This window comes from Virgibacillus litoralis (assembly GCF_017873675.1).
Lineage (GTDB): Bacteria > Bacillota > Bacilli > Bacillales > Amphibacillaceae > Lentibacillus > Lentibacillus litoralis.
This window is the reverse complement of sequence record NZ_JAGGKK010000016.1, coordinates 1-57,671: the sequence shown is the minus strand read 5'-3', so window position 1 is coordinate 57,671 and position 57,671 is coordinate 1. Positions and strand designations below refer to the sequence as shown.

Sequence of the window (57,671 nt, the reverse complement as noted above, 5' to 3'; positions counted from 1 at the left end):
CTAAATCCACTTCCTCCTCTGGATATTGTGGTTTCAGGTTTTGCTCGATATAGTCTAAAGGAACATCTTTATTAATTAAATCGATGGCATCAATACATATTTTAGGCATCTCAAAAAAATCACCAGAAAGGCTTTCTTCGACAATATAATGCTTTTTATCCTCTCGAATCGTTAGAGGATGTAAGGTTAGTTGGGATTTCAAGGTTATATTCATGTTCACACCACCACTGTAGAAATGGAAAAATAGGATGCTAGTTTTTTAGCACCCCTAAAAAAAATCTTTAAATTGTGTAAGATACTAGCGTACGAACCAAGGACACCACCAGCATGTCACTTTAATTTTGTTAAGTTTACGGATCTTCATTGTAATTTCACCTCCTTTAGTTAGTAGTAGCAGTCTCTTCCAAACTCTGATTTTTATTGTAATAGCTGTTGTGGAAATCTGACCAAGAAGGAAATACTTTTTCAAATAGATCAACTAATTCGGGATCAAACTGAGTACCTCTTCCGGCAATAATTTGGTTATAGGCTTCCTCCAAAGGTAATGCCGATCGATATGATCTTGAGGAAGTCATCGCATCGAATGCATCCGCAATTGCTGTCAATCTAGTTAATAGATGTGTCTCTTCACCTTTTAAACCATCAGGATATCCTTTACCATCCCAACGCTCGTGATGATGATATATTACATCAATATTGTCAGCAATCCCTTCAACTTGTTGAACTGCATCCGCACCAACACTTGGATGAGTCTTAATTAAATCGAATTCTTCAGCAGTTAGTTTACCAGGCTTAGTTAATATATAATCCGGAATATGGACCTTACCAATATCATGTAATAGACATGCATAGTAAAAAGACTTTAATTCATCTTCTTTAAATTTATCTGTTGCATTCGCTAGAATCATAGCATATCCAGCTACCCGTTCACTATGCCCTCTTGTATATGGATCCTTAAGCTCCAATGTCGCAATTATTCCTTTTACCATACCTTCCAACTGTTTATCATAGGAACTCTCTACGGCTGAAACGTAGCTTAAAAAACGAGTAAGAAGAATAAAGGCAATCATTGCCAAAATACCTACCATAAGTAATGGCAGTATAACCAGAGGATCTTGTATAGCAAGTCCAACAACTATAAATTTTAAAATTGTACCTAAAAACACTAAATTAAAAAACTTCTTGTTTACAAAGATTGGTGAAAAAAGCACTATAACTATTTCAATTACATTACCACTGCCATAGGGAGCGTCGTTCCCTGAGTATACCCAAATATCATTTACAATATTAAATAGTGTAAAAGTTATAAAGTATATATATTTAATTGGTCTAGGGTTATTATTTTTTATTAAATAATAGGATATTGGTAAAAGGACAAACATTACTAAGTACATAATGTAATTAAAACCAAATGTAGGTAAACCTAGTCCTGCACTCCAGGGATTATCAGGTAATATGTAAAAATAAAACACATCATAAACAATATATATGATATAAAATAACCACAAAAACCATATAGTGGTTCGTTTTTCCTCATTCAATAAAGTAGAGTTTCTTAGTTGGTTCTGCATTTCGTAATCCTCTCTGAATCTATTATTCCATCCTTTATCAATATTTTAACCTTTATTGACTAGTTACTTAGTAGTATAAGCGAAGTGTCGATATATGTAAATATTGGTAAGATATTAAAGGAATTTCACACAATACAACAATTTTTGTAACTATATGCCTAGATTAACATAAAATAGTAAATCAAATTACACCTTTCACAATTTACCTCAAAAGTTTTTTAGGTGGGTTCATCTACCCATCCTTTAAATTAGTAAAAATTCATTTTCATAGATGAAAGTATAACCTATATCAATAAATAAAAAATGTTGATCAGTTAATGGGTAACTAAACGTACGTACCATTTCCCTTGTTTCAATATCGGAATATATATCCGACAGCATACCTTTTTTCCATGTTTTCATTTGCATCACATTTTCAAGGAAATAGGGACGAAACGCCCAATTTGATCCTTTTTCATGTGGCTCCTGCTCCCAAACCCCGTCTCTTTTTCGAAAGTTTGAAGACACCTGCAGTCCATTGCCATTACAAATAAACATACGAAAGCTTTGTTCATTAAATTTATCGGTAACATCCTGAATAAATGTGTCTGCCTTATCAGGACCCTCCCATTTGGAAAGCAGCTCTTTAATCTTTTCTTCCCATGACAAGACTAAGTTTAACCGTTGCTCTACCAATGATTTCTCACGCTGAATATATACATTAACTTCTTTTTCAAGATTTACAGCTAGTGAATCACTCGATGCGAAATCAAATTCTGGTTGTGCCAGATAATGTCCTTGATAATAACGTCCTCCGTGTTTCCAGGCAAAGTAAAGCTGAGAATCAACTTCAATATTCTCAAACAGCATCGCTGCCCCTATTCGGCGGGCCAGCATGGATAGCGAATACATAATATCCTGAAAGCCTTCCGTGTTATAAGTGCGTATTATTTTAGTATTTATTTTTAGAATATGGGGCTCAAGCTGCCGGATTCGGTCAATGTTTGAGCTCTTGGCTCCCACACGATCTATAGCAATTTTTATACCATAAGTTTTGTAGTATTGAAGCAAATGACTTAGGGAATCTGCTTCTTCATCAAAGTCATTTTCTGTAACTTCTATAACAACTCTGTCCATAGAAAATCCTATTTGCTCAAAGGTAAGCAGCGTTTCCAACAAGCGCTCGCCATTATCTATCATTAATTGTTTAGCATTTCGGTTGATAAATAAGAAACCTTCCTTATTTAATTCCAACATTTTTGATATTGCTATTTCTAATATGTACTGGTCAACTTCAACCTTGAATTCTTCTGGGACTTCGGAATCGTGGAAAAATGCGCCAAGGCTTCTCCACTCATGATCATCGTGAAACCGGCCCAACACTTCATAACCAATCACATCATACCGAACAGCACTGATAATTGGCTGATATACAGGCTTTACCTTATGCAGATTATCAACTATATCTAATGGATCCATGAGTCTGCCTCCCCTAGTTCATTCTCATCTCTACTGCTATTATAGAACTTTTTGAATCAATTTAATAATTATCTGCTAAGTTCATATGTATTAACTTGTTAGGGTGAAAAAATATAGATATATAGTTAAGCCTTCACTTCACTCGTACTCGTTATTTCAATTTCTTTTAACGCCTGGGATGCTAACTGATCTGCCTCTTTATTTTCTTTTCTGGAAACTAGTTTATATTCGGCGTCAATACCAAGCTTGCTGACATGACTTTCAATTCGATCAGCCCACTTAGCTAGTTCCTCTTCGTAACATGGCCAATCCTCTTTTAGCTGGTTAATGACAACCTGAGAATCACCAATAAATGTAACAGGTAAATGATGGACACCTAAAAGCTCCAGCTCCTGTATCCCATGGTGTAATGCTGCGTATTCTGCTTCATTGTTTGTTTCAAGCTCATCAACAAGAGCGTTCTTGCGGAGCCGGTATGACTTGTTATTTTGCTCATAATAAATCGCACAGCCTAGGCCTGATTTATTTGTCTCCAGATCAAATCCCCCATCAAAATAAACCGTCACATTATGAGGCTCTGTTTTAATTTCCTCCATCTGTTTCCTGAGTTCCTTCAGATTCCATCTATTTTCATGATTATCGATAAACATGATGTTTTTCATTCGTCCTGTTTTTTCCAAGTCTTCAGCTAATAATAGTGCTTTCTTGGCACGCATCTCCTCCGACGTGAACGCTGCTTCAGTTCCCTTTGGTGTTGTATAGGATAATTCAATTCGGACATTCATACCATAATCCCCCTTTTAAAGAAATGAGGAATGTAGGTTAATACATCCCCCAAAACTGCTATTGTCGTTTTTTCGTTTTCTTATTATTTTGTCGTTCAGCTTCAGTTAGTGGCTCATTCGCAAATTCATGGTCAAAATCCTTCGATAAGTCTTTTCTAACAGCCTGCTCATCGCTGACACCACTATCATTTTTCCTTCTCTTACCCATATAATACACCTCCACACACATAGTTTGGCAACAATAAAGCCTTTATATGCAGGGACGTAAGGGACAGGTTCCTTGTCCCAGTACTACACGATTTTCCTATAAGTGTGTAATATAGCCGTTTTACGTTTAGTATTTGTGGGAACATTAATGCATAGCGAAGAAAACGAATTGTAGCTTTTAGATTAAGGAGAAAAAACTATGCCAAAACTCATAAGTGATATTTTACTTATTATTATCGGTTCCATGATTTACGCATTGGCTCTAACATTGTTAGTCATACCAAACCAATTAGCGGAAGGCGGCATACCCGGAGCATCGATTATCTTACACTACGCATTCGACTGGTCCCCCGGAATTGTGAACTTTGTTTTGACTTCAGTGATTTTACTAGTTGGATACCGTGTATTACCCAGACGGACGGTTTTTCTATCAGTCTTAACAGCACCGCTTATTTCCTTCTTTATTTTTATATCTGAGGGTAAAGCTGAACCATTAGGTGACCCACTCGTGTCAGCAATTTTCGCCGGTTTTATTATTGGGATAGGTGCAGGGTTAATTTTTCGTACCGGCAGCTCCATGGGCGGATCAAGTATTATCGCCCGGATGTTCCACTATAATTTAGGATGGGATTTAACTAGAACAAACTTCGCGCTAGACTCATGCATCGTATTATCCGGCCTACTAGTAATCGGCCCGCTAAACACCATGTACACCATTGTTTCTCTTTTTGTCGGAAAAAAATCAACAGATCTCATTATGGAAGGTTTGGACACGAGAAAGGCAGTCAGTGTAATCTCTACCCAAGCATCGGTTTTAGCAGACGAAGTAATTAAGGAAATGAAAACAAGTGCAACTGTATTTAAAGGGTATGGCGGATATTTAAAAGAAGATAAAGATATGACATATATCATTATCAATAAATTCCAATTGATGAGACTTAAGCGCATCATAAATTCTGTCGATGATCGAGCTTTTGTAGTTATCCATGACGTTCGCGACGTTTTTGGCGGCAGCTTTTCCTGGCCAAAAAAAAGTAAACAGGGACAGGTACCTCATCCGTAACTGGGACGATGAACCTGACCCCTCTGTCCCGTAGCTTGAAACACGGCTACTCCATCAGAGATTTCCCGTTTTATTTTTCCAGCTGCTTCCAAATAGATTAGACGTGTTAATATTGCCATGAATGGTGCAATCAATAAATCTTTATCGCCATATACTTCCTGGCATAATTGATAAGCTGTTTTACTTTCGTATTTTATCGATTCAAATACTTCCTGCAAACGGTGATTATGTCTGGATTCTAATTGGCTTATTCGTTCACTGAAATTATAGATTAAATTGCCGTGGCCTGGCAGGGCTACAACTGGTTGATATTTTTTTATATAATCTAACGAATTGTAATAATCATTTAGAATATTACTTTCTTCTCCAGTCCATAATCCGATTACTGGGGAGATATTTTTTAACATATGGTCACCGACAAACATGATTCCTTTCTCTTCGTTATAAAAACAGAAATGATCCGGCGCATGTCCTGGTGTCCAAATTGGTTCATAGAAATCTTCTCCTATTTTGATCTGCTCATTCTCGTTTATAAGACCATCTGGTTCGAAATCATAAATGAAAGTATCCTCTTCCCTCTTCACAGGAAGGCCTGGACCACCATGGGTTTTAAGTAGAAGACTCAATTTTTCTCTGGTTCCAGGAACACGGCGCTTTTCAACTTCCTTCATTCCTGATTCAAATATGTAAACCGGAACACCAAGATCCTGTTGAAACCATTTAGCAAGCCCAATATGGTCCTGGTGCGTATGCGTCAGGATTACATTATGAATATCAAAACCGGAATCGAGTACGTTTCTCCATTCTTGCTGTGCTTCTCTTGTGTTTATGCCGGTATCAATAACCGTGTATCCCTTATCCCCATTTACCAGATAACAGTTCACATCATATTTTTCGGAATTAAAATGGATAACCAGTTTATATATATTTTCGGTCACTTTTTTCAACATTTTTTTTCCCCTTCTTTCTTAGAAAAACCCAGTATATCGCCAGTCTTACTGATGCATTATACTTTCTTAACTATCAAAAAACTTATAATAGTAATTTTAACTTCAGTTTTTTGAAATGCAAGAGGCTTGGCTTATCGACAAACGATCCTCAGACTTTTTATCCTACCATGCAACGGTCACCCAATTATTTCAAACACATATAATATGAATGACTTATTTTAAGAATTGGAGGCTAACACGCATGGATCCCTATTATTTTGATACGAACCATCCCTATTACTCTTATCGCCAAACTGCCGAAAGTTATGGTGCCAAAGGAGCTTTAAATGCTGCATCATTAACTTTACCTGAGATGCTAACTTTTGCATTGCAGGACGAATTCCTAGCACAACAGAGATATCAGAATGTACTTTTAAACTTTGGGTATGTACGTCCCTTTGCTCAAATTCAAGAGGCGGAACTGAGACACATTAATGCATTACTACCTCTCTTTAATCGATATCAGGTGCCAGTACCCCAAGATATTTCAAGTATGTTCATTACGACACCGGCAACGATTAAAAATGCTTTTGCAGAAGGTGTCCAAGGAGAAATCGACAATATCAATATGTACGAGAAATTTCTTGCACAAAATACCCCCTCTGATGTACGCATGGTATTCACACAACTGCGCAATGCATCATTGAACCATTTGGCTGCTTTTGAAAGTGGTTTAGCACGAGATTGACAAATGGCGATGGAAGTTTGATAGATAACATAGTCGACCTACCTTATATCTAGTATGTGTATTTTTGTTAACTGCAAATAAAGCCGAAACACTTTTGAAAGGGTTCCGGCTTTAAAATGTAATTTAAGATTATGTTTATTGTGAAGAAGTTAACTGCATCTTTAACTGCTGGACAACTTCCTGTGAGGCAGGAGCGGCAGGCTGATAGTACCCCTTTTGGAGAGCATAGTCATATAACGTCCGTTGACGTGATTCATCCTGATTTCTCAATTGAATCAGTGTTTGTCTTAATTCTGCATTATTTGATTCATTAATATAACCTGCATATCCTGTTAAGCTAGCATTCAACCCTGCTAAGTAATCGTTTACCATATCCTTATCTTGTAACATTGTGAATCCCTCCTATCCTAAGAAATTTAATAGTTGCTGTTGTGCTTGCTTGGCTGCCTGGGCATCTTGTTGGAGTATTGATTTTAATTCTGGATCTGTACAACTCTGTGCGTAGTTTTCTAACTTATTTGTTATCGTTCCGTGCCCACCAATAATATGACGTAAATTTTCAACCTCAAGTTCTGTTAAATTGTTCACAAATACACCCTCCCTTCCAAGAAATCATTCTTAATCTTCCCATGTATAAAAAAGAAATACACAAAGGTGACAGGAACTTTGTCCCGCTTCCTAATGATTAACACGTTGTATTTTTTTATTTAGGTAAATAGCGCAAGATAAATTTTTTTCATCGGCCTAAATAGAAAGAAGTAACCGCACCAATTGGTTAGCGATTACTTCTTATGCGAGAAATTAATTATTGATCAACCATTCTTTACACCGTCTACAATTATATATTTATACTGTCAATATATCTGATGAGAATTCTCTCGGGACAAGGAACCTGTCCCTTCTTGTCCCTAATCTACAGCCCTCTTAAACACATAACTTACCTTTTCATAGTCCATTTTCTCTTCATAAAAGCGATGTGCGTCTTCTCTTTTTAGTCCGGATGATAATGCGACACTTTCATAGCCGTTGTCCTTTGCCCATCTATGTACAAATGAAAGCAGTTTTTCACCATATCCGTTTGAACGATTGTTTTCGCTGGTAACTAAATCACAGACCCAAACAAATCGACCATAATAAAGCGTGATCATTGGTTTAAATCCTGTAACTGCAACAATTTCCTCATCATCATACAATGCAAATAACCTGTACATATCTTTTTCTTGGGCCTCAGCAACTAATTCCAAATAAGTTTTTTCATCCAAGTGAGTACGCAGCTGTTTCATTACTGGAAATGCTTGAACAATCTCTTTGCGTGATATAAGTTCATTAATTGTTAATGTGTCCACTTTTAAAACTCCTCTTCTAGTTTCCTGCTTTCTTTCGGCCACCTAATAAATCCTTACTCCATATTATCAAAGCCTTCTATAAGAAGGAAGTCTACAAGATTGATAGATTCGCTAGCTAAAACTCTGAATCCGAGTACGGATCCAGAGTTTTTTGTGTGAATGATATTTTAAATGTTCTACTTAACTTCAACAACAATTTCGCTTGGTGCAAAATTAGTCTTTCATCTTTTGGAACTTCATAATTCAGTAATATTTTCAGTATACCTGGACTGCGAAGAGTTATAATTTTTTTCCGATTTTCAGCCTCTACCACCTCATAATCAACCGCTTCATACTCGTTTCCTTGTTCATCGAATAGATCGTAACCAAGATGAGGCTGGTATTGGTTCCACCTGATTCACCTTTTCGTATCCTCTCAGATGCTACAATAATCATCGGCACCTCACTTTTTGGTCAAATTCCATCAGGATTTGAAACCAAATTAAAGGTGGTTACGTCGTCTTCTTCTCCATACTCAAAGATTCCCATTATAGGCAAGAGCGCAGGAAGGTAGTCTAGGTGCCGAGATCGTCAGAACGTCCGGCTGCTAAGCGGGACCATTGGGCAGTCGGGCGTCCGTCCACCTGAAACTGACCACCTTTAGAGCCCCAATACTGCGGCCAGCCTTCGGGCGAATCCTCCCAGAACTCCTGACGGCCGTAGACTGTCAGGTCCAGCAGTCCGTACGACGGTGCCATCGGTTCGTTGCCACGGCCTGTAGTCCAGTATGTCTCGTAGACCTTGTCGCCGTCCCGGAGATAACTGACCAGGATGCCGAAGTGCCGGTCAACGATCAATTGGTCCACGGATTCCTGAGGCACCGAGTACCAGGGAACCGTCCAGCCCATAAAGTCGCGATACCGCGAACTCTCCTCATACGGCCCCTGACAGAAAGTCGCGTAACTGACATCCCGCGAGTTCAGATAGGACAGCTCGTTGATGTGGGTCGTGGAGAAGGTGCAGCCCTCGCACTGCTCCGCGGCGGGTCTGCCGGTGTGCCACATGTGAAAGTAGGCGATCAGCTGGTGGCGGCCCTCGAACGTCTCCAGCAGCGTCACCGGTCCATCCGGGCCGATCAGTGGGATGGTCGAGTCCACCTCGACCATCGGTAGACGACGACGGGCCGCTGCGATCGCGTCACCTTCTCGGGTGTGTGCCTTCTCCCGGATCCGCAACTCATCCAGTTTGGCCTGCCAGGTGGTCCGGTCGACCACTGGAGGCCGCGTAGAAATGTTATAATCTTGATTCATGTAATTATCCCCTCTCATTATTTTTTACTTATATAATCAAAGTTTAAACCACATAAATACATAGGACTTCTTCTCGATTGCTCAAAATTCCTTCAATATTCCGTGTCACGGATATCCCAAATTCACTCACGGGACGATGGACCTGTCCCTCAATCCCGCCTCCATCCTTGTATAGAATTTAGCTTTTTCCACATAATATCCTTAAGATAATACAATTACATAGATTTTTTGGAGGTAATATTATTATGACTACACAAGCGAATATAACATCATCAGAAATTGCGAATTTATGGTCTGCTTATAATGATAATGCTGCTACGATTATTAAGATGAAATATGTATTGGCTATTATGGAAGACAACGAAATACGCCCTATTGCAGAAAAAACAAAGCAATTTGCTGAACAAAATATTGAACAAATTAAACGAATTTATAAAAATGAAGACCATGCAGTTCCTGTAGGCTTTACAGATGCAGACGTAGATTTAACGGCTCCACGTCTTTTTGCAGATAGTTTCTTTTTAGTATTTTTACAAAACAAATTTACCATGAACTTAACTTCCTATGCCATGGGACTGACTCATTCAACTCGTTCTGATATACGGAACTTTTTCACACAATGTATAGATACTTCTGAACAAATTTATAATGAAACAACAGATTTAATGCTCTCAAAAGGTATCTACGCAAGATCACCATTTATTCCGGTACCAAAAACGGTCGATACAGTAGAAAGACAAAATTTCTTAACAGGTTGGCTGGGAAACCGTAGACCTTTAACTGCAATTGAAATTGACCAATTGTTTTTTAATATACAACGTAATGCTGTTGGCCACGCATTGCTGATAGGTTTCAGTCAAGTTGCCAAGGCTAAAGAAGTGCGTGAATATATGCGTCGCGGTGCTGATATTGCAGAGAAGCACATAAAGATTTTCAACTCTGTTTTAACGGAGGAAGATTTGCCTTCATCCATGATTTGGTCTTCTAATATCGAGGAAACAACTGTTTCGCCTTTTTCAGATAAATTATTGATGTATGAAGTTACTGGAACTACACAAGCAGGTGTCGGTTATTATGGACAATCATTGGCTGCCGCTCAAAGGCGTGACCTGGGTTCCCACTACATGCGAGTATTAGGTGAAAGCTTAGAGTACGGTGAAGACGGCGCAAATATCACCATCAAACACGCATGGCTGGAGGAACCACCTCAGGCGGTAGATAGAAGAAGGAAAATATAAGCTTATACCTGATAAATTAGAGTTTACTTTTTACGATTCCAGCTTTTTTGCAGCTTCCGTATATAAATAATTTGGCCAATATGGTAGGCATTATGTGTTGTTGCATTTCCGAGTAACTCCCACCACTTTGCAGTGACTGGAAATCCTTTCACATCGTTTTCTACACTTTCTTCAGTTAGGATATCTTGCCATTTTAACAATATCTCTATCAAACGATCTCTTAGATTATCAAAGGTTTGATTTTCTGAAATGATAAAACTTTTATCGTTTTCTATAGAAGGAACAGCCTTAACTTCCGATTTGTCAAACCTAGTTTGCCATGTTTCATTCCAGTAGATAAGATGTTGTACAATTTCAGCAATGCTATGACAATCTTCATTAGGCTTCCAAAATGCTTCTTCTTCTATTAAACCTTCAACCGATTCTGTAAATGGACGGTACCAGCTAGGATCATTTACGTTTTCTAAAAACTGATCTAATAAAATATCTTTTACATGTGACATGCCTTTCACTCCTTTTGTAATATTGGATTACATCATATAATTAGCCACCTGTATATTGATTCGGTTCATCTTTAGAAACTCCTTTATTAAATTTGCAAACACTAAGTACTGTAGAGCTCCAAAATCTCATTTGCCTTTTTTGCTAATATGCTCTGTAAATGCACCGGTGAATTAACCTTTATTTGATTGCCAAACCCCAGAATGAAATTAACAGCTTCTTCTTCAGTTGGAAATTCAAGACTTAACTGTACCCATTTACTGTTTGGCTGCTTCGTTGATTCATGTAAGTGTCTAACAAAACGGCCCGTAAACATAATGCGGTTAATGATCTGTCGAGATACTTCAACCTCCACTTGATACGCAGGCAAATTTTGAATAAACGCTTTCTTGGATTCTTTCCAGTATTGTGACAAGATAAATCCGCCGGGCCTAGTAAATGACTCTTCCAATACGGTGAAATTTATAATACGTGATAGCCTGAAATTTCGATATGAATTTTGAGAATTAATAGCGATTACATACCACGTACTTCCTTTTAAGACTAAACCAAGCGGATTTATCATGTAAGTTTTCATTTCATTATCCGCTTTTTTATATTCCATTGTTACTTTTTTATTTTCCATAACTGCTTGTTGGATAGAATCCATAGAACTTATACTTTGTTGTGAACCATGCCATGTATCTGTGTCGATATATATGCGTTCCCATAAGTTGGCAGCATTCTGCCTTACATGATTAGGTACAGATAACAATAATTTTTGTTTCATCTCTTCTGTTGATATATTCAGATTTAAGTCTGATAGAACTTTTTCAGAAGCTGGCAGGAATAAAGATATAATCTCTTTTTCTGTTAACCAGCTCAGTCTATTTTTCCACTCATCAATAAGTCGCCATCCACCTGCTTTTCCTCTTTCAGAAAATACTGGTATTCCTGCAACACTTAAAGATTCCATATCCCTATGAATAGTTCTTTCCGACACCTCTAATTCATTAGCTAACGTCCTTGTAGAAGTCTTTTCTCCGTGTTGCAGTAATATAAGTATTTTTATTAAACGCTCAGCTTTCATAAGTCCACTCCTAAAATTATTTTTCAATCATGACAAAAGGTGTCATATTAAATAGTATATAATTCTAGTAACTGATTTGAAAGGATTGATTATATGAGAACGTTAAACGGAAAGATCGCTGTTGTTGCTGGTGGAACTAGAGGAGCCGGTCGGGGAATTGCTATTAAACTGGGGGAGGCGGGTGCAACTGTTTATGTAACAGGAAGATCCACCAGAAAAGAAATGTCACCAATGCAAAGAAAAGAAACAATTGAAGATACAGCCAAATTCGTTACGGATGCTGGCGGCCACGGTATCCCCATACAAGTAGATCACACTGAGGAAAAACAAGTCGAGGCCTTATTCAATCGTATTAATAAAGAGCAAAATGGACAGCTTGATATATTAATTAATGACATTTGGGGAGGTGATCCACTTACAAACTGGGAAAAGCCATTTGGCGAGCATGACTTGCAGGACGGATTGCAAATACAAAAACAAGCAGTCCAGTCACACATTATTACTTCTCATTATGCAGTCCCACTAATGAAGAAAAATAACAAAGGATTAATCATTGAAATTACAGATGGTACAGACAATACATACCGTGGAAACTTATACTACAGTCTCGCTAAAATTTCTAATATTCATATGGCACAGGCCCTGGCTGCTGACCTTAAAAACTATAAAATAACGTCAGTTGCAGTAACACCTGGATTCCTTCGTTCTGAAGCGATGCTCGAATTGTTTGGCGTAACTGAGGAAAACTGGCAGGAAGGCGCAAAAGTAGAAAAGCATTTTATTGCCTCTGAGACTCCTTTCTATATCGGAGAAGCAATAAAACACCTTGCCTTAGACACAGATGTTAACCGATTTACTGGTAGCGTTTTAAGCAGCTGGCAACTTTCCGAAATATATAATTTTACAGATATTGATGGAACGCAACCACATTGGGGTAATTACTTTGAGGAGAATGTAAATAATAACGATTTCTAAACAGTGGCACTTGTGGGTTATAAAACAGAGATTTACAAGCTAAATTTCACGCGACAAGTAAAAATGACTTGGAGAAATATCCAAGTCATTTTTACTTTTTAATATCTGTTGTTAAATTAAGTACAGGTTTCAATAAAGCCCTATTCTCCTTTAGCCTCTTTCAATTCTTTTATATTAATTTTTTTCATTTGCAGCATTGCTGACATAACCCTACCTGCTTTTTCAGGGTCTGGATCATTCAACATTTCGGTTAAGACCGTCGGGACTATTTGCCAGGACACACCAAACTTATCTTTAAGCCAACCGCACTGTTGTGCCTGTTCATCTCCTCCTTCAGAAAGATTATCCCAGTAGTAATCTACTTCTTCCTGTGACGCACAATTGACAATAAATGATATTGCTTCATTAAATTTGAAATGTGGACCACCATTTAACGCAACAAAATTCTGACCTTCCAGCTGAAAATCCACTGTTATTACCGTTCCCTCTTCTTGCCCGTGAATTTCATATCCTTCCTTTCCATAGTATTTAATACCGTCAATCCTAGAGTTTTCAAAAATTGAAACATAATATTTTGCAGCGTGTTCTGCCTGTGAATCAAACCACAAATTTGGTGTGATTTTTTGAATCTTGTTTGTCATTTTTCTCCCTCCCAAAGGAAATAGATTGGTTGAAAGCGAACAATAACCATTTCTTCTCATTCACTATATTATTTCTATTCAAAATCATTAATTCCTTTAAAAATGTCATTGATAAGAAGAAAAACACCTCCTTTTAAAGTAACGGGTTCAGTTTTGGGAGAGATAAATACTAATAAAACTAGAAATAACATATAAATTAGCATACAATTTGAACTGTATTTAACAGTATAAATAGCAAACTAATACGCTCAGAAAACCTGAGCGTTTTTATAAGGTAATATTTAATTTTCTTATTCAACTAACGCACCCGTTACTTGAATAAGCAATTTGGAAATTACTGTTAAACTGAAAATCCAGCATTTACTTTTCAAAAAAAGTCTTTACTCTTTGGGGGTCATTTAAATTCTTTTCTATAAGATTCTTTAGTTCTTTTTTCTTTGAAATTTGAAGATGTTTATCACTCATATACCATTTTGTTAATTCCTCTTTGTGTACACTATACCGCCGTTCTTGGAATTTAAAAATTATTTTATCGACACCTTCTATTAAGTTGAAAATGTAAGTAGCATTAGTCAATACAATCTTACGAGCAGCTTCCTCTGTTTTATTAGTATATTTAGCTATTATAAGATTCTCATCAGTGTATCTAGCAAATCCGTTTGAATCTTCTTGGTAGGGCAACATATTCAGAATAGCTGAAGCATAATCTCTATCGCCTAAACTAGAACCTTTGTATAAAAACATTGTTTTATCTTCTTGTGAGTCGTTTTCAGAACTACAACTAGCCACAAAAATTAGTAGAGCAATTAAGAGAACTATCTTTCTCTTCAATAAAATAACCCCCCACATTATATCTAGCCATCCCATTTCTGCTTGGACTATCCTGAAAGTTAGTTTAATAAAAATGCTTACTGTTTCTTCAACAATCGCACCCATTACTTTAATTAGATTTCTAAAGATTTTTTATTGATTGTTTTTAGTGCCTTTCTTTTATCATCTTTATTAACATAAATCTTATAAACTTCTCCAAAGGTACTGTAAGAACCAGGAACTGTTGCATTGGTATTTGATGTTATAGAAACTCTATACTTCATAAGTTCCGATTCTAAAAGGGAAACAACCTTATAATAATCTTGTTGATTTATCGTTGTATAAACCCGTATTTTTTTACTTGAAAATAAGTATACGATTATATTTAAAAAAAATTGCAAAATTTAATCCCTCCCACCAATAACTGTTCAAGTGTAATGAAATATTTTTAACCCCCATACTTGTTGGATTATGTATAAGTGCGAATACCCCTTTAGAGACATTTATTTCTTTAAACTGTCCAATAAAACATAACCAAAAACAATGCCAGCTATTGTTATCAATTTAGTTCCCATTAGCATCAAATCTATTGCGAATACAAAATTCATTCCAGTAGTCGACAAAATTGGTAACGATGCTATATATAAGGCAGGAATACCTATTGCGACTACCTTAAACCAATCAAACGTCCATTGTTTTTTTTCTTTAATCTCTATAATCAATTTGGGCAACCGTAAGAACAGTCCGATAACAATTGGGTATATAGTTGTGAATAGTAAAACAGGCATTAATTCAAATGTTATATCCGCCTTTTCTTCTAATCGAATTTGATACTTCGCTCCCAGGTAAAAAATAAATCCAATAATAACTGTACAAACTAAATAATATAAAAACCTTTTAATTTAAAGCTCCCCCTTTAACCTATTTGATTACTTGTAAATACGAAAAGACTCCTCTTTTTGTTTCAATATTTAATAAATTAACATTCTTCAACTCTTCTGCGTCTATAGCTGACAAGGAGCGAAATTTCTTATTCAAGGAAAGCACCCATTACTTTAAGTATATTCTTTCACATATTTTAAAAGAGAAACCTAGTTCCAACTTTCAATAATTTCATTGTTTTTATCATAGCCATAAGCACTTTCAACTTTAGAAAGAAAATCATTTGGACTTACTGTTAGATATAATGGAAATTCAGTTATAAATGTATTGTTTTTTGCTTTAATTTCCTGTGTTTCTCCATTTTTATATTCAATAACAAACCTTTCTATTTCATGTTTCTCCGTTTTAATTGCCCCGTGAATTATATTTCCCACGCCTTCAAAATTATTAGCTGATAAAAGAAAAGGTAAACCAGTCCCCGATTCAGATTCTATTCCAACACTTTGTTCATTATCATAACTATACTTACCATTCTCATAATGATAAACGCCTAATATATGTTGAGTTTGGTCTAAATAGTAAACTAAATGTTTATCTTTGTCTTGGTTGATAATTTCTATTGGAGTTTTCCATTGACTTTGCACTGCTTCATTCAGCGAATCGTAACCCTTATTACAACCAACTAAAACTATTAACAATAATAAGAGATATAATCTCTTCACTTTTATTCCCCCTAATTTCTAAGACCAAAAGATTGTTGCAATGTTTCTTTTCGCTATTAAACTAACCTGCTGCGTTACTTTAAGTACATTAATTCACGTACTTATTCTAACATAAAATTCCAATAATTCTTTAATTAAGAATAGGATCGCCATAATCGACGATCCCTTGTTAAACTATTGCTACCCGTTAGTCATCCATGTAGCGCAAAAACCAGCGCTACACCACAGAGAATGAAAATAAATAAAATGTGGCTATACTGATTTTACGGCTGGATGAGGAAGGTCGATAAACTATGGTGCGTTAGAGCCCATCCGTTAGTCTGACTCCTTCGACCACGGTGCATCACTGACTGTCGCTCCCTTACGGGAAGCACTCATGGTAGATTAATCCTATTCTGGTTGTTGCACCAGCCTCCAATATAATATGCCGTAGAAAGGATGTTTTCAATGGATATAATCATTGAAAGAGCCTGTGGTATGGATGTCCATAAAGACAACATTACTGCATGTATCATCACTCCAGAAGGAAAGGAGATTAAAACTTTTTCTACTAAAACGGTATTCCTAATACAGCTTGTTGACTGGATTAAGGAATATAGGTGTACACATGTGGCAATGGAGAGTACAAGTGTCTATTGGAAACCTATTGTCAATTTACTAGAAGCAGAAGATATAGAGTTTCTAGTAGTGAATGCTCAACATATTAAGTCTGTTCCTGGGCGTAAAACCGATGTAAAAGATGCCGAATGGATTGCCAAACTACTTCGCCACGGCTTACTCAGAGCTAGTTTCATCCCAGACCGTAACCAACGAGAGTTGCGTGAACTTGTTCGTTATCGTCGAAGTATCATTGAAGAGCGTGCCAGACAACATAATCGAATTCAAAAAGTATTAGAAGGAGCTAATATTAAGCTTGGTTCCGTTGTTTCAGATGTAATGGGAGTGTCAGCTCGTGATATGCTTCGTGCAATTGCCGAAGGCGAAAACGACCCAGAAAAACTAGCAAACTTTGCAAGACGAACAATGAAAAAGAAAAAGGACGAACTTAAACTCGCACTCCAAGGTTATATTAGCGTTCATCAACGACTTATGATAAAGACTATCTTAAATCATATTGATTTCTTAACGGAACAAATTGATATGTTAGATCAAGAGGTAGCAAATAGAGTTAGTATTTATCAAGAAGACGTAGAACGTTTAGATTCCATTCCTGGCATTGCGACTCGGATGGCTGAACAAATGCTTGCTGAACTTGGAACAGACATAAGAAACAATTTCCTAGCGCACCCCAAATGTGCTCTTGGGCAGGATTAGTACCTGGAAATAACGAAAGTGCTGGAAAAAGAAAATCCTCTAAAACTAGAAATGGGAACAAATACTTAAAATCAGCATTAATCGAAGCAGCTCATTCTGTCCGAGGATCAAAAAACTATCTTGGTGCACTATATCGTCGTACTGCTGCACGAAAGGGTAAAAAACGAGCAGGAATTGTAGTAGCTCATGCGATATTGCGTATTGCCTATTATCTATTAACTCGTAAAGAAATGTATGTAGATTTAGGCGAAGATTATTTCGATAAGCAAAAACAACAATCTATTGTTCGGCACTCAGTTCGAAGGTTAGAAAGCCTAGGGTATACTGTTTCAATTGTAGAACCAAAAGCTTCTTGATATGATCCATTCAACCTTAATGTAATTAGAATTTGGCGCCCTCCTTTTTTAAAAAATCGACGTGCTGCGTCTTCTTTAGTTTTGTCTTTTTCTCGATATTTGGAAGTGAATTTTCATGGTAGTTTAAGTGTAAGCCTTCACAAGCATTTAATTTATATTTTAATTCTGAATGACTAAATCGGATTGTTCGATTGGTGAAACTGTTTCCAAATAATGATTTTCTGCTTTCCAGTATCTCTTTTCAAATTTCTCAATGTTAGTTTGTGTTTCTCCACTTTCACGATTGAATCTCTCATCTCTTACACAATCCAGAAAAATCATAAAATCGAAGTGATTTCTCCACTCTTCTCTTTGTAAAAATACTCCTTCGATTATTATTAGACAAGTATTAGGGATTCTGACGGTCTGTAGTTTTTGTGAATCGGAACTATTGTCATAAGTTAATAATTGTAGTTCATTAGATTCTTTTAGTTTTTTAAACAAATTTTCTTTTAGCCATTCTACATCCCATTGCAAATTGTAATACTCATACCACTCTTCATTACCAGTGTTATAACGTCTTTCTCTTTCTACAATGTAATCGTCTATATGCAAAACACAAGTAAAAATATTTTTTTCTTGAATATGCTGTTCGATGTTTCTTACTAATGTTGTTTTACCAGAACGACTTAATCCATCTATTCCGAGAACAACCTTTTGACCTTGTTCTACTTTTGGAATTTTTTTTAATGAATTTGTTATTTTATCTTCCAAGCCATTCCCACCTTAATTCTTAATTGCACTATCCTGCTTCTATAGTTGGACAAGTAGTGCAATTCCTTATTCAAGGAAAGCACCAGTTAATGCAATAACAAACCTTTAATCAGATTTCCTAATAAATTGAAAGGTCAAACTGGATAAGACAAATGAAAGTATAATTATTATAGGTGATACAAAAATAAGTCCTATTAAATTTGTTTTATAATTCAAAGGAACAAATTCTTCCCAAACTTCACCTGTAACTTTCCATAACACCATAAAAATTAAAATTGTGAACACAAAATAAATAATTTTTTCTATGGATTTCCTCATTTTACCTCCCCGTCAAACTAGCACACATCTAAATTTTAAAGAGTACAACTAATGCCCCATAAATAGTAACTTTTCTTCTTTCACTAAACTGCTGCATTAGTGGAAAAGGGAAAAGCGACTGTTCTTGAATAATCGCACCCGTTAATATAAGTGCATTTTTTCACAATCTTGCTATTGAAAGGAGACTCCATTAGAGGAGAAGTTTCATCACCAATCACAATCTTTCGATTAACTTCAAAATTATTTAAATAAATCTCTTTAAATATTCGCCAAATATTTTGTTCATAACTTTGGGGGTGTTTTCTAAATAAATATTAATTTGTTCAATGTTCGATTCGAATTTATAAGAGTTACTTTCTTCTGTTGGAAAATCAGATATTCCTTTTATAATAATGCACTCAACATCATTCTTCTTACAGATATAAGCAATTGCACTCGCTTCTGTATCGGCTATTATTATTTTGTTTTCTTTAAGTTCTAAATAGTCCTTCCGCATAACTACTGATTTATCAGCGGTGCCAATTGTTCCGGTATAAAAATCATTTCCATATTTTGATAAATCAATATCGACTATGAAGGATTGTTTAATAAAAGGCTCAATTTCTTTTACTGTGCAATCATATTGAACGGCTTTATCGGGTACAAAAATATCCAAATTACTGAACTTATCATCTATTCCTGCACATGTTCCAGCAACGATTACTTTAGTTAAATTAAATTTAGAAATCATATACTGATTACCACCAACACCATTTACTTTTCTTACACCGGTACTATAAAAAACAAGCTCAGTATCATTAATTGTTCTCATGAAATACTCGCCATAAGGATAACCGAAACGTTCGTTATCTTTTATGCTAAAGTATTCCAATGTCGCTTCATATTCCCACTTCGTCGCAATACTTATTCCTATCATTGACTTATCACCCTACTTTTTGTAATTAAAGAACTATAATCCACTAATACCGACTTCTTGCAAATCCATAATTATATAGGTTTTTTAAGGTAACCTGCTAAATAGTTGAAGAAGCGACACCTCTGTTCCGCTATCGCTCCCGTTAGCACAATAGAAATATCAAAGCACGTGACTGTTATTTCTTTGCAAACCAAAAAAATATAAAACCGAACAAAACAAAACCTATAAGAATGGAAAAACCGAAATTACTAATAAATGAATAAAAGTCCGCAAATATAATTTGTAATGGTTCATAATCAAATATTTGTGTAAACAAAAATAGAAAAATCAATATTACAAAAACAATTCTCATTGGTGTTAAACACCCCTATATACTGTTTAATCCGTTTGCTCACCATAAGTAACGTTCTCCTTATTCAAGATAAGCACCAGTTAATTGTATATCTTTCATTTGCTTTTCATTAAACTAACAACTGGTTTCTTCGCCTTTAACTATCTTACCGCTTTGGTCATCTATATAATAAGTGCCAAAATTACAATCTGCGTCAATTTCCCACTTAACTATATACTCGCCACTTTTATGGCTTACTGATATAATATTATCTTCACCTGTCTCACCAGAATGGTGTTCAATAGCGATTGACTCTGCTTCTTCTTCTGTTATTTTTGGACTCGCACTTTCACAGCCAGTGGCGAAATAAAGTATGAAGAAAAGTAAAATAATAAAACTAATTTTTTTGATTTTTCCAACCTCCTTCATACACAAACGTCAGTTCATTATTAGACGTTTCATATTTCTCCTTATTCCACAATCCTGCTAGTTAGTTCAATATCTCCATATAAATACTAACATAATATTCCAAAATATTATTAGGTTTTTACAAAAAGACAAGACGAACAATTTGATGTTCGCCTTGTTTAACTCTTGCACCCGATAGTGAAATAAAGTCTTGGTAGAAATTAACCCTTAAACACTAAAATTAAATCGGCCTTAAGTTCTCTTAAGTTTTTATTATATCAGTTTCAAGAATACTCATATAAATTCGGTTTACATATTTTCCGTTTTTAAAGACCTCATCCCGTAGTACACCATCTTTATAAAAACCTACCTTTTCATAACAACGAATTGCTCCTATATTGTCTGAATCAACAGTAAGATAAACTTTGTGTAAATTTAAACGACTAAATGCAAAGTTAACAAGAATTTCGACGACCTCAGTTCCATAACCCTTTCCCCATTCTGATTTTTCTCCAATCCACAATCCTAACTCAGCATTGCGATTCCACGGATTAATCTTATACAATTGTGCGTTTCCAATGGACTTATCCTCTTTATTAAAAATTGTAAAGTAGACACTTTTATCATTTGATTCAGCATACTTTCGTGTCCGTTCTCTGACTGTATTAGGAGTTAAAGGGATTCCATTCCCAGATGGTAAAGTTGAGTTGATTTCAGGATCTGTTAACCATTTATACCTAAGTTCCCAATCTTCTTCAACAACTGGTCGGAGTGTTAATCTTTTACCTTTCAGCATAAAACCACCCTAACTTTTTCTTCTTAAACTATCCTGCTTCTTTAACGCAATAAGGGCTGTATCCCTTAATCAAGATAAGCACCCGTTTGTTTAATACTATTATTTCTTCAAGAATCCATAAATTATAAACAACAACCCAAGAATCAAAAAAAGCGGAACATATAAATTACCGAAGAAACCACTTGCTTCAATTTCAGGAACTCCACCTGTTTTTGCCCCAGAGAAAAAACCAGCCCGAACTATACTGGTAGAAAGTAATGAAAATCCCTTTTCTAAAGTATAAATTAACCCTGACATAATAATAAATACAATACCTGTAATCTTATAAAACTTCATTTCTATTTTGCCTCCTTTTCATAACAAGGTTACAATTTCCACATATTCTTCTTCAATAGTTGAATAAGGATGCTGGTATGTCATTGTGTTAAAGCATCCGTTTGTTACATTACTAAAATATTAGTTATTCAATTGCTTTGTCATCACCAAATATATGAATTTGTTTTAAGATTCTATCACCTTGTTTTGAAACATAATTGACGGTGTAGATTTTTTCTTTTTCAATTAAATTCCATACCATAGGTTCTTTTACTAATATTTTTATTTCATAAAGTTCATTAGATGAATTGGGAGGAGCTGTTATGATAAAAGCCTCTTTATTTTCCTCAGAGTAGCCCTTTTCCAAAACTGTAATGGCTGCTGTTGTTGTTGAAACTGATGAAAATAAATAAATTAAAATAACTGCTATTACAATTATCACAATACTTAACAAGGGAAATAATATTTTTTTATTTCGCATAATAATATTTATATCTAATCTTTTCACCATAGACCTCCCTATACTCTGTTGAGTCTTCAATTTGCTAATCCCATAGAATACTCTTCAACTATCCTCCGGCGTTAGTTGAATAAGCTCGTTCTGTTTTTCTATCTATATTTTAACATAAATTCCCAGAAAACCTTTCCAAAATGTAGAACAACTCACTATTAGCATCGCATATCACATTTAAAGCAACATTGCTTTTAACACTCTTTTTCACAACTTAAATGCACACTGTACATAAATTTATGTACTTTTGTTAAAAAGGTTGCTATTAACTATGTCAATCTGGGTGTTAAAAACAGATAAACGTTGTCATATCAATAAAAAAGAGTACGAAACGCTATGCGATTTGTACTCCTTTTTAGTGTGATATTTATTGTTTACTCTCCCTTACTGAATCCGTTATTTTCTAAGGAAGGTGCTCAAAGTAGTACGATTCTCTCTACTAGTTAGTCTTACGTGATATGAAAACTACCTCCATCAACGATTTCAATCTCAGGATACTTTTGTATATCATCCATTAATTTAAATAAAGCATCGTCTTTCTGCTTTGCTTCAATCATACAGTCTATTTGCGAAACAGTTCCTTTAATTTCTCTTAAAAAATCCATAAACATCGCACTGTCCACATAATCAGAGTGGGCGCGAAATTGTTTATCTGACTTGGGACTTGAAATATGCATTTTCACAGGCACTGTCGACGATTTCCACGTCTGGACAATGCGCTCCCAGTTTTCACGCCAGTTTTCTGTTTCTGTGTGATTTGCAAGGTAGTGATGATAATCAAACACCATTGGAACAGCAAGCTTCTCACTTAAATATAATGTATCGGAAAGTGTGAAAACCTTATCGTCATTTTCCAGAATGATCATGCTTTGTAATTCAGGCGATACAAATGCCCAATTATGAATAAATTGCTCGAGCGCTTTTTCTTTATCACCATATCCTCCGCCAACATGCAGCACACACCGATGTTCAGGATTAACTCCCATCCCCTCAAGGAGCCTAAAATGCATGCGCAAACTTTTAATCGAATTTTTTAAAACATCTGGTCCAGGCGAATTCAACAGCACAAAATGGTCCGGATGAAAATCGACCCTGACATTAGGATTACGTGTAAGAAATTTTTGTATTTCTTCCAATGATGATTGCACTGATTGAATATAATCCCAGCCTTTAAGATCAGGGTGAGTAGCCAAAGGGACGAGTTTAGAGGATAGACGAAAAAAAGCGATATCATGCGCCAAATTATGCCGAAACAGTCTGAGACAATTATGTAAATTTGTTTCTGCGATCTGTTCTAATTTCCGGATTGCCGCATCCCTATCGTCTAACTTGGAGAATCTAGTGTACGTCATCGTTTTGGACGGTGAAGCATTTTCTAAATGTACGCTCATAGCTACATAACCAAGACGAACCAAAGTCAATAAACTAACCCCCACCAATTTAATCCATACACCAAAATAGGATGTCCAATATAACGAATATTAATCTTGGCGGGACATTAGGGTCAGGAACCTTGTCCCGCTGATAGCTCTTATCCCTCAAAATTCCCTTCAACGATAAAAATAATATAACACAAACGCTAATTCGTATTTTGCTATTAATAAATAAAATAATGTGAAAAAATTTATGCATCAACTACATAGTATAGTGGGCGGTTGGCCATCTTCCTTACAGAAGGGAGGTGGTAGGATGACGACATTTGAAGCATTGAGTTTAGTAGAACAATTTAGTCTTTCACTAATAGCGACACTGACACTAATTGTAACTATTGTCGTCTTTCTAGAAAAAAAGAAGTAACCGCCCCCAGTACCAATGGCAAGCGATTACTTCTTATGCTACAACATCATATTGGTCAACCACTCTTTATGCGGTCTGTAGTTGTAGGTATCGAGTAGTTGTAGCTACTCGATACCTTATTCTTATTATAAATATAAGTTTATCTATTTATACTGTCAATATATTTGAAGATGTTCACTTCATTCCCTACCCCCCACTCTTTCATGATCTTCAACATCAAAAGCTTCTGCAAGCAACCGATACGAATGCACTTTTGCATCAAAATCATAGATATTTGTTATTATCATAAACTCATCAGTCTGATAAAACTCACTGAGACGCTTCAATTCTTCTTTGACCTTCTCCGCTGTTCCGATAATACAGCGCTCACGGTTTTTCTTGATTTCGTTTAATTCTTCATCGCTGAATTCCTTCTTCTTTACTTCCTCAATCGAAGGAACCTTTGTATCCGCTCCCTTACCAACACTTAATAGCCACTTGTCCTGACTCAACGCCAGTTCTTCTGCCTCTTCTTCCGTGTCGGCGCACACAACAAATATACATACCATCGTTTCTGGCTGGTCAAGGCTTGGCGAGGATTGAAAATTATTTCGATATGCTTCCATGACTTCTTGACCATTTGCTGGTTTTATAAAATGCCCAAATACGAATCCAAGTCCTAATTCAGCAGCATTCTGGGCACCTCGCTCCGATAAACCCAACACCCATATTGGTGGCACACTCTCCAACCGCGGAGCCGCTTTCACCATACGATACGGATGCTCTTTTGGTAACGTATTATGCAGAAAACCCTGCAAATCAGCTAGCTGTCTTGGGAAATCGCGCATGCTTTTATTCACGCTATCCGTCAATGCCAAGCGGGTAGTATGTGATCCACCCGGAGACCGTCCAACTCCCAAATCAATTCTATCTGGAAAAAATGCCTCAAGCGTTTTGAAATTCTCCGCCACTTTAAACGGGCTATATTGGGGAAGCAGCACTCCTCCTGAACCAACTCGTATTGTTTCTGTATGCGATGCAATCCGTGTTATAAGTACTTCCGGCGATGTGCTTGCCAGCCCATTTGTATTATGATGCTCAGCAACCCAGTACCTTGTATACCCTAACTCTTCTGTTATTTTTGCTAGTTTTAATGTATTATTCAGCGTCTCCTTGGCATTGGAATTTCTTGAAATCGGCGCCTGATCCAATACACTTAACTTCATCTGGGCTGTCCCCTTTCACTTGTTGTTAAATTAATTACATTGAGCTTTGCTGTTTGCTGACGGATGCATTCTGGCAATATTTCCTACTTTATCGAAGGAATAATATACTTTTCTAATAGTGGGTCAACATCCATACCAGATGAGGTTTGAACAATAACAAGGTCCAATTCCGGAACAACAACCATGTACTGCCCATATAATCCCATGCCCCTAAACGTATCATAACCGTTTACCTGTTTTAACCAAAAGAAATAACCATATTTATTTCCATCAAAGTTACCGTTCGTATCTCCGTGAGAAATCGTGCTTTCCTTCACCCAGCCTTTAGGTAATATTTGTTTATCTGCCCATTTCCCATCATTCAAATATAAGTATCCAATTTTGGCAACGTCACGCGGTTTCATTAACACACCAGTACCTCCAAGTGACGTGCCGGAACGGTCAGATGGCCATTCAACACCTGAGATACCTAGCGGATTAAACAATTTTTGTTGTGCATAATTGGAAAGCTTATCACCAGTAGCTTCCTGAACTATTTTTGATACAACTCTAGCATCACCAGTACTATAATTCCAGGAATCTGGATTTTCACGTACTGAACGATTAAAGATAAAGTACGCTGGTTTTTCTCCCCCCATAAATTCTTTCCAAACATCTGATTCGTAAAAACCTTTTTGTGTTTGCTCAGGGAAATCAAGTCCGGACTTCATGGTTAAAAAGCTTTCAATCGTGAGCTCTTTTTTCCATTTATTTAAGTTTGTTAATTTATCTTCATCCAAATAGTTAATTGCTCTATCATCAACACTTTTAATTGCTTCCTGGTTCATTGCAATCCCTACTAAAGCAGAGGTTAAACTTTTAGTAACTGAATATATTGGATGGGGCGTTTCTTCGCTATATTTCCCTCCGTATTTTTCAGCAACGATATATCCATCTTTCACAACGATAAAACCCTCCATCGGTATCTCCTCATCCTCAATTTTTTGGAACATATCAATTAATAAAGAGCTATCCATAGAAACGCTTTTGGGCGAGGTTTTCCGCCATTCCTCAGTTGGCCAATATGATTCAATTTCCACAGCTTCCTGTGGTACCCCATTTGTGGATGCATCAATTGTTTCATCTAACTTTGAGTCTTCATCACTTACATTCTCTGTTTTCATACTATTTGTATCTTTTTTACTGCTAGCTTCATTATTGCTACAAGCCGCAACAATAAATAATACGAATAGTAATAAAAAAGATATACGACCTATTCTCTTCACATTTCTCCCCCTATTAAGTTTTAATTCGTTACTTATTAATTCTACTTATGTGAAATAAATCCTTTTTTAAAAACACACTAACCGCTTTGGGCTTGTGTGTTTGTCGTGGATATATCTAAAGTATGTATCTTTCCGGTCCCTTAAACACTTCACGCACATGCCAATCTAAATAAGAATTATTCGGGTAGTATACCTGTTCAATTGGATTTCTTATAATCAGACCATGATAATCTAACAGCATTTCTTTAAAACCATTAGTTCCATGGGCATCCTGGGAGACGATCAATTTTCGATCTTTTGAAATCGTAAACACACCTCTATCAAACAGCTTATGGTGTAGTGAGCAAAGGGCTAATCCATTTTCTTCTTGATCAGGTCCACCTGCCTGGTGCCATTTAATATGTGCTGCTTCAATCCCTACCAATGTATGTGCAAGCCGGACATTAAATCCGCAGACAGCACAGCTATATCCATATGCTCTGAGTATTTTCTCTCTAAAATAAGGATCACGTTTCTTTCGCTTATAAAAATTAAAATCTAGACCAACTGAATCTATTATATCTTCATGAATGGTATCTGGAAAATGTTTATCTAAAATGGATTGGGCAATTTCCTGCAATAGATTTGGTTTTTTAGTTAAAAGATTAAAAACCTCACGAGTGAATCCACCTGCAATATTGTTAGTAAGCAAGTATTTATTGCTAGGGCTCTGATAATTCACTGCACCACTCAATTCCCAAATACCATCATTTTTCAATCGTACGAAGGGTTCTTCTGGATGATAGGATTTCCGTACAGGACCAAATTCTCTTAACAGCTCCATTAATTTATTTCTTACAAATTCATAATGTAGAAATCTTGAATTAGTTACTTGAACCTGGCCAAGGGCAAATAATATTAACAGCGGCTTATGAGGAGCCCGCTGATCTCCTTTTTTCCAAATAGTAATATTGTCTATTCTTTCTTTGAGTTCGAGAGCATCCATTAATATCACACCACCACACTACTTAAGAATATGGATACAGGAATTGCTTCTGACATTCTTATCATATGAATTAATTAAACCTATCAATTTATTCATATACATATTTTCGTCTTTAGAGCTAGTAGGAAGTTTTATAAACCATTTTGTAAGAACTTTTTCAGTATCAATACCTGTCTTTCCTTTTCCACGGTTATATCTCAAAGTGTTCATATTTTTATAACCAATATATTTACTTGGTCCGAACATACCTAGGCTAGAAATGTAATACCATTGCTTAAACATTGTTAACTGACTAACAAGATTCGTCCCCTCTTCTAAATCTTTATTAAACTGCTTAACATTGATGATTACTTCATCAATCGAAGTAACTAACTCCGTTTCTTCCATAATATCTCCCCTGACTATTTTCATTAGCACAACTAAAAATCCTACTAATCTTCATCATTTAAGGCCTGTTTATAATACTGAAGTTGCTTACCTATTGGTAATCCTTGTAACGGTATACGACAAATAAAATCCTCTTTTTTCAGTAAAGGAATAAGGTACTCCCGGTATTTGGAGCCTGCATAAAAATCAAATTCACAATCACTTAATGTCCTTAATTGAAAAAATACATTATGTGACCAATCTTTCCGCTGTTTGGCATTCATAGACAATAATGTAATATCATAGGGGTCTATTAATGTTTCTTTATTAAGTAAACCATGCTTAGCAGATAGGATAAACCAGTCATCATATTCTTGTTTTTCAATGTATGAAACAGCTTTCGTAAAAAGATTAGAAGTACGATACATTTTCTTAGCTTGACACGGATATGCTTGTTTACTTTTTGTACAGCTTATTAAAGCAATCCTCCTCATAAAATCCCCCCATGAATTTTTCCATCAAACTAGACAATCACTTCTTCGAAAAAGGACTCAAATTCATAAACAGATCCTTCAACTGATCTTCATCAAAATTGTTTTTCTGTAAATTCTCTAGTAAATCTTCTTGACGCGCTTGTCCGAGACTTAATCTATAAAGTGCTAATATTTTCATAAGCCTATTATATTTAGCTCCATCCCTGCTAATTGGGTACAATGGAAATATACGTTCAATATTGATATCTTGGTTCCCTGCCAATGACCAAAAAGGTACTAATTCCGATGTCTGAGAGTCTCTTTCTATCTGGTTTGCAGCAGTAAACATTTCCTGCCATACATTTTTTGTGAATGAAATATCACCATATTTACTAGCGATGTTTTGCCGAATATTATGGCCCTTATAACGGTTAATCCTGCCATCGCGTTGCTCAAGATCGATTGGATTTGACGGAAGGTTCCAATGCATTATTTTTCGACAGTAATAATGAAAGTCCAGTCCTTCCTGTCCAATTGAGGTTGTAGCCAGAACGAATGGTCGAAATGGTGAATTAAACGAAAGTCTGATATTTTCTTTTCGATTAAGTGTGTTGTCTTCATTTCTAGTATCATAGAAACCAACAGCATAATTGGTTCTCATTTTAATATATTGATTTCCTTTTTTCTGATCGTTCATGACACGATTTTTAAACGTTCGATACGTATCAACATTGTAACTAGCTGTGTGCGTATTTAATGATTTTGACATAGTCTTGACTAGTTGTTTATTACGCTCCTGCTCCTCAACTTTGTTCAGTCCACCTTCTTCAAGCAGCATATGGGCGTACTCATCAAGCATTGCCTGCATATTTCCTGACACACCATATTTGAGCACGTTTTTCCAATGTGCATTATTATCTTTTTTCCCATACTCCAATTCAACAATTGAAATTGCTTCCTGGGAATTAAAACGATCAACTATAATCTTTGCTAACTGAACAGCATAAGGAAGTGAGTCGCTATCAGGATTCTCAAGTAATCTCAAAGAACAAACTGCTGGAGATGCTAACACCATAGTAGCTAGTACATCCAATAAATCATCTGGCTGTTTACCAAGTATAGGCAGTTCATTATTATGAAAAATTTTTCTTACCTCTTCAAAATGTTTTTCTAGTGCAACTGTGTCCCCACTATGTCTTTCTTCTTCGTTGTCAGCTAAAGTGGATAACAGATAATCGCTGTTAAACCATTCCTGAATGATATCCTCTTCTAAATCAAACAAAACAGGTGCAAAATAATACCACCGTTCATCTTGCCTAGAAACGTTTTCACTTGGCTCATATTCTATTTTACCAAGCAGAAGGTGAAGTTTATCTTTTATTTCTTCTCTTATTTCATCTAGTGATAGATTTCTGTTTAACACATCGATCGGATCAAATAATTTCTTCAACGTGACAGAAGGATACAAAAGTGATAAATGATTCATATTTGATGGTGCGTTATCCTTCATTACAAATGTTAATCTTGGTGAGGGAAAACGTCTTGGATGAAAATATTTGTGCACCTTTGACCGCTTTTTTCTAGGTATTTGCTTGACCAATTCACCAACTGTCCTGCGTTCTGCATCATAAGAGAGAAGCGTCGCTATTGTTCGTGGAACCATTTCCCATGCAGAAAATACAAGTACCTTTGAAAATCGGCTTTGACCCGAGTAAGCTCCATCAAATTCATAATATGGTAAGGATGGAGGAATCCACATTAATCTCTCTGCATTTTTTGATAAGGCTACTTCCTTTAATTTTGTTAGTCTGGCATTTGTTTCTCTTAACTTTCCATATCTATCTATCGTTTTTTTATCAATCCACATTAGAGGATTATTTGCTAACTTGTTATTTCCGGGGTTCTCCATAATACTTTGTGATATCTTTTGCTTCAGTTTGTAGCGATCCATAAATGACATCAAAAAAGGAGCCGATTTCACATATTCAACGGGAACCTTGTCTTTTAGTCCAATGTCTTGTAACAGTGAATCCATTTCTATATACGATGAAACATCATCCTGGGTAATCTCTAATGGAGTCTTGTCAACGGAAGCTTCCGCAATCTCATTCGTACCCTCTTCCAAAATACGCTCCGTTCTGGCAATTCCTTTATAAAGACTATCCTCTGCTTCCTGCTTTTTCGCAATTATCATTGAGAAATCTTGTTCAGAGATTTGACTTAACGCATAGGAAAAGTTTCTCCAAACTTCTTTAAATTGCTGTCTATGTTCCGTATGCTTTTCAAATAAAAAATCAGTAACTTGCATGAATTCCTTATAATGTTCATCGCTTCCAGTTTCTGATATCTCCTCAAGCGTGGAATAAGGCTTATAAGGAGTTGCAGATAATAATAATATCTTCACATCATTGGCGTCAGCTTTTGGACTGTTAAAAAATTTGCTGGCAAGCATAGCTGTTTCGCTTTCCCCATCAGCATTAATCAATTCTGGAAACCGTTGAAATTCGTCCATGATAACAAGATCGGCATCAATCAAGTCAACGCTAATTTCTGCCATCATTTTTCGCAGCTTTTGAATAACCCTGGTTGCTCCATTCACTCTTCTACCTGGCACCCATTCTCGTTGGATGACATCAGATAAGTTAGCGATCTCATTAAGTAAAAAAGGTTCTTGTTGGAAAAATTCATCCACTTTCTCCAGCATAACGTTTAGATATTCTCCATCACTTTTTTCATCACAAGCCTCAACTCTATCTCCGTATTCTTCCTTTTTTTGTTCCCAGCTACCAGTAGCCTTATCAGTCATCAACTTATCAAATTCATTTAAATAGGGTTCTAGAGGTTGATATCTTTTCAACACAGAATAGATTAAAGCTCTCTCTAACACACTTCCGCAACCACCTGTCATATCAAATGACGTTGAAGGAGTTAGTGGAATAAGTTGAATATAGTTTTCTTTAATTTGAGGGTCAAACGTGTCTTCAAATATTTTGATATGCTGCATCGATAAACGCGTATCTGATAGCCCATCTAATGTTACTCGTTGATCAATTTTAAGCTTTGCCAGGTTTTGTCCAGCAATATTGGAATTGGAACAAACATATACAACTTTAAACAGATCATCTTGTAACCGTTCTTCATGATACCTAGCAATCTTAGCAATAACCCCTCTAGCTACCATTGTCTTGCCAAGCCCTACTTCATCGGCTACTAACACACGGTTAAATTCATTAGTAAATAAGCTATAAACTCGATCAACGGTCGCTTTTTGAAAATCTTTCAAACCAGATAGTATTTCTTCTTCTTTTCGAACTAAGTCAATCATTTTTTCACCTTCTTTGCTGCAAGAATGAACGTTTCATACAATTGCTGAAATTCAATTGGAATAATGTCCTCTTTTTCAATAATATTAATTATGTTTTCTACATCTTCCAGTTTTTCCGGTGAACGGGCAGCTGTTTTGAGCATATTCTCGTAAAGTGCTGGATAGTCTCCTGTATCCATGTCCCAATTACCAGAACCTGAATTCTTTTGTTCCAGATTTTCTAACACGGATAATAAGAAATCATCCGATAAAAGAAAAGCAACATATTTTAGAAAAGTATGTGAGTCTTTAATAATCGAACGAAAAATCTCCTTCTCACGTTCTTCAGGGATACCATCTGTCTTAATCTTGATAACTCTTTGGACCTTTTCCCCATCTTTTGCTGCAGCTATTTTATAAAAATTTCCTAGCTCTAATAAACTCAATTTGTCAAAAGAAGTTTCTTTCTGAAGAGGCAACTCTTTAGTACTCAACAGTGGACCAATTGAAAAGTCACATCCTTCAGGAATATCTTCAAATGTTACGTTTAATGAATAATCGTCATTATCTTCTTTTACAACAAACGCACCTGATTGAGTTCTGCAAAGCTGTTTTATTCCCTTCTGAAGTAAGTCTGCTAAGTCGGACTCTACTTCTTCTTGTTCTGGAATGATTTCAATTCTTTCAAAAGGATTTTCCTCATCACCAAACATATCCTCCAGTAAATCAGTAATCCTAAATCCGTGTTTCTTATATTTTAGCTTGATTAAAAATTCAACATTGCCATGAAATGCATTTCTTGAGCTATTCGCAGAACCAATATAAATATGATGTTGATTATATTTAGTTCTGGCATAAAGCTTTGCATGAATATCCTGGAGCTCAGTTATTTCAACTTCATTAATATCCCCACTTATAGCACTCTCGCCATCAATGACTGAATCTTTCAATGTAAATACATCAAAATGAAAAAGCATCGATTCCGTAAGTTTTTGCAATTCTGTTTTCCTTGTAATTAGCACCTTTTTAGCGTTGCTTAATTCAAGTTCGTTTAGTTCAGAAATAGTGCTCTCACTTATAAATGGAGATATGACAATCAGCTGATGGTATTTTTCAAAAATTCCTGTTTCCGCTTTACCGTACCCTGAAATTCCAAGAGGACAAAAATCAAATTCAGGGATATATTTATTTGCTGGATCAAATTGTATATAATCCAGTTCTGAAATAATACTTTTGATTTGCCTTCGCTTCTCATCTTCTCCTGTGACATCTACAAGGTACTGAAAAAAATCTGCTAGTGGTTTATTCTTATAGGTTTTATTGTCAGTCCTCTTCCCTTCAAGCGCAATCGCAATATCCCAACTTCGATCAAACGTTAGGTTCCGTGTTAACACAAGTAGTCTGTATAATACTTCATTGTTACTGTTCTGGTACTTAATCAGCCATACTTTTGGGTGAAAGGATCGATTATTTTCTAGAGCTACTTCAAAAACACTATCTTCCATCATAGCGAATATCGAATTTTGGTTCTGTGGTATTTTAATTTGCCCGGCTTCACAAAAAATCGCAAACTTATCTGCACTTCTTCGTAACCCTTCAAGCACATAAATAGGATCATCTTGAAAAGTTTGATCCATTTCCTCAGACAGACTTAGCGCCAACGGAACACCCACGAGCGCCTCTAAATCCAATGCATATGTTGTTCCGATTGCAAATTCAACCTCGTACCCTAATGGTGGTGTGAGTAATTCGGAGTAATTAAGTCGATTTTCAGCTGGTTTAAGCATTGTAATCCCCCAGACCTGCAAAAATATCCTCAATAATAACTTTCGCATCCTTAAAACGATATTGGAGTTTAGGAGTACCAACCCAAGCCCCATCCTCATAGGTAAATATTTTAGAGTTCTGTAATTTTGACCGGTCTCGTGATTTAAGCTCAATTTCCCGTTTTATTATAAGCCGATCTATTGTAGTATGATCCCCTGATAAAACCGCTTTTTGCCATTCACGAAGAAATATAATCAGCTTAGAGTTCTTTATATGTAGGCGATTAATGACATCCATGTAATTAAAGGATTCAAATTCTTCTTTAACAAACGAGCTGTTAAGCCACTCAGACCATTTCTGTAAAGCCTTTTTGTTTTCACCATCTGACAAAATCACGTTGTATCGAATATTTGCCCCTGAAATAAACTGATTAAAACGTTTCGCTCTAATATAATCTTCAAATAAATTATCAGGTAACGAAAACATGTCTCCAATAGCATCAAAGTCATCTATCTTTTTAAGCTTATCGAAATCCTGCGATAACAAATAGGAAAATAAACTATCCTTCGATTTCTCAGCGGTCGTAATCCGTTCTTTTAAAAAGTGAGCTTCATCAAACGAAAGTTCCATGGAAAGACTATATTTCCAGTTAGACTCAGGGAGTATACATCGCCAGAACGTACTGGAATACTCTCCACTTATAGATCCAGCTTCATCTGACTCCTCATTTCCAAAAGATTTTGCTGCCTCTTTCTTATTTTTCATCCTGAAAACAGCTTTCGCATAATTGTCCAATGACAAGGAACTATGTTTAAAAACCTCAAATGTCCTTAAACCATTCCAATAAATATTAGAAGGTTTCCGCTTAAGTTTCTTGCCAGCCCGAGCACCGATTACTCCACTCGAATCCTCTTTATTTAACGTTTCGATTAAAGAAACCTCTTCTTCACCAAGTTGGTCAATAAGTTCTTTTGGTGTCGAGAAACTCTTTTTCTCCAGCTCCATTAATAAATATGGAACAATAAAAAAATACTTCGCCCGTGTCTGGATTGTGGAAGTACCCGGAAACAGAATATCTGCAAATCCATCTCGAATCAAACCAATTCCCAGCTCATCCACCGCTCCGGGTTCAGCAAGTGCATGAAGCACCGCCATCACCTTGTCCCTATGTTCACTTGAATAATCAATCCAACCAAGTTTCAATGCATTCAATTTATGTACCCCTTTAATTTTCTATTAGAGTCGTTGTTAGAAATATCAATTATATTACTATAATTGTATAGTATAATTGATGTAGTTTAAAGTTTTGGTGACGCAAAAGCATAGCTACATGTAGTTGTTAACTATAATAACTGATTGGGTGTACAAAAATTTGTTAAGCAATAAAAATACTATACACTAAAACGGATTTGCGACACAGCTGGGACCTCTTTGAATCAAACTATGGATCTGCTTTGAAAAAATGCTGCATGTGCTTTGCTAAATGAGGATATTTTGGTAATAAACCAATTGAATGCTCAAATAAAGACAAATCACCTATCGTGATTATGTTCCGAATTTTAAGAGACTGTAATTCCTGATTTAATCTACCAATTTGAAGGACACGATGTTCTTTATTCGACTTTTTAAATAGACTTACTAGTTCCTCTTTTTCCGCCTTTTGCAAACTCTTCAATACATCAAAGTAATAGTCTTTTTCCCAATCTGGAATTGTAGATTCATCTATAAATTTGTCCAACCTCTTCATTACATAACCTCCTAATCTAATTTGTATATAAAAAACAGAAGTATTTGGACTCACTTCTGTTTTTAACGTGTATGCAATATTTTGTTGTCAAAAAATAATCAATATATATAATGCACGAGTTGTATCAATATATAGCAATTTTCTTTCAAAATCATTTTAGTTCATATTATAATCGTCACAGTTATATATAATAACTGCGTCAAACTCCATCTATACATCCCTCAATTGAAATTCCCATCTTACTAACTAATTCCCAAATTGTTACTAATTCTTTAATAATTACCTACTTATATCTTTTCTAAATTTTAACATATTAAAGTAAATAGGATAAATAGTGAAAAAATTACGTTTTAGATGGATGGAACCTGAATATATTAAAATTCAATAACATTCCCTCCCCATGCCACTTTTCACCCCCAACAATCGATAGTAGTTATGAATAATGAAATTATTCATAACCGGACACCTACCTCCTTCCGAAAATACTAATTCATCGCTTTCAAATTTTAGTAGAAAGGGTATAGTGTAAAGTAGAAGTGATATACGAATAAAGGAGTTAAAAAAGATATGAATCAATCGATACTTGCCCCAATCAAAAATAGCTGGATTCTATTACGGTCAATAGCGGTAGTCTCTTCAAGTGTTACGACAATAGTTTCTACTATTCTACCGATATTATTGTATTATACTGTCGCTCCTGATAAATTGCTTTTGGTATTCCTGTTATTACTATTCGGTGCCTTCCTAATTCACGGAGTATTGACGCATGTGTTGAATGACTTCGCTGACTATAATTCAGGAACAGATCAGAATAGCCCGGCAATTTTGTCAGGTGGTAGTCGTGTCATTCAGACTGGTGTTATTTCTGCTTCTTCACTTTGGCTGCTGGGGAAATGGCTTATATTTTCACTAAGTTTGATTGTCGTAGGATTAATCATATTTGGTTTCTTTAAGATCGCTCTATTACTAGCTATTGGTCTATGGGGAGCCATTTCATACTCGCTCCGTCCATTTCAATTCAGTTATCGTCCCTTTATTGGGGAATGGCTGTCTATGTTTCCGTCTGTTTTTGTACTCGGGCTTGCCGGTGCCTGGCTGACACTGGATTCAATCCCGACATGGGCGCTGCAAAACGCACTCATTAATGCCTTATTTTGTTTAGCCTGGGTAATGGTTCATCATATACCAGATCGAGACGCTGATAGAAACGCATCCCCTATCAAAAAAACAAGTGTCGTCTGGGCTTTTGAAAAGTTTGGATCTGCATTCAGTCGTCTGCCTGCCTTGTTATATTTCACGATGGCCGGATTATGCGCGGTCTGGCTGGGAGCTGATCGTATCTTGGCAATGATTGGAGCGTTAGCTGTGATAGCGACTGCCATTTTCTTAGTCCTCAAAATGCAAATAGATAATCATTACCAAGTCTCTGCATATGAGAAAATCATCCTTATACTTGCGATGATTAACGGGGTTTGGCTTGGTATTTTTACTTGAATCTATGTTAGACGATTGCCCTGCTAGATTGAGCTAGAGTATTAGATTTATGTTCTAACCAATATTAATAGCCAGCAGATGTTCCACTACATTCAGGATGGTGCTCACTGATTTGGCGGATCCTCATTCCGTTATTTCTTAAAAAACACCTGTTTTGATTGTGTTATGTAATCCTCATTCCGCTATTCACCCATATCAGCAACATTTTTAGCTGTTTTTGGGTAAATAACGGAACCAGGAACCGTTCAACCTTACATGAAGGCTTTTTTTCCTATTTAACGGAACCACGATCCACTTCACTAGTTTGCAAGATCCACATCCCGCTAACTTGCCACCCTCATCCCTGCTTTTTTTAACCAAGAATAATTTTAAACAACAATAATATAATACTATTCAACATTTTATTATTGTAAAACGATAAATAATGTGTTAAAGTCAATTTAATAATAAATTAGTGAGGTGCTTTTGATGAAACGTGGATCAACACTCTTTTTAAAAATTGCTGTTATTCTTATTGGAATTCCGATTCTTGCTTTGTGTATATTTGGGTTGCCTATCTTAGCTAAAGAAGCAGCAGAAAGTAATTCGGAGTTCGCCTATGTACTATATGGCATTTTAATAATTATGTACGCATCGACAATACCTTTTTACGTTGCACTATATCAGGCTTTTAAACTTTTAAGTTATATTGACAAAAACAAAGCGTTCTCGGAAATATCTGTAAAAGTCTTAAAAAATATTAAAAAATGTGCAATCACGATCAGTGGCTTATATGTGGTTGGGATGCCATTATTCTATATCTTTGCGGAGTTAGACGATGCCCCAGGTGTCATTTTGGTTGGAATGCTCTTTATTCTTGCTCCAATGGTTATCGCAGTCTTTGCTGCTGTTCTCCAGAGACTCCTGCAAGAAGCGATTTATATAAAATCAGAAAATGAATTAACGGTCTGAGGTGAATAAAATGGCGATTATAATCAATATTGATGTAATGTTGGCTAAGAGGAAAATGAGCGTAACTGAACTTTCGGAGCGAGTTGGAATTACGATGGCTAATCTTTCTATTTTAAAAAACGGAAAGGCAAAAGCGATTCGATTATCAACTCTGGAGAGTATTTGTAAGGCTTTAGATTGTCAGCCTGGAGATATTTTAGAATACCAAAGTGATAATAGTAAGGAACAGATTTAGAGTTGGTGTTATTAATACTGTTCGCTAGTACCTGAAATCTACCGAAGCAGTGGTCAACTCCATAATAAAAGGCAGCATTTAAACTGCCTTAAATCACCTTTAAAGTAGCTATTAATAGAATCCTCCACCGTATCCGTACCCAGGGTAAGGAGGGTAATAATATGGGTAACGGAATAAACTTCTGAAAAAGCGAAACGGGAATCGCTGTCTGCGGAATCGACGAAATCTTCTTCGAGGCCGTCCGTAATCATAATCATAACCATAATCAAATTGTCTGTTCATTTGTTCTTCATCAACTTCTTCTGGAACTAACATGGTCACACCTTCCTCATCCATGCTATCGATAATTCCATCAACCTGTGATCCATCGCTTAGCTGTCCTATGACATGGTAGCTCATATACTGTTTACATAGCCCTTTAATTTGGTTAGGTTGGTAATCTTCCTGATATTCATTAGGATTCATCTGCGTATTGTTGTACACTAAACACCTCTCCTTTCTTTACTATCAGTATGATATTCTCCCAGCTTGGGTTATGTGACCATATAATTTAGATAGACTACCTTCAAATCACTAGGGGGAGTTATAACAAAAAAAGTTCAGTATTCATTAACGGGTTCACTACAATGGTGCAAAAACACATCATAAAGCACTAACAAGGTCCGTTACCTATCGCAAAACTTAAAATTACACTATTATTTGTACCTAGATTTGCATATTTAAAAAATCTCAGTCCAACTGAACTCAGATTTTTCTTCTAATTATTTTCAATTTCTTCCTCAGCTAACGCATCCTCTCGTTTACACCATCGTTATTACAACCAAATATAAGTAATAATACAAATAATTTATTTATATGTTTCGTATTTCTGCCTCTTATAATATATTTGACGAACAAAAAAAGTTGAACAAGGGTGCAATTACTTATTCGAGGATAGTACCAGTTCGCAGAAGAATTCAACGAAGGCTTAACTAAAAATTTAGTTATAAAAGTTGAGTAATTTTGGTGCATTCAATATGGGATAACTTTTTTAATAACAAACTGCCTAGTAATTCTTAATAAGGAACGATATCATACTTTATAAAGGAATGAATATATTAACTAAAAAGAGGTGTTTTTTTTGAAAAAAAGAGGATTTCTAATGATGACCTTAGCTATTGTCTTTGTAGTAACATTTGTATTAACTAATGTGGCTGGTGCAAAATCCTATGGTCCTGTTGTATCAAAGCAACTTTCTGAGGTTCGGCAGGCAACAGCTAAATACCATGACATTGAAGCTGCCTTTGAAGATGGGTACGGACCTAAGGATGAAACTAAATACCATTTAGTTCCTAACATGGGTATTCACCTAACAAATAACGAATTACTAGGAACCAGCACCAATGACCCGTTAGCTCCCGAAGTTCTAGTTTACGAGCCTAAAAAGAATGGCGGTTACAAATTAGTAGCTGTTGAGTACATGTCTCTAGGTGAGGAACGTCCATCATTATTTGGTCAAGAGTTCGATGACGGACCATTTCCTGGCTCCTTTGCTTTGCATGCTTGGGTTTGGCAAGCAAACCCAGATGGGATGTTTTCTCCTTTAAATCCAAATGTAGCAAATGTTGAATAATAATCCGGAATATCCACGGTTAGAAAACTTGGCATTCGTTAAAGGGATTCTTATGAAAGCGTATTTTGCTTTCTTAGAACCCCTTATACTCTGGAGTGCAAGCCTTAATATAGATAAGCCTTAGTTGCACTTATGCAGTAAGAAATCTTACTGCTAAAAAAAGAACAAACCACTTAATTTTCAATAAAATTAGTGGTTTGCTCTTTTTTAATTCATGTACCCCAGTATAGGGTATCTGTTCTTAACGTTCAGCCAAATTTTCTTTAGCCAGAAAACAAGTACTCTTTGTCCTTATTTTTCACCTGTCTTTCCCCACCATCATCTTTTAGATGTTCTTTTTCCCGGTGCAAACCACCCCAATAGAGCGATAGCAACCAGGACTCCATAGAACGTTAAGGTCCAGGCTGTACTGTGAGGAAAATCATGAGCTAAAACGCCAATCTCATCATGCGCAAGGGTCAGAATAGCAAGCTTGACACCAACCCATGCTACAATCACATAAGCAGTTGTTTCCAGAGCCGGACGCTTTTCGAGCAACTGAACAAACCAGGTTGCCGCGTACTTAATTAATATAAGGCCAGCAATTCCTCCAAGTACGATCACAGCAAATTTACCGCCATCCATTCCGCCGAAATCGTCAATTGGGGAATCCGGAAGTCCAAGCGCAAGCGCAACAGCTGCAAGAATTGAATCAATCGCAAATGCAAGATCCGCTAGTGCAATCTTACCAACAGTCGGCCAGAATCCCTTTCCTTTGGATTCTTCTTTATTATCCTCTTCAACTTTTTCATTCTTTTTACCGAATCGTACCTTGATCACATGCTTCAGACCTAGGTAGAGAAGATAGGCTGCACCAATGGCTTGTACCTGCCAAACATTCGCGATAAAAGAAATTGCAAATAAAGCACCAAAACGGAAGAAAAAAGCCATAATAATACCATAGTTGATTGCCTTTTTTTTCTGATCAACTGGTAAATGCTTGGCAATAACTGCCATTACAAGCGCATTATCAGCCGATAACAAACCTTCTAGACCAATTAGAATTAATAATGTCCATCCATATTCAAGTAAGATTGATTCCAAGTGTGTTCCTCCTATGTAATCCTCATTCATTCATATCGAAAAACCTAACAATTAAGTAATGATCGGGCCTTCCGTTACCATATACAGCTAAAGTTCCATTATTGATTGTAAATCATTATTAAAAAAAAGAAAACCTACCCTGCTTCTTTACAGGTGGTAAAACATTCACCTTTCAAAAATTAAAATGGCTTTTATTCGCTTTTAAATGCTGCTGCTTGGTTCATTAACTCCACCATCAATTCCTCTGCCGAAACTATTCTATCTCCCCCGCCTTGCGCAATTGAATCATTTCCCCCACCTTTTCCATCAATAACGGGCAGGACACTTTTCACTAAATCATTCATATTAATCACCACATCATTACTTCTCGAACACACAAGTTGGAGCTTTTCCCCTTTTTGATTGATAAGGAATACCAGTAAACGATCTGATTTTATGGTAATCCGTTTAGCCAATTGCTGAAGTTCCGGCATTGGACGATCATGAAAAATTGCTTTTGCTATCTTCCAGTTGATTTGAGGCTCTGCCTGTTCAATGAAGGAATCTGCTTCATATTCAATGAGTTCCATGTTCAACTCATTGACCTTTTTTTCAAGACCTTGATTCAAACGCAAATTCTGAACAGCCGCTTCATTCAAGTCCTGCTGTGGGGTGTTCAACGTATTCGTTAAACACTGAATAACTTTATGTTTTTCATCGAGCTGTTTTAGGACTCTTAATCCACAAACAAAGTAAACACGTATCTTTTTCTTCTTTTGCTTTTCCCAATGTAAAATTTTTAAAGAACTTACCTGTCCAGTTGAGTCTGGATGTGTTCCGCCACAGCCGTTATAATCAAAGTCTGGAATGATAACGAGGCGGATATTATCTACAACGGATACTTCTTTTCGGAGCGAAAAATTTGATAGTTCTTCCTCTGACACCCATCTTGTTTCAACAGGGCGATTTTCCATGATAATGTTATTTGCTGTTTTTTCTACATGAACTATTTCCTCATCTGAAAGACTCCCTGCATCAAGATCAATCGAACAAATTTCTGCACCTAAATGGAAGCTAACTGTTCTGTAGTTAAATACCTCTTCAAATGCTGCTGACAAAATATGCTGTCCTGTATGCTGCTGCATATGATCAAAACGCCGGTTCCAGTCTATTTCTCCAGTATACTCATTATGTACTTCAGCAGGCTCCTCTATATAATGTCGGACTTCCCCATCGATTTCCTCCACATCATAGACATTCACATCATTCAGTGTTCCCGTATCATAAGGCTGGCCACCACCAGTTGGGTAAAAGGCTGTTTGATCTAAAATAACATAGAAACGCCCTTTCTCGTCTCTATCCGAATTCTGCAGTCTGGCTATAAAGCTACGCATATACTGATTCTGATAATATAATCTTTCTGTCACCATAATTTTACTCCTTTGTTTAATATACAGACTTTATTTTATCATAAACAGGATTTCTTCCGCTTAATACAATCAAATTTGTTGCATTAAAATTTAGAATAAGATAACCTTCACTATTAAATGCAGCAAATTAAAATACTCGTACATAAACGATGATGAAACACCTTATTCAATGCAAATACTAAATAATATTGTGAGGGAATAGTGATGAAACTTGTTGGAGTATCGGGAGCACTGGCTGGTGAGAAGACATCTCTAGCTGTAAACGACGTTTTGGTCGCTGCTCAACTTATTGACTCAACCATTCAGACAGAGTTAATTGATTTAAGGGAGTATGACGTTGAGTTTGCTGTTGGTGCCCCGTTAGCAGATTATAACCAAGATACTTGGGATGTTGTTAGTAAAATAGCTTCTGCCGATTTTCTGGTATTTGGCACGCCAATTTATCAGGCATCCATTTCGGGAGCATTGAAAAATCTGTTAGACCACTTTCCTGAAAATGCCTTCAAGTATAAAGTAACAGGTATTGTAGCAACAGGATGGTCCAGCAATCATTTTCTTGTGCCAGAATATCAATTAAAGCCAGTACTTTCCTATTTTAAGGGATTAGTTCCAACGGGGAATGTCTTTATCCATAACGATGCCTTTAACCTGGAAAGTGATGAAATTATCGATCGTAATGTTACAGACAGAATTAAAAATCTTGCCGATGAAATGATTTATCTGCAGCGGGGAATTAACAATAGATAATGATTCTTACGCAGGGAACTTCCAAAAACCTTTCGTAAATAGAAAAGGCTGGGACAAAAGTATTTAGTCAAAGTAAAATCCGAACTATATTCAAAATTCTTGAAATGGAATTCGAATTAGTTCGGATTTTTGCAGTTAAGAATGTATAACTACTTTCTTACTGCATAAGTGCAACTATGGCATTCACCAAAAGCCTTGGTGAATGCCTAGTTTTCTAATATTCCAGATTAAATATAAACTGCGAACCAACTAAGGAAGTCCTATTGAAAGCATTTTGTGAGGCTTCCTAACGACGCAGTTGGAATATACTCGCGCACCTAGGGCTCACCACGAGCCTCCGACGCATAGGACGTGCTAGTGCAGACGTTGCCACAGGACGTGGCGTACTTAGTCTGCCTCGCTCGCAAAGAACGCTCCCTGTGGGGTCTCTTAGGATCGCTGTCCCACAGGAGTCTCGCATATTCCAACTGCTAGTTAAGTAGTATAAAATCTTGTTTTTTTTGTTCTAGTGAGCAATACCCAGCGGAGGAAATACACGTAGACTCCTGTGGGAGCTGAGGCCTAGATGAGACTACGTAGCGACGTAGGAGCAAGGAGGCTCATCAGCCGCCCACGGAAAGCGAAGTGTATTTCCGTAGCGGTTTTACTGCACCCAACTAGTTCGCAGTTTATATCAATTACGTAATAAATTCACCCATTGATAATGAACGTTCTAACCAACCTATCCTGTTTATTATTCGTCTTTAAAGTAGAGATTTTTAGTTATGTCCCAGCCACTATTTTTATTGAAAATAACCATTAACCTCCCACTTCCTCTTCCCTATTCACTTGATTCTTACCATAAGCTTAAATCCAGATTAAAAATCGTGAAACCAATCTTATTGACACTATGATTTAATCATTACGTTTTTTTATAAAAACTATAATAATAATTAATTTTACTTATTATTGCCATTCCCGTAATCTAGATTTGGAAGGGAGGGCATTGTTTTTATGTCTATAGAAAATCAAAAGATACAAGCTGATCCACAAGAGACCGAACCTCAAGAAGATCCATCTTCAAAACAGAGGTTGAAATGGATTGCTGGAGTAGCGTTCACATTTTTCATTGCATTATTAGGATTCTTACTTGCTCTTATACCTGGATTCGCATATGTGGGTCAATTAGCTTGTGCAATTATTATCGCTATTATTTATCGGCAAATTTTCGGTTATCCAGAAGCGTTACGAGCAGGCGTAACATTCTCCTCGAAAAAATTACTTAGATTAGCAATTATTTTATACGGACTTAGACTAAATATTAATGTCGTTCTTAGTGATGGTTTAGGGTTACTCCTGCGGGATGCATTTATTATTTTATTTGCAATCATTGCAATGATTTGGCTTGCAAAAGTCTTTAAAGCAAATTCAACGATCTCATTATTGTTGGGTGTCGGAACAGGAGTATGTGGAGCAGCCGCAATTGCTGCTGTTGCACCAATTATTAAGGCGAAAGATGAAGATACAGCAATTGGAGTCGGCATTATTGCTTTAATGGGTACTGTGTTTTCAATTGCCTACACAATAGTACGTCCCATACTACCTATATCAGCTGTAGATTATGGGACATGGTCAGGACTTAGCTTGCACGAACTTGCTCATGTTGCACTTGCAGCTGCTCCTGCAGGGCAAGATGCACTAGCTATTGCCTTACTTGCTAAATTGGGCCGTGTTTTCTTGCTCATCCCACTATGTTTTATTCTTATCTATATTATGAAGACGAAACGTAAAGGTTCAGAGCATGCAAGTACCAAAATAGCCTTCCCATGGTTCCTAATTGGTTTTATGGCATTAAGTATCCTAGGTACTTATGTGTTTGGACATTCTATCCCAGTATCTGACGAAGTATTCAATAGTGTTTATACGTTAACAACATGGTTATTAACAGCAGCTATGGTAGGACTTGGCCTTAGTGTCAGCTTAAAGGATTTACGTACTAAAGCCATGAAACCATTGATTGCTATGACAATCACATCAGCTGTTCTCTCTGTTATTGCCTTTTTGATTGTATAATGCTTGGTATTCACCGCCAAGCCCTTAGTAGCACTTCATAAACTGCTAAAAAACCTCCCTGTCATTCTAAAGTGACAGGGAGGTTTTTATTTTCGGTCAGATTACTTTTTCCATTCATCGTAATCCAAATGCTTATATTTATCCAAGAAACGTTTTGGCATTTTTAATGCGTCTTTTCTAAATGGTGGTGCAAGCTGTGTACCATCTACAAAAATATTGAGGACCGCTGGCTTTCGTTTCGCCAATACTTCTTTTACTACTGATCCTATATCCTCTGGCTTGTCAATTGTATAACCTAGCGCACCCATTGATATTGCTACTTCAGCGAAATCAGGTGCATCTATATCAGATCCTACGTAACGGTCGTCGTAATAGTCTACTTGGTTCTTCTTCTCAGCCGCCCATGATTTGTTGTTAAATACACAGGCAATGACAGGAATACCTTGTTCTACTGCAGTACTAACTTCGTGTAAGCTCATTCCCCATGCACCATCACCGATGATTGCTACAACTGGGGAATCCGGCTCGGCCAATTGTGCTCCAAGTGCTGCTGGATATGCAAACCCTGTATTACCAAATGTGAGTGCGGCGATATGACGTCTGGTTTGGTTAAATTTCAAATATGCATTAGCAGTTGATGATACATTACCAATATCGGATGAAATAATTGTGTTGTCAGGCAGTGCTTTAGTTAATTCCAATAGCGCACGCCTTGGATTGATCGGATTCCCATCTTCCATAGCTAAGTCAACTAATTCTTGCTCCCATTCATCCTTCAGTTTGCTAACTTCTTCCAAACGGACCTGATTTTTTTCTGGAGAAGAAGATTCTAATTTCAATTGCCTATAGATTTCATCACTCGTTGCCTTCGCATCCCCAATAATTCCAACAGCTACTGGATGTGTTCGCGCAATTTGACGCGGGTTAATATCGACTTGAATTATTTTCGCGTTTTTCGGGAAGTAGTCAATATCATAACAAGGTAACGTTCCAAATACAGATAATCTTGTTCCAATTGCCAGTACGACATCAGCCTTCTTTAATGTATGCATGGCAGCTTTTGATCCCATGTAACCAATTGGACCAACAGCGAGCGGGTGGTCAGCTGGGAATGCGTCATTGTGCATATATGATACAGCTACAGGCGCTGTTAAATGTTCTGCAATTTGCCTGACCGCATCAACTCCATCTGCATCTACAGCACCACGACCTGATATGATTACTGGGTATTCAGCATTTTTAAGAATCTCTACAGCGTTCTCAATTGATGCAGGGTCTCCAGCACCTCTTTTTTCAGTACGGTATTGGTGTGGTTCAAGAATTTGATCTTCTAACTCTCCGTAAAATAGGTCACGTGGAATATCGAACAATACGGGACCACGCTCTGCATAAGCAATCCGGAATGCGGTACGCAAACAATCTGCTACACGGCTTTTATGTGTTACCCGTACGGTTTCTTTCGTGATGTCTTCAAATATAGATACCTGATTTGCTTCCTGGAATCCATCCCATCCAATTGTAGGTGTTCCAGCAGAAGGAGAGATAACGACCATTGGTGTATGTGCTTGGTTTGCAGCTGCAACCGATGTTACCATATTGGTAATTCCCGGACCGTTCTGTCCAACAATAACCCCAGCGACCCCCGAGACGCGTGTATAGGCATCGGCCATGTGTCCAGCACTTTGTTCATGGCGCACTGGCAGGAACCGTATGCCTGCTGTTGGGAATAGATCCAACATATCCATAAATGCTGATCCAACGATACCATAAACTTCTTTGATATTTTCTGCTACAAGTGTTTCGACAATCGCCTCGCTTGGTGTCATTTTTACTTTTTGATTCGTTGCTTTTCTTACTTCTGTTTGTTGTTTTGTCATTGTAAAATTCCTCCTCAAAAATAATAGTTATTAGTTTTTATCATTTTCCATAATTACCAGTTGGCAGATGGACTAAATTACAGGCTTCTTTTTCCTGAATAATCCTTCGTAACTCTTCCAAAAATAGCTCAGTTGTCGATTTTAAAATATGATCTTTACGGGATGCGATGTAGAAATAACGATAAAGAGATATACCTTCGATAGGATATGTTTTCAGCAATTTTAACCTTTGTTCTTTCTTTATGGCACTTTTAGAAATAAATGAAACACCTAACCCAGATTCAACAGCTGCTTTAATCGACTCGGTACTGCCTAATTCCATAACCACATTTAAATCATCTACAGAAAGTCTGCCCTGTGTTAAATAATAATCAACAACCGCTCGTGTACCGGATCCTTTTTCCCTAACAATAAGCGGTAATTTTGTAAGTTTATCAAGCGAAATTTTTACTTCACTCGCCGGAAAATAGTCGGGCGCAGCTATCAGAATAAGTTCATCCTCCAAAATCGGCTCCAACGTAATTTGCGGATCCTCTATTGGTGTCTCAATTAACCCAACATCAATGATCTGATCTTTTAGTTTTGCTACGATTTCACTGGAATTCACAATCTTAACACTTAACTGGATAAGGGGGTATGAATTAATGAATTGCTTAAGAAACTCAGGAAGTATATATTCACCAATTGTTAGACTGCACCCCATACTAAGATTACCGTGAAACGTGTTTTCAATCTGTAAAATCTCTTTTTGAGCAGAGTCAGTTAGGCGAACAATTTCCCTGACATATTTTAATAGAATATGTGCGGACTGTGTCATTTCAACTTTTTTCGTTGTTCGCTCAAATAACTTCGTGTTCAGTTCCTCTTCCAGTGCCTTTACCTGCGATGTTATCGTTGGCTGTGTAACATATAATATCTTTGCTGCTTCAGAAAAGCTCTTTTTTTCAGCGACTGCAATAAATGTTTTTAATCTATCGTAATTCATCTAATAACCTTCCCATCCAACCCTTCATCAGTGTGAATCAGGTTTATTTTAGAGACTACGAATAACAGCGCTCACCGTTTCAACAATAAAATCCAAATCATCTTCTGTACTTGTTAATGGTGGAGCCACAATAATGACGTTATTTTGACCCGGTACTGTGTCACCATTTTTACCAATAATCAAGCCTTCCTGTTTGCACTTGCCTACAATTTCAGCCATTTTCAATTCGTCAAGCGGTACTTTTGATGCTTTATCAGTCACCATTTCCAAACCAAGCAAAAAACCAATTCGTCTAACTTCGCCAACGTTTTCATGTTCGATTAATTGATCGAGTTTACCTAATTTCTTTTCACCCAAATCATTTACACGTTCTACGATTTTTTCTCTTTCAATGATTTCAATATTTTTAAGGGCAACAGCACATGACGCTGGATGACCACCATAAGTAGAGACATGCCTGAAATGATTATTTTTTCCTTCTTCTTTAAACGCATCATAAATTTCCGATTTAACGGCAGTAGCTCCTAGTGGTAAATAACCGCTAGTTAATCCTTTTGCCATTGTAACAATATCAGGTTGAACACCTTCTGCATGCATGAAACCAAACATTTTACCCGTTCGGCCATAACCAGAAACGACTTCATCCATAATTAGCAATACATTGTGTTTTTTACAAATATCCTCAACCCGTTGAATATATTTAGTCGACGGGATAATGACGCCTCCACCCGAAATAAACGGTTCCATGATGAAAGCCCCTACCGTTTCCTCGCCTTCCCAATTAATCATTTCCTCAAGCATTTGTGCTGCTTTTAAATCAGATTCTTCTGCACCCCCGCCAAATATAGATCGATAGCTATATGGCGGATACACATGTAAAAATCCTGGTACAGGTGGATCATACTTAACACGGCGATTGGCCTGTGCGGTTGCACTTAATGCTCCTAGCGTCGTGCCATGGTATCCACGATAGCGGGATATGATTTTATATTTTCCGGGATTTCCTGTTTGATTGTGGTATTGACGTACAATTTTAAAAGCCGCTTCATTCGCCTCTGAACCACTATTGGAAAAGAAAGTTTGATATTTTTCACCTAACAATTCACTAATTTTACCTGCTAACTCAACTGCAGGTTGATGATTCATTGTTAACGGAAAATAAGAAAGCTTTTTCATTTGTTCTGCAGCTGCATTAACTATTTCCTGCCGTCCATAACCAAGATTTAAGCACCACAAACCTGATACACCGTCAAGATATTTCATTCCATTATCATCTGTGAACCATGACCCCTCACCGGATACAGCTACAGTTTGTTCAGCATCCTTGTTATAGCGATGCATTGCATTCCATAAACGAGACGATGTTTTTTCGACCGAGTAATCCATTTTAACTTGTGCCTCCATACCTTTTCCCCCTTTCGTTTTTTCTTACAGACATGCTTAATAAGTTGAAACTGGGTTACTAGTAAAGACAGACGACAACGATTTATAGGACATATTGTGAGTATTGGCTATTGCTTTGTACGTTACAAACCCATCATGTGTATTGACACCTTTGGCAAATGCCTTGCTAGCTTCAACAGCTGTTTGTAACCCATTTTTGCAAGTAACATGCCGTACTGAATTGTATTATTCGTTAATGATAGTGTTGCTGTTCTTGACACAGCACCAGGCATATTTGCGACTGCATAATGCAATACATCATGTTTCAGATAAACCGGGTCATCATGTGTAGTAGTTTTATCAATTGTTTCAATTGATCCGCCTTGATCAACGGCAACGTCAATAATGACCGATCCTTTTGACATTTTCTTTACCATATCCTCAGAAACTAATTGTGGAGCTTTAGCGCCTGGAATTAATACTGCTCCAATTAAGAGATCTGCATGTTTTACAGCTTCTTGAATATTCAGCGGGTTTGACATCAGAGTTGTAACTGTTCCTCCAAACAAATCATCCAATTCACGGAGACGGTTTGCATTAATATCAATAATTGTCACCTGTGCTCTTAAACCGATTGCCATTTTCGCTGCATTTGTTCCTACAGCACCACCACCAATAATGACAACATTTCCCGGTTTAACTCCTGGTACACCACTTAGAAGAATACCTTTTCCTCCCTTGGGATTTTCCAAAAACTGAGCTCCTATTTGTACAGACATTCTGCCCGCAATTTCACTCATTGGAGCTAAAAGAGGTAATGAATTAACATTATTCTGGATCGTTTCATATGCAATAGCGGTTACCTTTTTCTCAACTAGCTTTCGCGTCAATTCTGGTTCGGCAGCTAAATGAAGGTACGTAAATAGAATTAAGCCTTCTCTTAGATAGTCATATTCTTCAGGTTGCGGTTCTTTAACCTTCATCACCATTTCAGCAGCCCATGCTTCATCTGCAGAAGCTACAATCTCAGCACCTGCAGCTGTGTATTCTTTATCCAGGAAACCGCTTTCATTTCCAGCTTCTCTTTCCACCACTACACCATGTCCTGCCTGCACAAAAGCTGTAACGCCAGAGGGGGTTAGTGCGACCCGATTTTCATTGTTCTTTACTTCACGAGGAACCCCAATAATCATTAACCTCACTCCATTCTCTTCAATAATAACGAAAATAAACCATGATAGGTCACGACGTCCGTACCAGTTGTGATAAGTCTATTTATATTATATTAGAGAATGACACAAAAATTCAATGTTTTTTATAAATTCAGATATTTAAATAACTAATATGATTTATAATAAAATGTAATAAATGAAAATTGCAGTTTAAAACTAGCCAAACTTACGCGATAATTTTATTTTAAACATATACATATCACTGCGATAAAATGCCTCTTCCATTTCAATAATACTACCTGCCTGATTTTGAATAATCCGTTCAGCAATTAAAACATTCGTATCAGGTGGAACGTCTAAATAATTCAAATCCTCTTGCAGCATTTGCCCACTTGTAATTGTCTGATCCGCTTCAGCAAATTGTATACCTAATTCATGTTGAACTAAATCATAAAGTGTAGCATTATCCAAATCGAATTTAATTAACTCTTCTCCAATCTCAATTGGATAGTAGTGTCTTTCCACACCAATCGGAATATCATTTGCATAACGTACCCTTTTGATAAAATAAGCCTCTTTAAAACCAGTCAGTTCCTGAATATATGCTGGCGGAGTAGTTTTATAATGTGTGATAAGTTTAGCACCTGGTTTCATTCCTATATGACGGATGGTTTCCGTTGTACTACTTAAGTTTCCGAGCCAATCATTAAACGGCTTTAACGAAACAAACGTGCCTTTCCCATGCCTTTTTTCAAGGATTCCTTCACGTACTAATAGATTTATAGCTTCCCTTACAGTACTTCTGCTAACATCATATTTGTTCATATATTCTCGCTCACTTGGAATTTGATCCAAAAACTCTCCGTTAGTAATTTGCCTTTCTATCTTATTTTTTAACTGTAAATGAAGTGGTATATAACTTTTCTGGTCCAGCAATGATACAGCCCCGTTTCAATTATTAGAATTAATTACTAAATTATATGTAGTTTATAACGAAGTAGTAATTGAATCAACTTAAAATAGCCAAAAATATAAAAAAATTAGAAAACTTACATCCACTAAAGGGATTCTTATAAGGTGTGCATGACGGAGCTAGGGGGTTAACTGCCAATAAAAGACTTAAAGAAATAGTTGCGCACTCGGCAGCCATGCTGGTTTTTTAACTGCAAAAAATGAGAGCCTGTTCCTTAATTTAAACTTTAAGGAACAGGCTCTAGTGAGTAGAAAGGGGTCAAACCAATGTTATTTGAAAGCTTGGCTTATCGTCATAGGAATTCAAATTAGAATCCTTTTCATATTTGGAGTACAAGCTGTTATAGCGAAGCCTTAGCTGCAATTATGCAGCAGGAAAGTTTTATACTTTCTAAACTGCCAATCGAAATAATGAATTATTCCCTCTCTATACCAAGGACTGTTTGTACGTCAATGACAAGCTTTTTAACGGCGACAAGCAGGACACAAAAAACTCCAAATGGGATAATTGCCTTCAAATGGTAAAGCGGGATTGGAACCGCTGTAGGTGTCGTTTGTTTTAATTTAAAAGAAGCTTGTGCTGCCTCTATTCCCTTGGTAATCAGAACGTACAAATACAAGAATGTTAAAAGGAAGGTAAAAATATCAACAATTGCCTTCACTCTCGGTGGAAATTTGGCATAGAAGAGATCTAATTTAACAAATGCTTCCTTATTCAGGGCATATGCACCAGATACGCAAGCCAATAAAACCATAGCGTACTGAATTGTTACCGAAATCCACAGTGAAGGCGAGTTGAAAAAATACCTCATGATGACGTCAAATATGCCAAAGGACATAACATAAAAAATTATCAGCCAGCCAATTCTACCCATTATTTCGCTAATAGAATCGATTACAAGTTCGACCATGCTCCATGCTTTCATATTTTTAATTCGCCCCCTTTCTATTTATTCGATCTTGCCTTTGTCTTTGAGGTACTGTTTCCAAAGTTCAACTCCCTTTGCGTTACGTTCGCTTTCTTCAGCAATCTTAGGCCATATCTCATTTATTGCCTTTTCACGCATTCGGTCTACCTCTTCATCACTTAGAGTAATAACCTCTCCACCACTATCTTTTAAAACTTGTAAAGCTTCATCAACTTTTTCAGCATGCATCTCACTCGTCTTGAAATAGGTAGATTTGAATATTTCGTCAATTTGGTCTCTCTGCCAGTCATTCAATGATTCCCAAGAATCCTGATTCACATAAATCTCTTGATGCTGTGCTGGGGTCCATCCTGGTAAGATTGCATATTCAATCACCTCTTGAAACTTCATATCATCGATTCCACCTGTATCCCAGAACGTACCTTCAATTGTTCCTAAATCAATAGACATGTAAATTTCTCCTCCAGGCAAGGAAACTGGTACTCCACCCATAGTCTCCAAAAAGGTAGCTTGTGGTCCACCAGCTCTCATTTTACGTCCTTCGAAATCTTCTAATTTATTAATTGGAGAGTTCGTAAAGGCCGCATTAGGTCCCTGGTTCGTCCAACCTACCCAATGAAGACCAATCTCGTTTGCAGCTTCCTGAACAAGTTCACCTATACGGTAGTCTGGACTCCCCCACATAGCTTCCCAAGCTTCTTCCGTGTTGTCTGCACCCATGGACATTCCATAGGCCAAGGTTCCTTCAGGCATATTACCACCGTAAACGGTTGCCCATCCAGCATAAAGATCAGTCGTTCCCGCGATAGTAGCGCCAAAAGCTTCATCTCCACTGGTGATTGAACCTGCAGGAAGCAACTCAATTTCAATTGTCCCTTCTGTCGCTTCTTCTACAGCTTCAATCCAAGGTACAACACCATTATCCCAGCCAGCATCAGATGAATCAAAAGCAGGTTGAAAGACCCACTCTGTTACTTCATCAGGTGGTCCGTATTCTCCATCGGAACTTGAGTCAGAATCACCTGCTGCATCCTCTTGACAACCAACTAAAACAAAAATAGAAATACCGATTAACAGTACTAATGATAAAAATGAATATTTTCTCATATAATTTAGTCCTCCCCTTTATTGATTTTTGTATGAAGACTTAACTAGACTTTGGAATTCACACCTCCCTTTTAAAGAATCACACTGCATGTTTGCAGAAACCCTTAATCCATCACTGTATTAGGAAGCCACAGTGCAAGTTGAGGGAACAGAAGTAATAGAATTAAAGCAAGTAATTGAATAAGTATGAACGGCAAAACAGACTTATAAATATCTCCCATTGATACACCTTTAGGCAAGATACTCTTAATCCAGAACAGAACAAATCCAAATGGTGGTGATAGGTAAGCCATCTGGATATTGACAATAAATAGAATCCCGAACCATAAAAGGTTAATGCCCATAATGTTAAGGATTGGGACAAATAAAGGAGTAACAAGCATGATTATAGCCCAGTCATCCATCACCATTCCTAAGATCATAATGATAAGCATCATCATAATCAGAACACCCCATTCACCACCTGGCATAGAAGTAACCAATGAGGTTATGACATCTTGAGCACCTACAGCACTAAATACATTCACAAAAAGGTTTGCGCCAATTAATATCCAAAGCCCCATCCCAGTAAGTTTGACCGTGAATTCGAGAGAGTCTTTTAAAATTTTCCAAGTAAGCTTACGGTACGCAATATTAATGAGTAATGCTCCGCTTGCACCAAATGCTGCAGCTTCTGTAGGTGTCGCCACTCCTAGCCATATAACACCTAAAACAAGAAAGACTAGTACTATAAATGGCCAAATACTAAAGACAGTTTTGATCTTTTCACTAAGAGTAAACCTTTCATCCCGGGGTATAGGTGGCCCCATATATGGCTGAATTTTACATCTGATTACTATATAAATAGAATACATAATAGCAAGCATTATACCTGGTATAACACCACCTAAAAACAGAGCCCCAATGGATTCGTTTGCTAATAAGCCGTAGAATATTAAAGGGACGCTAGGTGGTATAAGAGCTCCTAACGCTCCACCCGCCCCAATGGATCCAATCGCAATTCCTCGATGGTAGTTATACTTCATCATAGAGGGATAAGCGATTTGCCCCATTGTAATCGTAGCAGGGGGAGTAATTCCTGTAATAGCAGCAAATAGGGTACTAACCTGGACAGTTCCCACAGCTAAACCACCTGGAAGATGTCCAATTAATTTATATGCTGCATCATAGGCAGCTTCTGCAATCCCCGAAAAACGTATAAGATTTCCCATAAATAAGAACAATGGTACCGTAACTAAAATATGCTGCCACGGTGTCGAAAAAAAAGCACTAGGTGCGGCCATTAAGGTATGCGGAGTTAACAAGTAAGCAAATAAAACAGCCGTGCCACCTAGACCGAGAGCAACAGGTAATCCTAAAAATAATACAAAAAAGAGACAAAGGAACATTAGTAAGGCTATAAGTTCAACACTCAATCTACCATCTCCTTTCTACATTTGTTGTGCTCTTTCAAGTGGAATGGAACCTTATACAATTGTCGGTTTTTATGTTGTTAGCGATTACAATTTCTAACAAATGCTTGAGCTCACTACAGATGACCTTTCCTTTAATATTTTCATTTTATATTAAATAATCAGATTATATAATATAAATGAAAATACAAAAGGATGTTATAGGTATACAATTCATGAAAATCCTCAAATATGTAATATTAGGCCAATCTAACTTACGTTCACATCTTCCACTGCTGTGCATTTATCACCCCCTCCATATATACGTAAAACTATTTTAAGAATTTGATTACTATGAGGGAATTACTATGTACCCAAAAGGTGTAAGGCAGGTATCCATTGCAGTTGTTGCAATTACTCTATTTTAATTAAAGCAAAAATATACGCAAAATTCAATATATTAAGGGATTCAACTTATTACTTTTTTCTATAGTCTTTATCACAAATTCTCATAATCAAATTCTCCAGGATTGGCAAAAACACTGTCTTACACCAATTACTATCGGCAAAATTCCTAATAATGTTAACATAAATTTTACATAGTATCTATAAAGAGGAGGATACTAGACTCACTAATAGTGTCTAGTATTTTGACTTATTTTTCAGTCAGGCTAATAATTACAACTAATCCTCCTGGCGATTGTAAAATTTTCGTTCTATAACATACTAATGTATAATTGACATTGTAGACAGCTAAGAAAGTATAATACTTTCTTCCTGAATAAGTGGATCTAAAGTTTTCTAAAGAAAAAAGCTTGTATTAGTAATCTAAAGGAGTGGATAAAATGAACAATAGTCAATTTGAGAAAATAAAAAATGGAAATGGATTTATAGCGGCCCTTGATCAAAGTGGTGGCAGTACGCCAAAGGCATTAGCAAATTATGGTGTCTTAGAAGATGCTTACTCAAAAGAGGAAGAAATGTTTAATTTAGTACATGAAATGCGCACACGGATTATCACATCACCTGCTTTTGATTCTACATATATCCTTGGTGCCATTTTATTCGAACAAACCATGGATAGTAAGATTGAAGGCATGTATACAGCGGATTATTTAGCTGATAAGAAAGAAATTGTACCATTTTTAAAAGTGGACAAAGGACTAGCAGAACAATCAAATGGTGTGCAGCTGATGAAGCCTAACCCGGGTTTAGATAAATTACTTGAACGTGCAAACGAACGCAATATTTTTGGTACAAAGATGCGTTCCGTTATCAAAGAAGCTAACCCAGAAGGCATTAAAGCTGTCGTGGACCAGCAATTTGAAGTTGGAAAACAAATTATAGAAGCTGGCTTAGTTCCAATTATCGAACCAGAAGTGGATATTAACAGCAGTGACAAAGAAAAATCTGAAGAAATATTAAAAGACGAATTGCTGAGCCATCTTAATGACTTATCTGAAACAGATAACGTGATGCTGAAATTATCGATTCCAACAAAAGCAAACACTTATCAAGAATTAATCAAACACCCACGCGTTGTTCGGGTTGTCGCTCTATCTGGCGGTTATCCTCGAGAAGAAGCTAACGAAAAGCTTGCGAAAAATGATGGCTTAATCGCCAGTTTCTCCAGAGCATTAAGTGATGATTTAAATGTTAACCAAACAGATGAAGAGTTTAATGCTGCCTTAAAAGAAGCGGTAGACTCCATCTATGATGCTTCAATTAATAAAAAATAATACAGTTAAAGTGCCTGGTACCTTGGACGATGCTGAATTGTCCAAGGTACCAGGCTTTTTTAGAATCTCCATAGTTTTGTTTTCAGCACCGCAACTGATAATTATTAATTACGCATACTGAACTTGTTTCAGATAGTCATCAAGACATCTGTATTGTGAGTCGATTCCTTCAACTACACCCATATCTACAACTTTTTGAAGGGCTTCAACTGACTCAAATTCGGACCGTGCAATGAGTTTGGTCTTTTCACCCTGATCAATAAAATTCATCGTTACACGAGTCTCTGGCATACCAACTGTGCTATTACCTTCCTCATCCGAGAATACATCGGTGTAGACGATTTTCTCCGGAGCATTAATTTCTTCATAAACCGATTTATTCCACGATTCCTGGCCATAAAAGTCTCCCTGATTTTTGTCTGTGCACCGCATGCAATAATGCCACACACCACCAGGCTTAAACTCAAATTTGCGACTTTCGGTTTTCCATCCTTCTGGTCCCCACCAGTTTTCCAAGTGATCAGACTCCGAAAATGCTTTAAATACTAAGTCCCTTGGTGCTTCAAACACTCGCTCCATAACAAGTGTCCGCCCTTCCGTTCTGTGCGATAGTTTGTTTTCTGACATTTAGTTTCCTCCTAAAATTATTTTTTTGAACAAAGCTAAACAAATCCCCTTCCCTTTAGTTTGAAATAATATTACAGTAATTCGACTGCAATATCATCCCTTACTCTTACTCTTCCTCTTCCTTTTCCTGCAGTTTCACCAAATAATCGTCCAATCGGTCGAATCTCTCCTCCCAGACGTGGCGGTAAGATTCCAGCCAGGCGTCTAACTTCATGAGTGGCTGAGGTCTGAGCTTATAGATTCTTCGATTAGCAATCGGTTCTACCTCAACGAGCCCAGCATCACTAAGTACACGGAGGTGTTTGGAAACTTGAGGCTGACGAAGCTGAAGTTGTTCGGCGACTTCTCCTACTGTGAGGGGACCATCGCGCAATAATTCAATGATGTTTAAACGATTAGATTCAGCAAGAGCACTCATAATTTTTTCCATACATTGAATATACTCTATACGGAATATTCTTGTCAAGGAATATTCATAAAAAATAAGTGCCTGTCTCAGATGAAGGGTTCAAAAGATAGAATGTGAATTGGAAAGTAATGAAGTGAATCGTGGTTCCGCTAAATGGATAAAAAAGCTTTCCTAGAAGGTTGAAACGGTTCCTGGTTCCGTTATTTACCCAATAACGATGAAAATGTGGCTGAAAAGAGGAAATAGCTACTATGAACAAAACTGGCTCCTTAATCGTAAAGTCGTGGGTTAATTTGGTAGACTGTTTACTAAGAAAGAAAAACCCAAATCAGAGCC

Annotated in this window: 57 protein-coding genes and 2 pseudogenes (1 of these 59 running past the window's edge); 13 read left to right on the top strand and 46 right to left on the bottom strand. The window is 36.8% G+C overall.

Features of this window, described 5'->3' with window-relative positions; all coding sequences use genetic code 11:
* The 5 genes from J2Z82_RS13990 to sspO all read right to left on the bottom strand — a co-directional run.
* Positions 1-214: the 5' end (the start) of a peptidase gene (locus tag J2Z82_RS13990; RefSeq protein ID WP_209481396.1), read on the bottom strand. It extends 971 nt beyond the left edge of the window; the window shows 214 of its 1,185 coding nt (coding positions 1-214); it begins with the start codon at positions 212-214; the stop codon falls past the left edge of the window.
* Between the two features lie 166 nt (positions 215-380).
* Positions 381-1,571: an HD-GYP domain-containing protein gene (locus J2Z82_RS13985; RefSeq protein ID WP_209481395.1), complete on the bottom strand. Its 1,191-nt coding sequence runs from the start codon at positions 1,569-1,571 to the stop codon at positions 381-383.
* Between the two features lie 243 nt (positions 1,572-1,814).
* Entirely contained in the window at positions 1,815-3,029 is a 1,215-nt protein-coding gene (locus J2Z82_RS13980; protein WP_209481394.1) for an EAL domain-containing protein, read from the bottom strand.
* A 125-nt stretch (positions 3,030-3,154) separates the two neighbouring features.
* A complete protein-coding gene (locus J2Z82_RS13975) occupies positions 3,155-3,814 on the bottom strand; it encodes a reverse transcriptase-like protein (RefSeq protein ID WP_209481393.1) in 660 nt (219 codons plus the stop codon).
* A 58-nt stretch (positions 3,815-3,872) separates the two neighbouring features.
* A complete protein-coding gene (sspO, locus tag J2Z82_RS13970; RefSeq protein WP_092506204.1) occupies positions 3,873-4,022 on the bottom strand; it encodes a small acid-soluble spore protein O in 150 nt (49 codons plus the stop codon).
* Positions 4,023-4,220: 198 nt separating this feature from the next.
* Between sspO and J2Z82_RS13965 the strand changes: the two genes are divergently transcribed.
* Complete coding sequence (locus J2Z82_RS13965) at positions 4,221-5,084, top strand: YitT family protein (protein WP_209481392.1); 864 nt, start codon at positions 4,221-4,223, stop codon at positions 5,082-5,084.
* Here the strand turns inward: J2Z82_RS13965 and J2Z82_RS13960 are convergent.
* Entirely contained in the window at positions 5,075-6,034 is a 960-nt protein-coding gene (locus J2Z82_RS13960; RefSeq protein WP_209481391.1) for an MBL fold metallo-hydrolase, read from the bottom strand. The genes J2Z82_RS13965 and J2Z82_RS13960 overlap by 10 nt on opposite strands.
* A gap of 241 nt (positions 6,035-6,275) precedes the next feature.
* Here J2Z82_RS13960 and J2Z82_RS13955 point away from each other — a divergent pair, with 241 nt between their 5' ends.
* The gene (locus tag J2Z82_RS13955; protein ID WP_342453649.1) at positions 6,276-6,761 is read left to right on the top strand and encodes a hypothetical protein; all 486 of its coding nucleotides are present in this window, start codon (positions 6,276-6,278) and stop codon (positions 6,759-6,761) included.
* A gap of 135 nt (positions 6,762-6,896) precedes the next feature.
* Here the strand turns inward: J2Z82_RS13955 and J2Z82_RS13950 are convergent, their stop codons facing one another.
* The 4 genes from J2Z82_RS13950 to J2Z82_RS13935 all read right to left on the bottom strand — a co-directional run bounded on the left by J2Z82_RS13950 (position 6,897) and on the right by J2Z82_RS13935 (position 9,396).
* Positions 6,897-7,151: a spore coat protein gene (locus J2Z82_RS13950; protein WP_209481389.1), complete on the bottom strand. Its 255-nt coding sequence runs from the start codon at positions 7,149-7,151 to the stop codon at positions 6,897-6,899.
* 12 nt (positions 7,152-7,163) lie between these two features.
* Entirely contained in the window at positions 7,164-7,349 is a 186-nt protein-coding gene (locus J2Z82_RS13945; protein WP_209481388.1) for a hypothetical protein, read from the bottom strand.
* Positions 7,350-7,669: 320 nt separating this feature from the next.
* Positions 7,670-8,107 carry a GNAT family N-acetyltransferase gene (locus tag J2Z82_RS13940; RefSeq protein ID WP_209481387.1) on the bottom strand — a complete coding sequence of 146 codons (438 nt, stop codon included), beginning with the start codon at positions 8,105-8,107 and terminating at the stop codon, positions 7,670-7,672.
* A gap of 554 nt (positions 8,108-8,661) precedes the next feature.
* Positions 8,662-9,396 carry a DUF899 family protein gene (locus tag J2Z82_RS13935; RefSeq protein ID WP_209481386.1) on the bottom strand — a complete coding sequence of 245 codons (735 nt, stop codon included), beginning with the start codon at positions 9,394-9,396 and terminating at the stop codon, positions 8,662-8,664.
* Positions 9,397-9,641: 245 nt separating this feature from the next.
* Between J2Z82_RS13935 and J2Z82_RS13930 the strand changes: the two genes are divergently transcribed.
* Positions 9,642-10,634: a DUF3231 family protein gene (locus J2Z82_RS13930; protein WP_209481385.1), complete on the top strand. Its 993-nt coding sequence runs from the start codon at positions 9,642-9,644 to the stop codon at positions 10,632-10,634.
* 23 nt (positions 10,635-10,657) lie between these two features.
* Here the strand turns inward: J2Z82_RS13930 and J2Z82_RS13925 are convergent, their stop codons facing one another.
* Entirely contained in the window at positions 10,658-11,137 is a 480-nt protein-coding gene (locus tag J2Z82_RS13925; protein ID WP_209481384.1) for a DinB family protein, read from the bottom strand.
* Between the two features lie 101 nt (positions 11,138-11,238).
* Positions 11,239-12,204, bottom strand: a complete 966-nt coding sequence (locus J2Z82_RS13920; RefSeq protein WP_209481383.1) for a helix-turn-helix transcriptional regulator — start codon at positions 12,202-12,204, stop codon at positions 11,239-11,241.
* Between the two features lie 93 nt (positions 12,205-12,297).
* Between J2Z82_RS13920 and J2Z82_RS13915 the strand changes: the two genes are divergently transcribed.
* Entirely contained in the window at positions 12,298-13,179 is an 882-nt protein-coding gene (locus J2Z82_RS13915; protein ID WP_209481382.1) for an SDR family oxidoreductase, read from the top strand.
* A gap of 140 nt (positions 13,180-13,319) precedes the next feature.
* Here the strand turns inward: J2Z82_RS13915 and J2Z82_RS13910 are convergent, their stop codons facing one another.
* From J2Z82_RS13910 to J2Z82_RS13890, 5 genes are all read right to left on the bottom strand, one after another.
* On the bottom strand, positions 13,320-13,820 hold the full coding sequence (locus tag J2Z82_RS13910; RefSeq protein WP_209481381.1) for a VOC family protein: 501 nt from the start codon (positions 13,818-13,820) through the stop codon (positions 13,320-13,322).
* Between the two features lie 360 nt (positions 13,821-14,180).
* Positions 14,181-14,651: a DUF4825 domain-containing protein gene (locus J2Z82_RS13905; protein WP_209481380.1), complete on the bottom strand. Its 471-nt coding sequence runs from the start codon at positions 14,649-14,651 to the stop codon at positions 14,181-14,183.
* 113 nt (positions 14,652-14,764) lie between these two features.
* Positions 14,765-15,031 (bottom strand): hypothetical protein, encoded by a 267-nt coding sequence (locus tag J2Z82_RS13900; RefSeq protein WP_209481379.1) that lies wholly within the window; start codon positions 15,029-15,031, stop codon positions 14,765-14,767.
* A 102-nt stretch (positions 15,032-15,133) separates the two neighbouring features.
* Positions 15,134-15,352: a hypothetical protein gene (locus tag J2Z82_RS19420; protein ID WP_245251718.1), complete on the bottom strand. Its 219-nt coding sequence runs from the start codon at positions 15,350-15,352 to the stop codon at positions 15,134-15,136.
* Positions 15,353-15,721: 369 nt separating this feature from the next.
* Complete coding sequence (locus J2Z82_RS13890; protein ID WP_342453648.1) at positions 15,722-16,234, bottom strand: hypothetical protein; 513 nt, start codon at positions 16,232-16,234, stop codon at positions 15,722-15,724.
* A 447-nt stretch (positions 16,235-16,681) separates the two neighbouring features.
* Between J2Z82_RS13890 and J2Z82_RS13885 the strand changes: the two are divergent.
* Positions 16,682-17,904, top strand: a pseudogene (locus tag J2Z82_RS13885) (IS110 family RNA-guided transposase).
* Positions 17,905-18,063: 159 nt separating this feature from the next.
* On the opposite strand, the gene J2Z82_RS13880 reads toward J2Z82_RS13885, so the two are convergent.
* From J2Z82_RS13880 to uvsE, 7 genes are all read right to left on the bottom strand, one after another.
* Positions 18,064-18,657: a kinase gene (locus tag J2Z82_RS13880; RefSeq protein ID WP_209481378.1), complete on the bottom strand. Its 594-nt coding sequence runs from the start codon at positions 18,655-18,657 to the stop codon at positions 18,064-18,066.
* A gap of 562 nt (positions 18,658-19,219) precedes the next feature.
* On the bottom strand, positions 19,220-19,891 hold the full coding sequence (locus J2Z82_RS13875; protein ID WP_209481377.1) for a 5'-methylthioadenosine/S-adenosylhomocysteine nucleosidase family protein: 672 nt from the start codon (positions 19,889-19,891) through the stop codon (positions 19,220-19,222).
* Positions 19,892-20,357: 466 nt separating this feature from the next.
* Positions 20,358-20,651 carry a hypothetical protein gene (locus J2Z82_RS13870; RefSeq protein WP_209481376.1) on the bottom strand — a complete coding sequence of 98 codons (294 nt, stop codon included), beginning with the start codon at positions 20,649-20,651 and terminating at the stop codon, positions 20,358-20,360.
* A gap of 241 nt (positions 20,652-20,892) precedes the next feature.
* Positions 20,893-21,426 carry a GNAT family N-acetyltransferase gene (locus tag J2Z82_RS13865; RefSeq protein ID WP_209481375.1) on the bottom strand — a complete coding sequence of 178 codons (534 nt, stop codon included), beginning with the start codon at positions 21,424-21,426 and terminating at the stop codon, positions 20,893-20,895.
* A gap of 99 nt (positions 21,427-21,525) precedes the next feature.
* Positions 21,526-21,762, bottom strand: coding sequence for a hypothetical protein (locus J2Z82_RS13860; protein ID WP_209481374.1), 237 nt, complete (start codon positions 21,760-21,762; stop codon positions 21,526-21,528).
* A 124-nt stretch (positions 21,763-21,886) separates the two neighbouring features.
* Positions 21,887-22,249, bottom strand: a complete 363-nt coding sequence (locus J2Z82_RS13855; RefSeq protein WP_209481373.1) for a hypothetical protein — start codon at positions 22,247-22,249, stop codon at positions 21,887-21,889.
* 452 nt (positions 22,250-22,701) lie between these two features.
* On the bottom strand, positions 22,702-23,673 hold the full coding sequence (gene uvsE / locus J2Z82_RS13850; RefSeq protein WP_209481372.1) for a UV DNA damage repair endonuclease UvsE: 972 nt from the start codon (positions 23,671-23,673) through the stop codon (positions 22,702-22,704).
* A 268-nt stretch (positions 23,674-23,941) separates the two neighbouring features.
* On the opposite strand from uvsE, the gene J2Z82_RS19415 reads away from it, so the two are divergent.
* Complete coding sequence (locus J2Z82_RS19415; protein WP_245251717.1) at positions 23,942-24,049, top strand: putative holin-like toxin; 108 nt, start codon at positions 23,942-23,944, stop codon at positions 24,047-24,049.
* Between the two features lie 179 nt (positions 24,050-24,228).
* Here J2Z82_RS19415 and J2Z82_RS13845 read toward each other — a convergent pair whose 3' ends face one another.
* From J2Z82_RS13845 to J2Z82_RS13805, 9 genes are all read right to left on the bottom strand, one after another.
* Positions 24,229-25,254, bottom strand: coding sequence for an LLM class flavin-dependent oxidoreductase (locus J2Z82_RS13845; protein WP_209481371.1), 1,026 nt, complete (start codon positions 25,252-25,254; stop codon positions 24,229-24,231).
* Between the two features lie 83 nt (positions 25,255-25,337).
* Positions 25,338-26,519: a serine hydrolase domain-containing protein gene (locus J2Z82_RS13840; RefSeq protein ID WP_209481370.1), complete on the bottom strand. Its 1,182-nt coding sequence runs from the start codon at positions 26,517-26,519 to the stop codon at positions 25,338-25,340.
* Between the two features lie 115 nt (positions 26,520-26,634).
* Positions 26,635-27,504 (bottom strand): phosphorothioated DNA-binding restriction endonuclease, encoded by an 870-nt coding sequence (locus J2Z82_RS13835; RefSeq protein ID WP_209481369.1) that lies wholly within the window; start codon positions 27,502-27,504, stop codon positions 26,635-26,637.
* An 18-nt stretch (positions 27,505-27,522) separates the two neighbouring features.
* Complete coding sequence (locus J2Z82_RS13830; protein ID WP_245251721.1) at positions 27,523-27,915, bottom strand: hypothetical protein; 393 nt, start codon at positions 27,913-27,915, stop codon at positions 27,523-27,525.
* Positions 27,916-27,935: 20 nt separating this feature from the next.
* Positions 27,936-28,364 carry a DUF6884 domain-containing protein gene (locus tag J2Z82_RS13825; protein WP_209481368.1) on the bottom strand — a complete coding sequence of 143 codons (429 nt, stop codon included), beginning with the start codon at positions 28,362-28,364 and terminating at the stop codon, positions 27,936-27,938.
* 37 nt (positions 28,365-28,401) lie between these two features.
* The gene (locus tag J2Z82_RS13820; protein ID WP_209481367.1) at positions 28,402-31,668 is read right to left on the bottom strand and encodes a helicase C-terminal domain-containing protein; all 3,267 of its coding nucleotides are present in this window, start codon (positions 31,666-31,668) and stop codon (positions 28,402-28,404) included.
* Positions 31,665-33,434: a phospholipase D family protein gene (locus J2Z82_RS13815; protein WP_209481366.1), complete on the bottom strand. Its 1,770-nt coding sequence runs from the start codon at positions 33,432-33,434 to the stop codon at positions 31,665-31,667. Before J2Z82_RS13815 ends, J2Z82_RS13820 begins: the two co-directional genes overlap by 4 nt.
* Positions 33,427-34,626 carry a DUF6361 family protein gene (locus J2Z82_RS13810; RefSeq protein ID WP_209481365.1) on the bottom strand — a complete coding sequence of 400 codons (1,200 nt, stop codon included), beginning with the start codon at positions 34,624-34,626 and terminating at the stop codon, positions 33,427-33,429. Before J2Z82_RS13810 ends, J2Z82_RS13815 begins: the two co-directional genes overlap by 8 nt.
* 229 nt (positions 34,627-34,855) lie before the next feature.
* Positions 34,856-35,161, bottom strand: coding sequence for a hypothetical protein (locus J2Z82_RS13805; protein WP_209481364.1), 306 nt, complete (start codon positions 35,159-35,161; stop codon positions 34,856-34,858).
* A gap of 567 nt (positions 35,162-35,728) precedes the next feature.
* Here J2Z82_RS13805 and J2Z82_RS13800 point away from each other — a divergent pair.
* The 3 genes from J2Z82_RS13800 to J2Z82_RS13790 all read left to right on the top strand — a co-directional run bounded on the left by J2Z82_RS13800 (position 35,729) and on the right by J2Z82_RS13790 (position 37,841).
* Positions 35,729-36,655 (top strand): prenyltransferase, encoded by a 927-nt coding sequence (locus tag J2Z82_RS13800; RefSeq protein ID WP_209481363.1) that lies wholly within the window; start codon positions 35,729-35,731, stop codon positions 36,653-36,655.
* Positions 36,656-37,123: 468 nt separating this feature from the next.
* The gene (locus J2Z82_RS13795) at positions 37,124-37,606 is read left to right on the top strand and encodes a DUF2975 domain-containing protein (protein ID WP_209481362.1); all 483 of its coding nucleotides are present in this window, start codon (positions 37,124-37,126) and stop codon (positions 37,604-37,606) included.
* A 10-nt stretch (positions 37,607-37,616) separates the two neighbouring features.
* Complete coding sequence (locus J2Z82_RS13790; RefSeq protein ID WP_209481361.1) at positions 37,617-37,841, top strand: helix-turn-helix domain-containing protein; 225 nt, start codon at positions 37,617-37,619, stop codon at positions 37,839-37,841.
* A 111-nt stretch (positions 37,842-37,952) separates the two neighbouring features.
* Here J2Z82_RS13790 and J2Z82_RS13785 read toward each other — a convergent pair whose 3' ends face one another.
* Positions 37,953-38,324: a hypothetical protein gene (locus J2Z82_RS13785; protein ID WP_342453647.1), complete on the bottom strand. Its 372-nt coding sequence runs from the start codon at positions 38,322-38,324 to the stop codon at positions 37,953-37,955.
* 658 nt (positions 38,325-38,982) lie between these two features.
* Between J2Z82_RS13785 and J2Z82_RS13780 the strand changes: the two genes are divergently transcribed.
* Positions 38,983-39,453: a hypothetical protein gene (locus J2Z82_RS13780; protein WP_209481360.1), complete on the top strand. Its 471-nt coding sequence runs from the start codon at positions 38,983-38,985 to the stop codon at positions 39,451-39,453.
* A gap of 318 nt (positions 39,454-39,771) precedes the next feature.
* Here J2Z82_RS13780 and J2Z82_RS13775 read toward each other — a convergent pair whose 3' ends face one another.
* Positions 39,772-40,536, bottom strand: a complete 765-nt coding sequence (locus tag J2Z82_RS13775) for a TerC family protein (protein WP_209481359.1) — start codon at positions 40,534-40,536, stop codon at positions 39,772-39,774.
* Positions 40,537-40,727: 191 nt separating this feature from the next.
* Positions 40,728-41,945, bottom strand: coding sequence for an alanyl-tRNA editing protein (locus J2Z82_RS13770; RefSeq protein ID WP_209481358.1), 1,218 nt, complete (start codon positions 41,943-41,945; stop codon positions 40,728-40,730).
* 204 nt (positions 41,946-42,149) lie between these two features.
* On the opposite strand from J2Z82_RS13770, the gene J2Z82_RS13765 reads away from it, so the two are divergent.
* Together J2Z82_RS13765 and J2Z82_RS13760 are read left to right on the top strand one after the other, a co-directional pair.
* Positions 42,150-42,692, top strand: a complete 543-nt coding sequence (locus tag J2Z82_RS13765; protein ID WP_209481357.1) for an NADPH-dependent FMN reductase — start codon at positions 42,150-42,152, stop codon at positions 42,690-42,692.
* A 993-nt stretch (positions 42,693-43,685) separates the two neighbouring features.
* Complete coding sequence (locus J2Z82_RS13760; protein WP_209481356.1) at positions 43,686-44,744, top strand: YeiH family protein; 1,059 nt, start codon at positions 43,686-43,688, stop codon at positions 44,742-44,744.
* Between the two features lie 101 nt (positions 44,745-44,845).
* Here J2Z82_RS13760 and xsc read toward each other — a convergent pair whose 3' ends face one another.
* From xsc to J2Z82_RS13720, 8 genes and pseudogenes are all read right to left on the bottom strand, one after another.
* Positions 44,846-46,621: a sulfoacetaldehyde acetyltransferase gene (xsc, locus tag J2Z82_RS13755; RefSeq protein ID WP_209481355.1), complete on the bottom strand. Its 1,776-nt coding sequence runs from the start codon at positions 46,619-46,621 to the stop codon at positions 44,846-44,848.
* Positions 46,622-46,661: 40 nt separating this feature from the next.
* Positions 46,662-47,606 carry a selenium metabolism-associated LysR family transcriptional regulator gene (locus tag J2Z82_RS13750; protein ID WP_209481354.1) on the bottom strand — a complete coding sequence of 315 codons (945 nt, stop codon included), beginning with the start codon at positions 47,604-47,606 and terminating at the stop codon, positions 46,662-46,664.
* A 48-nt stretch (positions 47,607-47,654) separates the two neighbouring features.
* A complete protein-coding gene (locus J2Z82_RS13745; protein WP_209481353.1) occupies positions 47,655-49,010 on the bottom strand; it encodes an aminotransferase in 1,356 nt (451 codons plus the stop codon).
* A gap of 36 nt (positions 49,011-49,046) precedes the next feature.
* Positions 49,047-50,182, bottom strand: a pseudogene (gene ald / locus J2Z82_RS13740) (alanine dehydrogenase).
* Between the two features lie 195 nt (positions 50,183-50,377).
* Positions 50,378-51,097 (bottom strand): GntR family transcriptional regulator, encoded by a 720-nt coding sequence (locus tag J2Z82_RS13735; RefSeq protein WP_209481352.1) that lies wholly within the window; start codon positions 51,095-51,097, stop codon positions 50,378-50,380.
* A 452-nt stretch (positions 51,098-51,549) separates the two neighbouring features.
* On the bottom strand, positions 51,550-52,059 hold the full coding sequence (locus tag J2Z82_RS13730; protein WP_209481351.1) for a TRAP transporter small permease subunit: 510 nt from the start codon (positions 52,057-52,059) through the stop codon (positions 51,550-51,552).
* 24 nt (positions 52,060-52,083) lie between these two features.
* Positions 52,084-53,169: a TRAP transporter substrate-binding protein gene (locus tag J2Z82_RS13725; protein WP_209481350.1), complete on the bottom strand. Its 1,086-nt coding sequence runs from the start codon at positions 53,167-53,169 to the stop codon at positions 52,084-52,086.
* Positions 53,170-53,273: 104 nt separating this feature from the next.
* Complete coding sequence (locus tag J2Z82_RS13720; protein ID WP_209481349.1) at positions 53,274-54,584, bottom strand: TRAP transporter large permease; 1,311 nt, start codon at positions 54,582-54,584, stop codon at positions 53,274-53,276.
* A gap of 821 nt (positions 54,585-55,405) precedes the next feature.
* Here J2Z82_RS13720 and J2Z82_RS13715 point away from each other — a divergent pair.
* Positions 55,406-56,299 carry a fructose bisphosphate aldolase gene (locus J2Z82_RS13715; protein WP_209481348.1) on the top strand — a complete coding sequence of 298 codons (894 nt, stop codon included), beginning with the start codon at positions 55,406-55,408 and terminating at the stop codon, positions 56,297-56,299.
* A gap of 108 nt (positions 56,300-56,407) precedes the next feature.
* On the opposite strand, the gene J2Z82_RS13710 is transcribed toward J2Z82_RS13715, so the two are convergent.
* Positions 56,408-56,926 (bottom strand): SRPBCC family protein, encoded by a 519-nt coding sequence (locus tag J2Z82_RS13710; protein WP_209481347.1) that lies wholly within the window; start codon positions 56,924-56,926, stop codon positions 56,408-56,410.
* 106 nt (positions 56,927-57,032) lie between these two features.
* Positions 57,033-57,356, bottom strand: coding sequence for an ArsR/SmtB family transcription factor (locus J2Z82_RS13705; protein WP_209481346.1), 324 nt, complete (start codon positions 57,354-57,356; stop codon positions 57,033-57,035).
* Between the last annotated feature and the right edge of the window lie 315 nt (positions 57,357-57,671).

Bases quoted from the DNA above. Each gene is read 5' to 3' on its own strand.
- J2Z82_RS13930 (WP_209481385.1), top strand. From the start codon at position 9,642: ATGACTACACAAGCGAATATAACATCATCAGAAATTGCGAATTTATGG.
- J2Z82_RS13705 (WP_209481346.1), bottom strand. From the start codon at position 57,356: ATGGAAAAAATTATGAGTGCTCTTGCTGAATCTAATCGTTTAAACATC.
- J2Z82_RS13770 (WP_209481358.1), bottom strand. From the start codon at position 41,945: ATGGTGACAGAAAGATTATATTATCAGAATCAGTATATGCGTAGCTTT.
- J2Z82_RS13790 (WP_209481361.1), top strand. From the start codon at position 37,617: ATGGCGATTATAATCAATATTGATGTAATGTTGGCTAAGAGGAAAATG.
- J2Z82_RS13910 (WP_209481381.1), bottom strand. From the start codon at position 13,820: ATGACAAACAAGATTCAAAAAATCACACCAAATTTGTGGTTTGATTCA.
- J2Z82_RS13975 (WP_209481393.1), bottom strand. From the start codon at position 3,814: ATGAATGTCCGAATTGAATTATCCTATACAACACCAAAGGGAACTGAA.
- J2Z82_RS13870 (WP_209481376.1), bottom strand. From the start codon at position 20,651: ATGAAGGAGGTTGGAAAAATCAAAAAAATTAGTTTTATTATTTTACTT.
- J2Z82_RS13745 (WP_209481353.1), bottom strand. From the start codon at position 49,010: ATGGAGGCACAAGTTAAAATGGATTACTCGGTCGAAAAAACATCGTCT.
- J2Z82_RS13815 (WP_209481366.1), bottom strand. From the start codon at position 33,434: ATGCTTAAACCAGCTGAAAATCGACTTAATTACTCCGAATTACTCACA.
- J2Z82_RS13965 (WP_209481392.1), top strand. From the start codon at position 4,221: ATGCCAAAACTCATAAGTGATATTTTACTTATTATTATCGGTTCCATG.
- J2Z82_RS13730 (WP_209481351.1), bottom strand. From the start codon at position 52,059: ATGAAAGCATGGAGCATGGTCGAACTTGTAATCGATTCTATTAGCGAA.
- J2Z82_RS13805 (WP_209481364.1), bottom strand. From the start codon at position 35,161: ATGAAGAGGTTGGACAAATTTATAGATGAATCTACAATTCCAGATTGG.
- J2Z82_RS13985 (WP_209481395.1), bottom strand. From the start codon at position 1,571: ATGCAGAACCAACTAAGAAACTCTACTTTATTGAATGAGGAAAAACGA.
- J2Z82_RS13980 (WP_209481394.1), bottom strand. From the start codon at position 3,029: ATGGATCCATTAGATATAGTTGATAATCTGCATAAGGTAAAGCCTGTA.
- J2Z82_RS13915 (WP_209481382.1), top strand. From the start codon at position 12,298: ATGAGAACGTTAAACGGAAAGATCGCTGTTGTTGCTGGTGGAACTAGA.
- J2Z82_RS13830 (WP_245251721.1), bottom strand. From the start codon at position 27,915: ATGAAAATAGTCAGGGGAGATATTATGGAAGAAACGGAGTTAGTTACT.
- J2Z82_RS13820 (WP_209481367.1), bottom strand. From the start codon at position 31,668: ATGATTGACTTAGTTCGAAAAGAAGAAGAAATACTATCTGGTTTGAAA.
- J2Z82_RS13725 (WP_209481350.1), bottom strand. From the start codon at position 53,169: ATGAGAAAATATTCATTTTTATCATTAGTACTGTTAATCGGTATTTCT.
- J2Z82_RS13960 (WP_209481391.1), bottom strand. From the start codon at position 6,034: ATGTTGAAAAAAGTGACCGAAAATATATATAAACTGGTTATCCATTTT.
- J2Z82_RS13860 (WP_209481374.1), bottom strand. From the start codon at position 21,762: ATGAAGTTTTATAAGATTACAGGTATTGTATTTATTATTATGTCAGGG.
- J2Z82_RS13875 (WP_209481377.1), bottom strand. From the start codon at position 19,891: ATGATAGGAATAAGTATTGCGACGAAGTGGGAATATGAAGCGACATTG.
- J2Z82_RS13835 (WP_209481369.1), bottom strand. From the start codon at position 27,504: ATGGATGCTCTCGAACTCAAAGAAAGAATAGACAATATTACTATTTGG.
- J2Z82_RS13845 (WP_209481371.1), bottom strand. From the start codon at position 25,254: ATGAAGTTAAGTGTATTGGATCAGGCGCCGATTTCAAGAAATTCCAAT.
- J2Z82_RS13780 (WP_209481360.1), top strand. From the start codon at position 38,983: ATGATGACCTTAGCTATTGTCTTTGTAGTAACATTTGTATTAACTAAT.
- J2Z82_RS13825 (WP_209481368.1), bottom strand. From the start codon at position 28,364: ATGAGGAGGATTGCTTTAATAAGCTGTACAAAAAGTAAACAAGCATAT.
- J2Z82_RS13765 (WP_209481357.1), top strand. From the start codon at position 42,150: ATGAAACTTGTTGGAGTATCGGGAGCACTGGCTGGTGAGAAGACATCT.
- J2Z82_RS13710 (WP_209481347.1), bottom strand. From the start codon at position 56,926: ATGTCAGAAAACAAACTATCGCACAGAACGGAAGGGCGGACACTTGTT.
- J2Z82_RS13715 (WP_209481348.1), top strand. From the start codon at position 55,406: ATGAACAATAGTCAATTTGAGAAAATAAAAAATGGAAATGGATTTATA.
- J2Z82_RS13925 (WP_209481384.1), bottom strand. From the start codon at position 11,137: ATGTCACATGTAAAAGATATTTTATTAGATCAGTTTTTAGAAAACGTA.
- J2Z82_RS13950 (WP_209481389.1), bottom strand. From the start codon at position 7,151: ATGTTACAAGATAAGGATATGGTAAACGATTACTTAGCAGGGTTGAAT.
- J2Z82_RS13935 (WP_209481386.1), bottom strand. From the start codon at position 9,396: ATGAATCAAGATTATAACATTTCTACGCGGCCTCCAGTGGTCGACCGG.
- J2Z82_RS13955 (WP_342453649.1), top strand. From the start codon at position 6,276: ATGGATCCCTATTATTTTGATACGAACCATCCCTATTACTCTTATCGC.
- J2Z82_RS13920 (WP_209481383.1), bottom strand. From the start codon at position 12,204: ATGAAAGCTGAGCGTTTAATAAAAATACTTATATTACTGCAACACGGA.
- J2Z82_RS19415 (WP_245251717.1), top strand. From the start codon at position 23,942: ATGACGACATTTGAAGCATTGAGTTTAGTAGAACAATTTAGTCTTTCA.
- J2Z82_RS13760 (WP_209481356.1), top strand. From the start codon at position 43,686: ATGTCTATAGAAAATCAAAAGATACAAGCTGATCCACAAGAGACCGAA.
- J2Z82_RS13795 (WP_209481362.1), top strand. From the start codon at position 37,124: ATGAAACGTGGATCAACACTCTTTTTAAAAATTGCTGTTATTCTTATT.
- J2Z82_RS13750 (WP_209481354.1), bottom strand. From the start codon at position 47,606: ATGAATTACGATAGATTAAAAACATTTATTGCAGTCGCTGAAAAAAAG.
- sspO (WP_092506204.1), bottom strand. From the start codon at position 4,022: ATGGGTAAGAGAAGGAAAAATGATAGTGGTGTCAGCGATGAGCAGGCT.
- J2Z82_RS13865 (WP_209481375.1), bottom strand. From the start codon at position 21,426: ATGCTGAAAGGTAAAAGATTAACACTCCGACCAGTTGTTGAAGAAGAT.
- xsc (WP_209481355.1), bottom strand. From the start codon at position 46,621: ATGACAAAACAACAAACAGAAGTAAGAAAAGCAACGAATCAAAAAGTA.
- J2Z82_RS13800 (WP_209481363.1), top strand. From the start codon at position 35,729: ATGAATCAATCGATACTTGCCCCAATCAAAAATAGCTGGATTCTATTA.